The organism is Pseudomonas sp. HPB0071, assembly GCF_000478505.2.
GTDB classification, from domain to species: Bacteria; Pseudomonadota; Gammaproteobacteria; order Pseudomonadales; family Pseudomonadaceae; genus Chryseomonas; species Chryseomonas luteola.
On the sequence record NZ_KI517367.1, the window covers coordinates 1,345,477 to 1,402,797 of the forward strand.

Consider the following 57,321-nt stretch of genomic DNA (forward strand, 5'->3'; position numbering starts at 1 on the left):
TACGGGCCACCCTTGACGGCTCACCAGCTAAGGTCATCAGCATCATTATCTATGGCGTCACGCTGGTGCTGCTCTATAGCGCCTCGACGATTTACCACAGTGTGCAGGGCCGTGCGAAAACGGTCATGCGCAAGGTGGATCACCTCTCCATCTACCTGTTGATTGCTGGCAGCTACACGCCGTTCTGCCTGGTGACACTGAAAGGTCCCTGGGGCTGGACACTGTTCGCCATTGTCTGGGGGTTGGCGGTCATCGGTATGCTGCAGGAGATCAAACCCCGTTCCGAGGCCCGCGTTCTGTCTGTCGTGATTTATGCCGTGATGGGCTGGATCGTTCTGGTCGCGGTCAATCCATTGCTGGCGTCGCTGGGCGCGGCAGGCTTTACCTGGCTGGTCACAGGGGGTTGCCTTTATACACTAGGGATCATTTTCTTTGCGTTCGATCACCGTTTTCGCCACTGGCATGGCATCTGGCACTTATTCGTTATGGGGGGCAGCCTGCTGCACTTTATTACCATCGCCCTGTATGTGGTGTGATACCTTCAATTCAGTAGTATTGAGCGAACACAGGTATCAGGCCGGAGCAAGCCACTCATCTGCTACTGAAAAAGACCTGAATCAGACACTATGCTTGAAGGTCTTTGCTCATAGCACTGTTTCTACTTTTGAGCGCTGTCTTGGACACTATAAAAGCTTTAACAGGTTTGCCTGACAGCGCTCCTGCGCAAGGCTTGTTACTTACATTTCGCCTCACCTATAGGCGAGTCGCTGGATCGTACGGGGTTATATGAACACCACTACCCAACCATCGGTTCCTGATAATCAGAAGAACCTGACTCGCAGCGATATTGATTTTCCGGTGGTAGGTATCGGCGCCTCGGCAGGCGGGCTGCAAGCCCTTCTGAAGTTCTTTGAACACATGCGCAGCGATAGCAACATGGCGTTTGTGGTCATTATGCACCTGTCGCCCAAGCACACAAGCGCGGCTGACCGCATCCTGCAGAACGTAACCAAGATGCCGGTTATTCAGGTCACAAGCCCTGTCCCTGTCGAAAAGAATCACGTTTATGTGATACCGCCAGGCAAAGACCTCAGCATGAACGACAGCTACCTGCGTCTGGGAGAGCCGCAGCGTACCCGCGGGGATCAGGTAGCAATCGATTTGTTCTTTCGGACACTGGCCGATGTTCATCGGAGCAGGGCCATTGGTATCGTGCTATCGGGTGCCGGAGCCGATGGCTCGGTGGGGCTTGCCCGGATAAAGGAGCAAGGCGGTATTACCCTTGCCCAGTCCCCGCAGGATGCTGAATATGACTCGATGCCTAACAGCGCCATTTCTACCGGTGTGGTGGATATCGTCCTGCCTGTGGTTGAGATGCCACAAAAGTTGCTGGAAGTCGCTGCCAATCTGGTAAATATCCAGATACCGATCAACGATCCCCGTGAAGAGAACGAGCCACAGATCGATCCTCAGATCAGGAATCGAACGAATCAGCTGGCCCTTCGGGATATCCTGACGCTGCTGCTAACGCGCACCGGCCATAACTTCAAGCAATACAAGACCGCCACCATATTGCGCCGTATCGAACGGCGCATGCAGGTCAACTCCATCCCGGACATGGGCAGTTATGCAACCTTTCTGCATGACCATGTCGAGGAAACGCCCGCCTTGCTCAAAGACATGCTGATAGGCGTGACCAACTTCTTTCGGGACCGCGAAGCCTTCGAAACGCTTGAGCGAGACATTATTCCCGATCTGTTCGAGCAGTTCGCTGCGGCAGAGAGCGAAGACAGTGAAATGCGGGTATGGTCTGCAGCCTGTTCGACAGGCGAGGAAGCCTACTCCCTGGCCATGCTGCTCACCGAACAGGCAGAACTGAGAGGCTCACCTGCCAAAATTCAGGTGTTTGCAACCGATATCGATAATCAGGCACTGGGTGTAGGACGTGCCGGCCTTTATCCACAGGCCATTGTCACGGACGTCCCTCCATCCCGTCTGCGCCAGCACTTCATAAAAGAGCAGATGCATTACCGGATCAAGAAGGAGCTTCGCGAGCGGGTTTTGTTTGCGGCGCATAACCTGCTGAGTGATCCTCCCTTTTCCCGACTGGATCTGATCTGCTGCCGCAACCTCCTGATTTATCTGGACCGTGAAGTGCAGAGTGAAATCCTGCAAACATTTCACTTTGCGTTGAAGCCGGGTGGCTACCTCTTTTTGGGCAGCTCCGAATCAGCTGACATGTGCAGCAGTCTATTTGTGCCGGTCGACAAGAAGAACCGCATCTACCGCGCCAAGAACACGACCGGAATATTGCGATCCCGTCCAGTGCTGCAATTCAGTCCAGGCTATCCAACGGTGCGATTGCCTCAGCACCAAGTGGGTCGGGGCAAGAAGGTTTCCTTTGCCGAAGTCCATCGCCGGGTACTGGAGCAATATGCGCCGCCCAGCGTAATCGTCGATCATGAATCGAACATTGTGCACATGTCGGATCGTGCCGGGCGGTTCCTGCGTTATGTGGGCGGCGAGCCTTCTCATAACCTGCCAACGCTGGTGCTGCCTGAGTTGCGCCTTGAGCTGCGGACCGCGCTCTTCCAGGCGATACAGTCCAACAAAAGCGTTGAGGCACGGCGGGTGCGAATCACCCGTGACGATCGGACGTATTACATCAACATGGTCGTGCGCCCCTTCCGCGATGATGAGGCCAACAGCGATTTCATGCTGGTGATCTTCGATGAAGTCGAAGATGTGATGAGCCAGGAGTCCACTACACCTCATACCGAAGCCAAGGACAGCGTACTTACCCAGCTCGAAGCGGAGCTGCACCGCACCAAGGAGCAGCTACAGCTCACCATTGAGCACTCCGAAACCTCGACGGAAGAGCTCAAGGCATCAAACGAAGAGCTTCAGGCCATCAATGAAGAGTTACGCTCGGCCACGGAGGAGCTGGAGACCAGCAAGGAAGAGTTGCAGTCGATCAACGAAGAGTTGATTACCGTTAACGCTGAACTCAAGAGTAAAATTGAAGAGACCGGCAAGATCAATGACGATCTCCAAAACCTGATCACCTCGACGGATATCGCCACGGTATTCGTGGACCGTCGCATGCGTATCAAATGGTTCACGCCCCGAGCAACCGAGTTGTTCAACATCATAGCCAACGATGCCGGACGCTCCCTGCTCGATATCACGCATCGGCTGGATTACGACGAACTGGCTGAGGACGCGACCCGGGTCTTCGAATCCCTGCACCTGATCGAGCGCGAAATCTGCGCCTCGAATGGGCATTGGTATCTGGCCAGGATGCTGCCCTACCGCACGGCGGATGACCGAATAGAAGGCGCGGTACTCACCTTTATTGATATAACCGGGCGACGTGAAGCTGAAGAGCAGGTACGCGCCAGCGAAAACCATATGAAGCTGGTGGCACAAAGCGTCAGTGACTACGCCATCATCACCATGGATCAAAACGGACTCATCACCACCTGGAACCATGGCGCCGAAATCATGTTCGGGTATTCCGAGGCGGAGGTGGCCGGGCACTGCATCGAGACCATCTTCACGCCTGAAGAGCGGGCCAAGGGCATACACCTTGAGGAACTTAGAATTGCCCGGGAGAAAGGCCACTCCCTTGATAAACGCTGGCATCAGCGCAAGGATGGCAGCCGCTTGTATTGCAGTGGTGTCACCTACCCTATGCAAGATACCGAGCTACGCGGCTATGCCAAGATCGCCCAGGACACCACAGAAGAGTATCAGCGTGCCTGCGAGAAGGACGATCAACTGGTCCGATCGGAAACCAGCAGCCAGCTCAAGGATGAGTTTTTTGCCGTCATGTCCCATGAACTGAAGCATCCGTTGAATTTGATTCAGTTGAACGTTGAGTTGATTGCTCGCGCGCCCTCGGTTCGTGCCTCCGCCGCCACGCTGCGCCCCGCCGAAACGATCCAGCGCTCGGTACGCAGTCAGGCCCAGATCATCGACGATCTGCTCGATTTCTCACGTGTGCGAACCGGTAAGCTCAAGCTCGATCGCACGATAGTGGATGTTGTCAGCCTGCTGCAGGAAATTGCCAATGTCCTGCGGCCTACGGCAGTTGCCGAGTCTATCCGCCTGGAGGGTCCCAATGTGTCCGAGCAGCCCTTGCTGATCGAGGCGGACCGCACCCGGATGGAACAGATCGTATGGAATCTGCTTAACAACGCAGTGAAGTTCACGCCTGCTGGCGGCACCGTTACGCTCCGCCTGAGCGAAGACGGCGACAGCGTCCGGCTGGATGTCATCGATACCGGACAAGGCATTGCGCCTGAGTTTCTACCCAAGGTATTCGACATGTTTGGCCAGGCTGAAATGCACAATACGGCGCGCGCCCGGCATGGCCTGGGCATTGGCCTGGCCCTGGTAAAGCAGTTGGTCGAGGCTCATAACGGCCGGATTGAAGCCGAATCGGCCGGCTTAGGCCAAGGCTCACGCTTCACGGTCTGGATACCGAAATGCAGCTACGACGAGACGACTTGCGAGTGTATCGACGCCTGCTCGGAGGCGGGACAACTGCAGGGGCTCAAGCTGCTGCTGGTGGATGATTCCGAAGATATTGTCGAAACCATGCAGATGCTGCTGGAAAGCGAAGGGGCCGAGGTTACGCCGGCCTGTAGCGGTGAGCAGGGGCTGGCACTTGCCAAAGAGCAGGTCTTTAATCTGATCCTGTCCGATATTGGCATGCCGGGCATGGATGGACACGAGCTGATGATCGCGTTGCGTCTGGACAGTCTCAACCAGCAGACGCCAGCGATTGCCTTGACGGGGTATGGCAGCAAGACGGACATCGACAAGGCAATGCAGGCGGGCTTCGACGCTCATTTAAGCAAGCCCATCCAGTTCGATACGCTTATCCAGCACACGCTTGAAACGGTCAATCGGCGTCGGTCTTAAAAAGAGCCCGCCTCGCGGCGGGCTAAAGGTGCCTTATAGGGGAATAACTACAGGCAGCGTGACGTGGGTGACCGCGTGGCAATCAGAGTTTGGCGATCGAGACCTCCGTGGACTTCACGAAGGCAATCACCTCGCTTCCGACCACCAGTTCCAGCTCCTTGACCGAGCGCGTGGTGATCACGGAGGTAACGATCCCGGCAGCGGTTTGTACGTCGATTTCGGAAAGCACCGACCCTTCGATGATTTCCTTAATGGTGCCTTTGAACTGGTTACGAACGTTGATGGCTTTAATGGTCATGGTTGTGCTCCTCAAGTGATCAGAGTGCCCAGCGCAGTTGCGTGGGACGGTAGTCGATGTCGTGATGGTCAGGGAGTGAAGGTTGGGCCAGTACGCGGGCCAGCACTTCGGCCTCCAGAGCGGCAAGCCCGGCCGAGCCGCGGTTGCGCGGACGCGGCAGATTGATGTTGAGGTCCAGGCCGACCCGGCCCTCCTCGATCAGCAGTACGCGATCCGCCATGGCTACGGCTTCGCCCACGTCGTGCGTGACCAGCAGAACGGTGAATCCATGCTGCTGCCAGAGACGTTCGATCAACTGCTGCATCTCGATGCGGGTCAGGGCGTCCAGCGCACCCAAGGGCTCATCCAGCAGCAGCAGGCGCGGCTCATGAATCAGAGCCCGCGCTAGGGCCACACGCTGTTTCTGTCCACCCGACAACGCAGCCGGCCATTCATGGGCCCGCTCAGCCAGCCCCACGGCGTCCAGCGCCTCTAGTGCCTTCTGCCGCCAATTGCCTTTGAGGCCCAGGCCGACGTTATCGATGATGCGTTTCCAGGGCAGCAGACGGGCATCCTGAAACATGAGGCGAGTCGCCTCCTGATGCCGGGCAAGCGGCTCCTTGCCCGCCAGCAGTTGCCCGCCAGTCGGCTTATCCAGCCCGGCCACCAGCCGCAGCAAGGTGCTCTTGCCGCAACCGCTGCGCCCCACCACGGCCACGAACTGACCGGAGGGAATCGTCAGGTCGATGCCCTGAAGAACGTCGCGCTCACCGAACCGCTTGCCGACCCCTTCCAGGGTCAGGGCTGTTCCCCGCTTGTAAGGAATACTGTGCAAGGCCGTCATGCTGCACCTCCTGTTTTCTGATAGGCCGGATGCCAGCGCAGCCATGCACGCTCAAGGCCGCGGGCCGCAAGATCTGCCAGCTTGCCAAGGACGGCATACAGCACAATTGCCAGTACCACGATGTCGGTTTGCAGGAATTCACGGGCGTTCATGGCGAGGTAACCGATGCCGGAACTGGCCGAGATGGTCTCCGCCACAATCAGGGTCAGCCACATCAACCCAAGCGCAAAGCGCACGCCCACCAGGATCGACGGCAGCGCCCCAGGCAGCACGACCTGCGTGAACAGTCGATAGCCAGAGAGCCCGTAACTGCGCGCCATTTCCACCAGGGCCGGATCGACGTTGCGAATGCCGTGATAGGTATTGAGGTAGATCGGGAAAAACGTACCCAGGGCGACCAGGAAGATCTTGGCCGACTCGTCGATCCCGAACCACAGGATGACCAGCGGGATCAGCGCCAGGTGCGGTACGTTGCGGACCATCTGCACGGAGCTGTCGAGCAAACGCTCGCCCCAGGTCGAAAGCCCTGTGATAAAGCCCAGGAGCAGGCCGATACCACCCCCGATAGCAAAGCCGATACTGGCGCGCCAGCTGCTGATGGCGAGGTGTTGCCAGAGCTCACCACTGCGCACCAGGCTCCAGCCTGCTTCCAGCACTGCACTGGGTGCCGGCAGGATACGGCTGGACAAGAGGCCGGTTTCCACGGCCACCTGCCATCCGGTCAGAAGCAGCACGGGCAGCACCCAGGGCGCTACGCGTTGCAGGGAGGTGTTGATCGTATGATTCATACCGCCTCCTCAGCTCTGCGCGGCATACTTCGTGGTTGAGGATGGCACGATGTCGTTGGCCACGATCTCGCCGAAGGGGCTGATGTTATTGGCACCCGCCGGCTGCTCGGGCCGGCTGAGCGGCAGGTGCGGGAACAGGAGTTCGGCCACGCGATAGGACTCCTCCAGGTGCGGATAGCCGGACAGGATGAAGGTATCGATCCCCAGTTCGGCATACTCCTTCATCCGCTGGGCCACCGTAGGGCCGTCACCGACCAGGGCAGTCCCTGCCCCACCACGCACAAGCCCTACACCGGCCCAGAGGTTGGGCGCGATTTCCAGCTTGTCGCGTCGTCCGCCGTGCAGCGCAGCCATGCGCTGCTGACCAACCGAATCGAACCGCGCAAACGAAGCCTGGGCTTTGGCGATGGTGGCATCATCCAGATTGGCGATGAGCCGGTCGGCCGCCTTCCAGGCCTCTTCGTTCGTCTCGCGGACAATGACGTGCAGGCGAATCCCAAAGCGAACGGTACGGCCATGGCGAGCCGCCTTTTCACGTACGGACTCGATCTTCTCACGCACCGCCTCAAGCGGTTCACCCCAGGTCAGGTACAGCTCGACCTGCTCGGCAGCCAGCTCCTGAGCAGGCTCGGACGAGCCTCCAAAGTACAGTGGCGGACGCGGCTGTTGCAGCGGCGGATAAAGCAGCTTGGCGCCCTTGACCTTGATGTGCTTGCCGTTAAAGTCGACCGTCTCGCCTTCCAGCACACGACGCCAGATATGGGTGAACTCCTCCGAGGCCTCGTAGCGCTCCTCATGGCTCAGGAATAACCCGTCTCCGGCTAGCTCTTCCGGGTCGCCACCGGTCACGAGGTTGAACAGCGCCCGCCCGCCGGACAGGCGATCGAGCGTAGCGGCCTGACGGGCGGCCACGGTGGGTGAAATGATGCCGGGGCGCAGCGCTACCAGGAATTTGAGTCGCTGGGTCACGGGGATCAGCGAGGCCGCCACCAGCCAGGAGTCCTCGCAGCTGCGGCCGGTAGGAATCAGTACGCCGCCAAACCCGAGGCGGTCCGCCGCCTGGGCGATCTGTTGCAGGTAGCCGTGGTCAACGGCGCGGGCGCCCTCTGCTGTGCCGAGGTAATGGCCGTCGCCGTGGGTTGGTAGAAACCAGAAAACGTTGAGATTGCTCATGAACAGGGCTCCGTCAGATGGAAATCTGGGTCAATTCGAATGTGGGCTTCAGGGTGCTTTTAGCGGCATCAGCCGTGGGCACCAGGGGCAAGGGCTGCACATGGGCGTCGACAAAGGCACACCATGACGCGTGCCATCGCCTGATCCATCCCATTCAGGTAGCGCTCGACCAGACGGCTGGCGATCGTAGGCAGGGGCTTGGTATTCATGGCGTCACCTCGGTGTTGGTTTGGCGTTGCGCAGTAACCGGTACGGCGGGCGTCGCAACGTCGGCCACGCGTATCGGCTTGGGAATCAGGCGGTTCTGGTAGAACAGGTCAGCGGTTTGCTGCTGGTTTTCGATGTCCCTGGCAGTAATCGGGCTGATGGGCGAATCCGGACGGTGGCTGAAATAGGAGGCCACCACGTCCTGCGGCAGTCCCAGCTGGCGCGTCATGATTTCGATACTGCCTTCGGGATTGGCCCGCGTGAGCGCCTCGGCCTGGTTCAGCGCATTGAAGATCTGCGGGATAAGGTCTGGATTGCGCTCGGCAAACGGACGGGCCGCCAAGTAGAAGGAGCCTGAGTTGGAAAGCCCGTTACGACCATCGGTCAGCACACGCACCTGACCGGTTAATAGCGCCGCCGAATAGAAGGGATCCCAGATGGCCCAGGCGTCCACGTTGCCCTGATCGAAGGCTGCGCGAGCATCGGCAGGCGGCAGGCGGCAGGTAGACCGGCTGGATATCGGTGTAGTTGAGGCCTGCCTGATTAAGCGCTCGAAGCAGCAGCGCATGGGAGCTGGAGCCTTTCTGGAAGGCCACCTTTTTCCCCTTGAGATCCGCCAGGGTGTGGATCGGGCTGTCCTTGCTCACCAGAATGACCTCGGCCAACGGCTTGGCGGGCTCGGTGCCAACATAAAGCAGATCGGCTCCGGCAGCCTGGGCAAAGATCGGCGGGATATCACCTGTCGCCCCCAAATCGATGCGGCCTGCGTTCAGGGCTTCGAGCAGTTGCGGCCCGGCCGGAAACTCTACATAACGAACCTGCGTATTCGGGAAGCGCGTCTCCAGGAAGCGCTTCTCCCGCGCCACCACCAGATTCACGGCACTCTTCTGATAACCGATGCGCAACTCGGCGGGATCGGCCGAGGCGCCCTGGAACGCGAACGCTGCCAGCGTGCCGAGCAGGATCAGGCTGCGGGTCAGAAAAGCAGGCTTCATGGTTTTACCTCCGCGCGCTGGGCAAGGTTGGCAGGCGGTGTCCAGATCACGTCACGAACCGCCAGCGTTTTAGGAATCAGACGAATCTGCGTAAAGGCATCAGCGATCTTCTGCTGCGCGGTTACCACCTCAGGGGAGATGAACTGGGCCCCGTAGCCCTGCCGCGCCACGACCGTACGGGCAATGTCTTCCGGCAAGCCGAGCAGCGGCGCGACCTGCTTGGCGACCTCCTCAGGATTGGCCTTTGCCCACTCCCCTACCGAGCGAACCTCGTCGACCAGCGTGGCAATGACTTGCGGGTGCTGTTGGGCGTAAGGGCGTGTTGAGAGATAGAACTGGTGGTTGTCGACCAGCCCGGTACCGTCGGTAAGCGTGCGCGCCTGAAGCTGCTTTTCCGCAGCCGCCTGATACGGGTCCCAAATAACCCAGGCATCGGCGCTGCCGCGCTCAAAAGCGGCGCGGGCATCTGCCGGAGGCAGGTAGATCGGTTGGATGTCGCTGTATTTCAGGCCTGCCTTTTCCAGCGCGCGAACCAGCAGGTAATGAACATTGGAGCCCTTGTTCAGGACGATCCTCTTGCCCTTGAGATCGGCCAGCGTCTGGATGGAAGAATCCTTAGGCACCAGGATCGCTTCGCTGGTCGGCGCTGGCGGCTCATGGGCGACATATACGAGGTCAGCACCCGCCGCCTGAGCGAAAACGGGTGGGGTTTCACCAGTAACCCCAAAGTCGATACTGCCAACATTCAGCCCTTCCAGTAATTGGGGGCCGCCGGGAAATTCAGTCCATTGCACGGTAACGCCCTGCTCGGCCAGGCGCTTTTCCAGCGTGCTACGGGCCTTGAGCAGCACCAGCGTGCCGTATTTCTGATAGCCGACCCGTAAGGTTTCGGCGGCTTGAACGGTGGCATCGAGCGACAGGGCCAGCAGCAGCGCGGCAACCCATCCTCGATGCAAGGGTTTGACGCGCATCGCGTGCTCCTTGGCTTCGAGTGGTGTCCTGCCTGCTGCCCCGTTGTCGGGTCAGTAAGGTCGGTAATCTATTCTCCCGTGTGGGAGTGGTTACATCAGATGCTCCAGCGTGCCTGTGTCAGCTGCGCTGTCAAAACATGTGGCTCGACCGGCTTCGGTCGGCGGGCCAGTGCGGCCAGAAAAAGCTCCAGTGACTCGTCCAAACGCTCCGCCAGTGCAGATGAGAGCGGTGTTTCGCTTTCATAGCTGACCTGGCTGTCATCGGCGAACACGCCGGGCAGGATCTCCTGCGCCTTGAGCGCAGCCAGCACCGGCTTGAGTGCGTAGTCCACCGCCAACATATGTGCAATCGAGCCGCCGGTTGCCAACGGCAGCACCACCTTATGGTTGAGTGCCCGCTCCGGTAACAGGTCAAGTACCGTCTTGAGCACCCCGGAAAATGAGGCCTTGTAGATCGGTGTGGACACCACAAGGCCGTCCGCATTGTGCACGTGCTCGACAAAGGCCTTGACCTGAGGGCTCTCGAACCGCGCCTGGATCAAATCTTCGGGCGGGAAATCCTGGATGCGCCAGGAGGCTACCTCGACCCCATGTGCGTTCAGCCATTGCCGGGCCTCGCCGAGCAGTACGCTCGATCGGGATCTGGCCCCCGGGCTGCCCGCCAGCGAAACCACTAGCATGCCGTTCCCCTTCAACTGTCCTGTCAGGGTCGGTATGCCCTTCAGGTATGTAGCGAACCATAGCAAGCCTTAGCTTATACCTAAAAATCATTTTTATTAATTTGCTTATAACTTTTTGTATAAATGAAAAACCCCAGCGCGCAGGCTGGGGTTTTCTGATGTTGTAAGACTTGCAAGCAGAGTGCGGAAGATCGGTACTGCACCCTCGATTTACAGGGTGAAGCGCCCTTACTGCGGCGCTTTCTGGATTTCAGCCTGAACCTGATCGAACAGCGGTTTGCCCACGGTATCGATAACCGACTGGATGGCCGGCTGCGCCTTTTCACGCATGCGCTGGGTTTCTTCTGCGCTTACCTGGTTGATCTGCATTCCGTGGGCCTTCAGCTCTTCCAGGGCTTTTTCGCCTTCGGCGCGTGTGTCCAGCCGCTCGGCATCACGTGCCTTCCTGGCTGCCGCCATTAGGATATCCTGCTCGGTCTTGGACAGACCATCCCACCAGCGCTTGGAGGTCATCATGATCCAGGGGCTATAGACGTGGTTGGTCACGGTCAGGTACTTCTGCACCTCATAAAACTTGGACGACAGAATCGTGTTGAACGGGTTTTCCTGCCCATCCACGGCCTTGGTCTCCAGACCGGTAAAGAGTTCGGAGAACGGCAGCGGCACGGCATTGGCACCCAGTTGCTTGAAGGTATCCATGAAGACCGGGCTCTGCATCACCCGCACCTTGATGCCGGAGAAATCTTCCAGCTTGTTGATCGGGCGAACGTTGTTGGTCATGTTGCGAAAGCCGTTCTCCCAGTAGACAAGGCCGACGAGGCCCTTTTCCTGGAGCTTGTCCATAACCTGCTGGCCTACTGGTCCGTCGAGTACATAATCCGCCTGTTTTGCATTGGAAAACAAAAAGGGCGTATCCCAGATCGCCATCTCCTTGGTGATGCCGACCAGTGTCGCGGTAGAACCCACCATCATTTCCTGCGCCCCGCCAATCAACGCATTCTGCATCTGGGCATCCGGGCCCAGGCTACCGGCGCCAAAGGTGCGCACCTTGAGCTTGCCACCTGAGGCCTTGGCCACCTCCTCTGCAAATACCTTGGCGCCGCGTCCCTGGTTACTGTCTTCGTTTAGGCCATAACCGAAGCGGATCATGCGGGGGCGAATGTCATCGGCGGCCTGGGTTGTGAGGGTGGCTAGCGGGCCGCAGAGCACAGCCGTGGCCAGGGTTGCGAAGAGAAAGCGTTTCATGGGCGTTCCTTTTATTGTTGTTGATAAAGCCTGATGCCTGGGCGCTACAAGGGCCCAGGCCGTTCAATGCAACCACTTCAGAGGTACGGTAATGATCTCGGGAAAGATCACCAGCAGGACAACAATGGCGATATAGGTAAAGAAGAAGGGCAGCACGCCCTGCACCAGCTTTTCCATGCGGATACGTCCGATCCCTCCAACCACGTTCAATACGGTACCCACCGGCGGCGTGATCAGGCCAATCGAGCCGATCAGCACAAACATCACCCCAAAGTAGACCGGGTCGACGCCCGCCTTGGCTGCAATGGGTGCCAGGACAGGTCCCAGGATCAGGATGGTGGGCGTAAGGTCCAGCACCATGCCGATGGCCACCATCAAGAGCATGATGGCGGCTACCAGCAGCTTGGGATTGTCGGCAATCGGACCCAGCATGGCGGCGATTTCATCGGGGAGCTGGGCCAGTGTGACCATGTAGGCCGAAACGGTCGCGGCCGCACACAGGAACATCACCGAGGCCGTGGTGCGGCTGGCCCGGGTCAGCACCTCAACCAGTGCGTTCCAGCTCAGTTCCCGGTACAGCAGCGTGGACACCAGTAGCGCATATACCGCCGCGACCACGGCTGCCTCGGTGGGCGTGAAGATACCGCCCCGCAGACCGCCCACAATAATCACCGGTAGCATCAGGGCGGCAATGCCATCCACGATGGCATGACGGCGTTCCGCCCAGGAAGCCTTGGGTTGCGGCGGCTCGTGAATGCTTCGGGCGATCAATGTCCAGGCGATGATCAGCCCGGCCCCCATGATGAGCCCAGGAACCAGACCCGCCAGGAATAACTGGCTGATCGAGGTATTGGTTACAACGCCGTAAATCACAAAGGGCATCGACGGCGGAATGATCGGCGCAATAATGCCCCCTGCCGACACCAGTCCACAGGAAGAGCTGAGCGGATAGCCGCGCTGACGCATCATGGGCAGTAGCAGGGTCGCCAACGCCGCGGTATCGGCCAGGGCCGAACCCGACATGCTGGCCAGCAGCACCGAGGCGGCAATGGCAACGTAACCCAACCCGCCCTTCTTGTGGCCGACAAAGGCTTGGGCCATGGTGATGATGCGTCGGGAAATGCCGCCTGCGTTCATCAGCTCGCCAGCCAGAATAAAGAATGGCACAGCCAGGAGCGGAAAGCTGTCGGCACCGGCCTGTAGATTCTGGGCCAGCAGTTGCACATCCCAGAAGTCCAGGTACCACATCAGCACCGCGCCGGTCAGCAGGAGTGCAAACGCAATCGGCATCCCGAACGCCATGAAGCCCAACAGGGAGGAAAGAAAGACAGCAACGGTCATGATCAGCCCTTAAGGGAGGCAGCGCCTCGTAGTCTTGTTATTGGAATCGACTGATTACACCGGGCTCAGTCTGCCGTGACATTTGCCAGGGCTGGCGGTACCTCCCGCTCGGTACGCCAGGCATTGAGCAGTTGCACCAGTGCCAGCACCGCGAGTGCGATCATGCTTACCAACACCGGTAACATGGCAATGGCTAACGGATAGCCGACCACGGGGCTCGCGTTCTGCCAGCCAAACTGCATCTGATACCATGCCCCCCACGCAGACAGACCGCTGCCGGTAGCAATCAACAAGGCGCTGACCGAATCGACAAGCCGCCGGGCAATGCGCGGAAACTTGTCACGGATCAGGGTAAAACTCATCAGCTCGCCGCGACGCATGCTGGACGCAACGCCAACAAAGATCAGCCAGACGAAGGCCAGCCGGGACAACTCTTCGGCCCCGGCCCATCCGGAGCCGAACGCATAACGCAGCACCACATTGACAAAGACAGCACCCACCATGAAGGCCATCAGAATGGCCATCAAGCTGTCGGTGAGCTTATCGAAGCGCTGGGCCGTGCGGTTGTTATAGATCGGCTCGCTGGTCAGGGGCGGCTCGTTCCGCGGAGAAGGTGCATCGGGCATCTTTGAGGCCAGGCTGATCAAGGCAGCCATTTCGCTACTTGGAATTGGCGCATGCATCCAGGCGCTTACCTCCTGAACAACCGCATCGCTGGCCTTGGAGGCCTCGACATACAGCACCCCTGGTTCTCCTCTGGGAGATTCGAGGATGTCGAACTGGCTCTTGACGAGTGACGTAGGCATGTAATGGCCAGAACGCTCTCCGACGCGCTGGAGCGCCGTTTCGTAATCGACCGACAGATACGCGAAACGCAGGCCGGGTACAGCATCACGCAGACGGTCCCGGTAGCTGCGACGCAGTGCCGAGCAGGACAGCACGAATCCCGTGCCATCCTGCACCGCCTTTTGCATCTCAAGCCGCAGGCGATCGAGCCACTCGAGACGGTCGGCATCGGTCAATGGCGTACCGGCCTGCATGCGGGCCACGTTTTCAGCGGAATGGAAATGGTCGGCTTCGATATGACGAAAACCAAGACAGCGGGCAACGCCCAGGCTCGTCTCGGTCTTCCCTGAACCGCTGACGCCCATGATGACAAGGGCCTGAGCGGGTGTAGCGGAGGTACTGACGGGTGAAGTCATGGCGCTCTCCAGAGCGCCTTTCGGTGCGCTCATTCTTATTTTTGTTTGATGTTAGCGCTAACATTACAATTGGGCAATGAGACTGAAAGGCCACCAGTCGAACGTGTCCCGCATAGACGTAACAAGATATTTCATGAACCGAGTAGGATGCCCTGCTAGAGCAATGGGCAGATCAGTAGTTTTCCCACAGCCCCGGCGTTGCCAGCTCAACCAAATGCCCGTCAGGATCACGAAAGTACAGGCTTACTCCGCCCTTCGGCCATCGCACTTCACCTTCGATCACAATCCCGTGAGTCGCCAGATGATCACGCCACGGCTGTAGATATTCAGGAGCAATGGAAAAGGCGTAATGAAGTCTGCCTGAACCGTCATGGGGTGGAATGGTGCCGCCGGGAAGCTGAGCAGGCGTATCGGTCGTGCCCTGCTGGAAAAGCAGTAAAACGCTACCCGGTGCGGCGTCATAGGCCGCGACACGCTCATCATGAAACATGACGCTCAGGCCCAGCAGTTCCTCATAGAAACGGCGAGCCTTTTCCAGGTCAGCTACATAAAGACCGGTTTCCAGTACTGGACCAAGGGGCGGAGCGATTGGGGATGTCATCAGCCGGCCTTTTGCTTCATGGGATCATGCCCCCAGTTCATCAGGGACTTGCGCCAGCGCGTATCACCTACCTCACCATCCGGGCGCTGCTTGATGTGCCGATGCACATAGCCGATGACCTTACGCATGGCCAGGTAGTCATCTTCGCTCAGCTCACCCTGCCGCTTGCGTTTAATCTCGAGGATACGCTCGCCCATCTCATGGCCAACCGCCTCGCCGTCAGCCTTTGCCTTGACCTTTTGGCCTTTGGCCGTCATGCCTACAGACTGGCTCTCCTCGCCCTGCAACCACTTGCGCAGCCGGGCAGGCGGCATGTTGACCACCTGTTTGAATTCACTGCGCAGTTCTTTCTTGTCCGCATCGGTAAGCGCTTTTGCTGTCATTATTCACCTGCCTGCTTGAGTGCATGAATCAGCTCGTCCTTTTTCATCCGCGAGCGCCCACGGACCTGATGGTGTGCTGCACGCGCCATCAGCTCGGTCTTGGTCATATCGGATAGAGCGGTCTTACGGGCAGACGCCGTCTTGCGGGCAACATCCTCCGGCTGTTTGGAGTGCTGCTTGCCTCGACGGGTATCCCGCCGCTTATTGGCAGTGCTGCGGGCATATTCGCTGTCGCTGATCTGCTCTCGTGCCTTTTTAGGCAGATAGCGCTCACCCGTCTCGGTGGACTTCTCGCCGGACTTTGTCCCCCAGTCCTGCTCGGTCCATTGCTGGAGATGGTTATCGGGGCCCTTGCCGCCCTCATAACCCCCACCCCGCCTCTGGTATTCCTGGCTCGCCAATTGCGCTTTTCGCGCCGACCACTGGCCGGCACGACCACCCTTCGAGCCACGCGTCACATCCTCTTTAACACTGTTCCACAATTCCGGATCGGTCTTCCTGGCGGTAGCAGACATCTGTCTTTCTCCTCAGTAGAGTTTCGGACCCCTCGGAAATGGGGACCACCTATCGAGACGCTTGTTCTAGCCAGGCGACGGGGTGTATCAAGAAGGACGCTTCAAGAAGGACATGGTCATGCCGCTACCCTCGCTTCAAATCCGTGATGCCACCGAGCCGGATATTCCTGCTATCCAAGCCATTTATGCTCATCATGTTCTGCATGGAACGGCCACCTTCGAAGAAATTCCACCCGATGAAGCCGGCATGAAACGACGCCTGCGGACCCTTCAGGAAGCTTCCTTGCCGTTTCTGGTCGCCGAGCTGGATGGCATGGTACGAGGCTACTGCTATGCCAACTTCTATCACACGCGATCGGCCTATCGTTACACCCTGGAAGACACGGTTTATCTGGAGGAAGGCTGGCGTGGCCGCGGCCTGGGTAAAGCCCTGTTGAGTGCACTGCTTGAGCGCTGCGAAGCGGGAGGTTGGCGGCAGATGGTGGCGCTTATCGGCGACAGCACCAACGCAGGCTCCATCGGGCTCCATCGCAGCCTGGGCTTTCGTCAGATAGGTATTCTGGAAAAGGTCGGCCTCAAGTTCGGCCAGTGGCATGATGTGGTGATGATGCAGAAAAATCTGGGTAAAGGCAGCAGCGATACACCGTAAGTCGGCTGTACAGAACTTCGGTTACTTCGGCTCCTCACAACAGGTACACCCACTTAGAGGAGACCTAGCATGGCCGATAAATCGCCAGTAGCACCAGAGCGCCAGGAAGCGGAACTGTCCCCGGATGACTTTGAAGAAATGCCTGAGGACGAAGAAGAGTAACACATGCGCCCATAAAAAAGCCCACCGCATGCTCAGGTGGGCTTTTCATGAGCCTCGCATCAGAAGATCAACTTGATGATGCCGATAACCACGATCAGGCCGATGATGAAAATAACGCCGGCAGTGCCCCCAATAAACTTCAACATACCCATGCTCCTTGATTAAGTGCGTTCACTTATTAAGACGCCAGTTGTTCGCAGACGTTCGCTGAAATATTCATTAAAGGCTTCTGCCGAACGGCCAGGCAGGTTTTCCAGTCTCTCTTAGGTAACGCGCCTCCAACGGTCCATCCGCATTTCGCAAGAGCCCTGTTCATGTCTACCACATTGATTCGCCGCCGCTGGCGCCCCTTGGCCTTTCTTGCCTTGTTGCTGGGTGTGGGTCTGCCGTTTGGCTGTTCTGAACTCGCCCACAAGGAGCGCGAGCTGGTGTTCAACATCGAACCCGGCACTGCCAGTTGGTTCTCGGGCGTGCCTACCGGTGTCCAGCAGTTCAACATCCCGGTCACGACTGGGCTCAGCAAGACGCAATATGTCCATGCCTGGTGGTGGCCTGCCGCAAAGAAAGATGCCCCTGCCGCCCTGTACCTGCATGGGACACGCTGGAACCTGACCGCCCAGGTGCGTCGCATCACTGCCCTGCGCAGCCTGGGCTATTCCGTTCTGGCCATCGACTACCGGGGCTTTGGTGAAAGCCCTGGCGATCTGCCCTCGGAAAACACGGTGTATGAGGATGCCCGGGTGGCCTGGAAGCGCCTCGTTGAGCTGCAGCCCAACCCTGAAAAACGCTACATCTACGGACACTCGCTGGGCGGTGCAATAGCCGTCAACCTGGCTCAGCAGATTTCAAAACAGAAAGACCCGGAGGGCGATCCCGCCGCCGCAGCCGGCCTGATCATCGAGTCGACCTTTACCAGCCTGGCGGATGCAGCAGCTGCCGTGGTCGACACCTCGTTGCCGATCCGCTGGATTATGTCGGAGAAATTCAATTCCATCGACAAGATCGACCAGGTCGATATGCCGGTACTGATCGTCCATGGAACAGGTGACCAGTACGTACCCTCCCGCTTTAGCGAGGAGTTATTCAGAAAAGCTCAGGATCCGAAGCGGTTATTGCTCATTGAGGGAGGCAACCACACCAACAGCATGTCCATCGGAAGCCAGGAATATGCCCGGGCAGTACGGGATCTCTTTGGGCTGAAAGGCGCGTACTAGAGATCAGCGCGCCCTGCACTATCAACGAGAACATATGCCACCTCGATTGGGCATCATTTCCGGTGATGTTTGGTATGCCTACGATCCATTTTTTAATCGATCAACTCGAACCGATACTGAATCTGTCGAAACGATCCCATCGAGGAAACAGATCATGAAACGCACTATCGCATTCGGTATCGGCCTCACCGCCCTGGCATTCAACACTCTGGTTGCTGCTCAATCCCTGCCCCAAGCCGCTCAGCTGTACGCAGAAGATGGCAGCCAGTACACCGTGGACAAGATGATCAACCGTCAGACCAAGAGCATTGAAGAACGTCTGCTGACCGAGAACGGCTCCGACCAGACCCTGGGCCGCCTGATCGAGCGCCAGCAAAACCGCCTGAATACTCCTGCCCAACTGGCCGAAGACGGTACTGAGCAGACCATCGACAAAATGATTCATCGTCAGCAACATCAGATCCAGTTAGCTGAAGATGGTACCGAGCAGACCATTGATAAGATGATCCATCGCCAGCAGCACCAGCTTCAGGTAGCCGAAGACGGTACCGAGCAGACCATTGACCGGATGATCCAGCGTCAACAGGAGCACATTCAGCCGCAGCTGGCTGCCGATGATTCACAGCAGACCATCGACCGCTCGCATCACCGCATGCACCGGATTGTCTGATGCCGGCCCCATAAAAAAGCCCGACCAGTTGATCGGGCTTTTTTATTTATAGCGACTGCTTTACGCGACTATTTCATGCGACCGGCTTTTCATCCGGGAGGCCATCGGAGCGGCCAATGTTAGGCGGCGTATCCACCATCAGCTCCTCGGGCACTTCCTCCACGCGGGGGTCGAGCGTTGCGGCCATCGGGCTAACTGTATCCGGCATCGCCACGTGATGCAGTGGTGCTTCATCCACGAGATGCTCATTTGTTACGAAGCGAGGCTGAACCCAGATGATCAAAATGACGGCATAGATCGACACCAGAATGTAGAACATGCCGGGACCAAACTGATTCATCAGCGCACCGGCCAGCAGCGGACCAATACAAGCGCCTACGCCATAGGTGGTCAGCAGCATGGCGGAAAGCTCCACGCGGCGCGAGGGCTCCACATGGTCATTGGCATAGGCCACTGACAACGGATACAACGTGAACAGCAGCATGCCAGTCAAAAAGCCGGTGCCGAGCAGTCCGGCATAGGGCAAGGTGATGTATCCCCACATCGGAATTGCCGCCAGGCAGAGCAGCACGGCGTTGGCGCGGATCAACTTGCAGCGGTCGACCCGATCGGACAACCAGCCTAGCGGCCACTGTGCACAAAAACCTGCCACGATGCATATACCCACAAACATACTCGACTGCGCCGTATCGAGCCCATTGCGGTTGGCATATACCGGCGCCAGACCATAGAAGGCACCGACCATCAGGCCAGCGGCAAAGATCGTGACCAGTGACTGCGGTACGCGCTGCCAGAAGAACTTGATTTCAAGGGGCGCGGCGACCAGCTTGGCCGGGTGTACGCGACGCGTCATGGCGATGGGAATCAGGCAGGACGCAAAGCAGATTGCCACCAGCAGCAGCGGCTTGTAATCCAGTGCCGGGTGTACGGCCAGCAAGGCCTGTCCGACCACCAGTCCCAGATCCACCGCCACCATGTAGCCGGCAAACACCTTGCCCCGCTGGTGGTTTTCGGCCTGCTCGTTGAGCCAGCTTTCAATCACCATGTACTGGTTCATCATCAGAACACCCATGATGAAGCGCAGCACCAGCCAGACGCCCAGATGATCGGTCAGGGCGTGAATGAGTACCGTCACCGTCGCGCCGCCGGCGCAGGCGACGTATGAGCGGATATGCCCTACGTTGGCGATCAGCCGGTGGCCGAGTTTGCCACCGCAGACCAGCCCGAAATAATACGCCGCCATCAGGCAGCCGACCCACAGATCGCCCGCCCCCTGTTCCGTCAGGCGAAGGCCGATGTAAGTGGTGAAGAGGCCGGAACCGGCCAGCATCAGGAGCGTAGCAATATAGAGCGCGGGAAATGTGACAAGCGGGCTGAACATGAGTCGTCTGATTTGAGCTGAGCCAATCCTGGCGGGAAGAGAGCGATCGAAGGCACGGCTATCGGCCGTGGGTGCTTCATCTTTAAGCGCATCGATTATCACCTGGATGATGCGCCATATGCAGACAGACTACCGGCGCCCGGATTTTGTCACACGACAAGTGTTTCAACCGGACGTGCGGGTATTTGATAGAGTACCCCCTTGCCTGATTGGAAAACCGCCATGTCCTCCCGCGCCGAGCAAAAACTGCAAACCCGCCATGCCCTGCTGGATGCTGCACGTATGCTCATGAGCAGTGGCCGCGGCTTCGGCAGTTTGAGTCTTAGAGAAGTGACCCGCAGCGCCGGTATCGTTCCGGCGGGGTTCTACCGGCACTTTCCCGATATGGATGCCTTTGGACTTGCGCTGGTTGCCGAAGTGGGCGAGACCTTTCGCGAAACCCTGCGCCGGGTACGTCATAACGAAATCGAGCTGCGTGGTGTGATTGATGCCTCGGTCGGCATCTTTATCGAAGCCGTCGCCGAACACCGTAGCCAGTTCATCTTTCTCGCCCGGGAGCAATACGGCGGTTCGTTGTCGATTCGTCAGGCCATCAGTGAACTGCGCCAGCACATTACTGATGACCTTGCATTAGACCTGTCCCAACTCAACCGGCTGCCCCACCTTTCGTGTCAGGACATCGATGTTCTGGCGGATCTGGTGGTCAAGACCGTATTCGCCACTCTGCCCGAGCTGATTGATGCGCCTGACGAGGGACTGGAGCCGCACAAGACACCCCAGGCCAAGATCATTCATCAGCTACGCTTCATCATGATCGGTGCCAAGCACTGGCGCGGCCTTAACATGCTGTTCGCACCAAATCAGGGCGAACCCCTGCCCTCCGACCCGCTGTTGCACCGAAATCAGGCAAACTGAGCGCACAATCCCCTGTGCAACGCCGGTGAAACGAGCCGTTGCGTTCTGGCAGGCCGCTTGCTGTAGTCTTCATAAAGCACAGCGGATACTGCCTTATGTTGGTCATTCACACCCGTCTGCCCCCCCCCGATACCTGGCACGAAGAAATTCACCTTGGCTTCGAGGCGCGCAGCAAGAGCCGGCTGCGAACCGTGACGGTCAGTGGCGAAGATGTCGGGCTGTTTCTCGAACGCGGCCAGCCGCCCCTGTTTGACGGTGAAGGGCTGCGTGCCCAGGACGGCCGTATCGTACGCGTCTGCGCCCGCCCCGAGGCTCTTTTGCACATCACCTGCGCCAATGCCCATGAGCTGACCCGCGCTGCCTACCACCTGGGCAACCGTCATGTGACGCTGCAAGTAGGCGACGGCTGGCTACGCATTCTGGATGATCATGTACTCAAGGCCATGCTGGATCAACTGGGCACTACGTGTGAATCGATCCAGGCGCCTTTCCAACCTGAGCATGGCGCTTATGGTGGTGGGCATCACCACTCGCACCACGGTGAGGCTGATTTCAATTACGGCCCTCGGCTGCACCATTTCGGGGTGCGGATATGAGCCCGGCCTGGGCATTGATGCGTCTGGCCAGCCCGCAATTACCCATCGGCGGTTATAGCTACTCCCAAGGGTTAGAGGCGGCCATCGAGACCGGCCTCGTAACCGACTCAAGCTCGGCTCGCGTCTGGCTCGAAGATCAGCTGGAGCTTAACCTTGCCCGTTTCGAAGCACCGCTGCTGCTGGCTCACTGCCAAGCGGCTGCCTCAGGCGACTGGCTTCGGCTAACTGAATTAGCAGGCCGCCACTCAGCCAGCCGAGAAACCCGAGAGCTGCGCCTGGAGAGCCGCCAGACCGGTTTTTCCCTGACGCAACTGCTCAAGGACTTGCCCGAACTGGACCCCGAAGCACGCGAGCACCTTTTAGCCAGCGAGCCAACGTTTGCCCTGGGTTGGGCGGTTGCCGCGCGTGCCTGGGCCATTACCCCGGCAGAGGCCGTCTCGGCCTGGCTCTGGGGGTGGCTGGAAAACCAGCTGGCCGTTCTGATGAAAACCCTGCCCCTCGGCCAGCAAGCAGCACAGCGACTGACCTCTGAACTCCTGCCAGCCCTGGACGCAGCCCTCGCAACTGCCCGTGCGCTACCGGAAACCCTCTGGGGCAGCGCACCGTTTGGTCTGGCGCTCGCCAGCATGGCCCACGAACAACAATACAGCCGTCTTTTCAGATCCTAGGAGAACAAGCGCGATGAACACTCAACCCCTGCGCGTCGGTATTGGCGGCCCGGTCGGTTCCGGCAAGACGGCCCTCACCCTCGCCCTCTGCCGTGCCCTGCGTGATCGTTACAACCTGGCGGTTGTCACCAACGATATCTATACCCGTGAAGATGCCGATTTTCTCGTGCGCAACGAGGCGTTGGCCCCTGAGCGCATCATCGGCGTGGAAACCGGTGGCTGCCCGCACACGGCCATCCGTGAGGATGCTTCCATCAACCTGGAAGCGGTAGACCAGCTCAACCGCCGCTTTCCTGGTCTTGATCTGATCCTGGTCGAATCCGGCGGCGATAACCTTTCCGCCACGTTCAGCCCGGAGCTGTCTGACCTGACTATCTACGTGATTGACGTGTCTGCGGGCGACAAGCTCCCCCGCAAGGGCGGCCCGGGCATCTGCAAGTCTGACCTGCTGGTTATCAACAAGGTGGATCTTGCCCCAATGGTCGGTGCCTCACTTGAGGTGATGGACCGTGACGCCCGCAAGATGCGGGGCGAGAAGCCGTTCGTGTTCAGCAACCAGAAAGTGGGCCAGGGCCTGGAGGACATCATCGCCTTTATCGAAAAGCAGGGCATGCTGACGGCTGCGTAGCGCCCCATACTGCAAGGCACATGCGCAGCATAGCCAAACCAATAGTAAAGGGGTTCCCATGAGTCACGCTGCTGCCTTGCGCTGGATCATCGATCTGCTGAACGAGCAACACATCCCCTTTCTTTTATGCGGCGGTCTGGCGGCCCATGTTTATGGCGCCAGACGCCCGCTGAACGATATTGATCTCCTGGTTCCAGCAGACCGCTTGCAGGAGATAGCCGCTGCCGGCGCTGCTGTCACGACCAAGCCCCTCGAGCGCCGCTGCGAGGAGGGCTGGGATGTGGAGTACGTACAGTTCAAAGTTGAAGGCGTGAAGATCGAGATAGGCGGCACGCCCGGTGCCCGGATTTTCGATAAGGGCCACTCAACCTGGAGAGACCTTGAGGCAAACCTGGCCAAAGCCCGCCCCGCCACGCTGCTGGGCGTAGCCCTTCAGGTAATGGACCGTGATGAGCTGGCCGCCTACAAAGTTATGCTCGGACGCGAAGTGGATACAGAAGACCTTATCGCCCTTTCGACGCCACACCCATGACCTTGGTGACGAGTACCGCTACGCTGGCGCCAAGCAAGCCACCGGCGACCACATCGGAAAAGAAGTGGTAGTTACACAGCAAAAGCCCCACCGGTACCACCGCGGCTATCGCTACCGCAAGTCCCCTCAGGCGTGGCCAGCACAGGGCAATCGCCACGGCAGCAGCGCACGCAACTGTGGTATGTCCAGAGGGAAAGGATGCGTACCAGTCTCCGCCGTGAAACCAGTTGAAGCCATAAGCCTGGTTATGGATCAGTGAGGGATTGCCGTGGGTCCAGGTCTCCGGCCAATAACGACCGAAGACAGGCTTGAGCGAATCCTTCACGCCCTTGGCGACCAGTACGCTGAAGGCCAGCACGAAGCAGCGGTGACGATGCACGGGCAACAATCGCTGACCGATGCCCAAGACAATGATCAGCAGTACCGCCAGCACCGTCAGCCAGTCCGCCACATGGGTCATCAGGTTGGGCCACGCCAGACGGCGCAGGTCGCCTGCATGGGCCCAATAGGCAATGGGATGGTCGATCACGCCATATCCCAGCAGGATCAGCACAAGGCCACCTGCCCAAGCGATCAGCAGCGGTTTACGTGTCACGGTACAGACTCCTTTCCAGGGTGAGCGGCATTCAGCCCGATACCCGTCCCGTTGGCAATCACGGCGTACCGGGGTGTGGCTCCGGGTAAGTACGCGTCACGCTGATCATGTCGGCATAGGGGCTGTTCCACAACTGCTCATGGAGCTGGCGAATGCGCTCGGCCATGGCGTGATCCTGCATCACCACCTCCAGGTTGCGGGAGTTATCCAGATAACCGCCGAGCCAATTGCTGGTGCCTACCCAGGCCAGGCGTCCATCGATTTCCATCGTCTTGCTGTGAATCACCCGCGCAAAAGGAATGAAACCGCTCGGATCGGCTGGCAGCGTGACGATCTTGACCTGTACATTCGGCAGCACGGCCAGGCTTTTCAGGTAGTCGATCTCCGGTGCGCCCGTGTTCCAGTGGGACACCATCAGCTTGATGGATACCCCTCGGGCGGCCGCCGCGCGCAAGGCATTGTCGATCACCGGGTAATACGGGCGGGTCTTGTCCGGTCCGTAGGATAACGGCGCATAGTCAAGCAACTGCACACGCACCTCATGCCGGGCCTGGGCGAGCAAACGCGGTAACTCTAGCTGAGAGTCCCGCACTCCAGGCGGGTTATAACGGGCAGGACTGGCGACCAGATAACTGCCGGTCGGAGCTGGTTGGTCCAAGGATTGATGCCGGGGCTGAGGCACGGGTTTACCTTCAGCCAGCGCTTCCTGCGCCTGCCAGTCCTGATTGAAGATAGCCTGTATTTGACCCGCTACCGTGCGGTCGCTGATCCGCACACCTGTTTCATGGATATGCGTAAGGGAACGCCAATCAAAATTCTGGCTACCCACAAATGCCTCGCGGCCATCTACGACCAGATATTTGGCGTGAATGATCCCCCCGGTCAGCTGGCCATACGGCAATACATGCAAGGTCAGATTAGGAATGCTGCGTAAGCGGTCCAGCGTGGCAGGGTCCGACATCCGCAGCCCCTTCTCTTCCAGCAGGAAGCGAATCGTCACGCCGCGCTGCCCGGCCGCCTGCAAATGCTCGATCACAGTATCCAATTGTGAACCCGGCTGACCGGACGCATAGAATTGGCCAATGTCGATACGGTGCTGGGCCCGGTCGAACATTTCGCTCCAGACCTCGACCGGGTTACGCAGGTCATTCGTTGCCAGATCGGTCGCCACCGGCACGGTATGCACCAGCTCGAACCCTGGAATCTTGAAATCGGCCCAACTGAGCGTACTGGCGCTGAGTAAGAAAAACCCAAAACACAGGCGTCGAGCGCCACGGATCGGCAAACGGGACAATACAGGCATGGAGGTCTCAAACAAGAAGGAAAAGACTGGGCGAGGACCGACTGGCCCTCGCCGCAACCGATCAGGCGGTACGGTACTGCGCCATTGGCTCTACAGATTGAACGTGGGCTTCATCCACAGGCTGAGCGCCCATGCTGGCGCGAATCAGCAGGATCTTGAGCTGATCGTTGATGCGCTCCAGGCGATCCTGGAAGAAGTTATGAAAGACCACGCAGCCCAGCGCGATGGCAATACCCAAACCGGTCGCAAACAGCGCCGTTCCGATGCCTGCCGAAATTTGGCCTGGATCAGAGACACCTGCTGAGGCCAGCGCCTTGAAGGTATCAATAATGCCCAGAATGGTACCCAACAGACCCAGCAGCGGCGCCGCGGTCGTAATGGTTTCGATGATCCATAGACTACGGGCCAGCGGTGCGCGGGTTGCGAGGTACTGCGCCTCGATCGTCTCGTCCAGTTCCTTGCGCGTTCCTCGCTGCGCCTTCTGCGCCAGTACCGGCCGCACCATGGTAAGCGGCAAGCTTTCGCGGCGGGTAAAGGACTCCGGCAGATCACGGTCGCTACGCACCTTAGCCGTCAGTAATGACTCCAGTTGACGCGCCTGCCTGCGGGTATAGGCAAAGTACAGGCTCCGCTCGATGATGACGAACAGGGCAATGGCAATAGCGCCGTACATGACATAAAACGTGATGTCATGGAGCAGGTCGGTATTCATATTCAGCACACCTCGTTAAAGAAGGTTCGAAGGTCAGAAGCTGGCTTCCAGGGACACCGTTACGGTCCGCTCGACGCCGACGATGTAAGCCGGGTCGCCGTCGCGGTAGCCGCTGTAGCTCGCTGCGTTGGTCTTGTAGGTGTACACACCGTCCAGGTACTTCTTGTCGAACAGGTTGTCGACGTTCAGACGCAGGGTGGCGCCCTTGACGATGTGCTTGTCTACCGGCAGGTATACACCAGCTCCGAGGTTGAAGATTGTGCGCCCCGGAATGCTCTCGTCATTGGTCAGGTCACCGTAGAGCTTGCTCGTGTACTTGGCGCCGAAAGTGCCGTAATAACGGCCGTCGTCATAACCGATATTGGCTGCCAGCATGTTCTTGGGCACGTTGGCAAACTGCTTGCCGCTGGTAGGCAGCTCCACCGCAACGCCATTATTGTAGGCAGTGACGTCGTCCTTCTGCTTGGCACGGGTGTACGTGTAGGAGGTGTAGTAATTGAAGTTGTGCGGCAGCAGGCCGCTCCACTCCAGCTCAAGCCCCATGTTGTCTACGTCACCCGCGTTGATATCGGCGTAGTCACCGTTCTCGTCACGCGAGGAAACCTGGCGGTCCTTGAACTTCAGGTAGAACAGGGTAGCCGACAGGGCCATGTCTTCCTGGGTGTAGCGCCAGCCCAGTTCGTTGCTCCAGCTGGTTTCAGGATTGAGATTGATCGAGCCCTCACCCTGATCGTACAGCACGTAGTTGTACGGTATGCGCATGTTACGGGTCAGGTTATAGAAGAACTGATTTTGCTCGTCGAAGCGGTAGCCGATACCAAAGGTCGGCAGCACCTTGCTGTAGTTCTGGTGACGCTTCTCCGGCAGCTCGGTCAGGCTGCCATGGTTGGTCCCCTTGCGATCGACATCCATGTAGGCCACGCCGGCGTTGAGCGTCCAGTCCGGGTTCATGTACCAGGTATCCTGTACCCATACCTTATGGGCTGGCGTAACGGTGTAACGGTCGCGTCCCTGGATGATGTTGCCGTTGGCGTCGCGGGTCTCGTCCGAGTCAGACCAGACGCTTTCAGGCTTGCCACTGGACTTGAGTGCAATGAACGGCTGGGTCTGCCGCTGACGGGCGCGTTCGTACCAATAACCGAACTGCAGGCTGTGATCGCCCAGGTCCCAGTTCAGCTTGGTCGTGATGCCGGGGCGCCAGGTCTGGGTACGAGACGGCCGATAATAAACACCGGTATAGGAAAGCCCATCATTGGCGTAGCTGCTGGCCGTAGGCAGATTGCCCAGGTCGTAGACACCATTGCTGCTGGTTCCGCGGTTGAGCGAATACGCGGTGCTGCCTACGCCGCTGCCGTCCCCCCAGTAGTAATAGGGGATGACCGACAGGGACATGTCATCGCGCAGGCGGAATTGGGTGTTGAGCACGCCGGTAAAAGTCTTGAAGGGATTCTGTGCCAGCTCGTAGTACTTGGAAATCTTGCCGTTGGAGCCCAGCGCAGGCGGATTGGGGTTAGGATCGTATTTGCGACCGTACTGGGTGAATTCACTCTTGGTGAGCTGGCTATAGCTGTTGTTGTCCTGCTCATGGTACTTGAGGATCAGGTTGGCCGTATTGCCATCCCCGGCGTCGAAAAAGCTATTCCATTCCACCTTGTCGGCCCGAACGGCACCGTGACCGCGCCACATCTGACCTTCGGTATGCGAGGCAGACAGCCAGTTGGACAGGCCATTCCACTCGCCTGTATTCAGACGGGCAAAGGTCTTGTAAGTACCGTTGCTGCCTGCAGTCTGTTTAACAAATGCGCCGGTCTCTTTGGTTGGCCGGATAGTTGTCAGGGTAATGTTGCCGCCACTGGAGCCGATGTGCGGACCGTCGGCATCCGAGGCGCCCTGTACTACGGAGATCTGGTCGAGGTTTTCCGGATCGCCCAGCAGGTTGGAATACAGCGCATAGTTGCCCGAGTCGTTGATAGGCATCCCGTCGACGGACATGCCGACCTGATCGGAGTTAAGCCCCCGCAGGGTGAAGCGAAAGCCCGACAGGCCCGTGGCGTCTTCGCTGGAGATGTTCAGTCCCGGTGTGTACTTGAGACGGTCGACGGCATTGGCGGTTGCCGTCTGCTTGTTCATGGCTTCGCGAGTAAGGGTGGAGCGCGACTTGGGGCTTTCTTCAGGGGTCATGTACCCGCTGCCCAACGTGGCCTTTCCTTCGACGCCGATAGTGCCGACATCACGCTCATCGGTTTCCTGCGCCATGGCTACACCATGGCAAAGACCAGAGGCAACCAGCGCCAGGTAAATCCTTGTGTACTTCATTGGAATTCCTCGAATCGGATAATCACTGCATGCTGTAACTGAAGGTGGCGGTAAAGCGGAGCTGGTCCTTGCCGGCAAAGGCCTCGGACGGGAACGGCTTGACGCTCTTGATACGGTTCAGGCTGTTGGCGGCTGCACGATTGAGCAGCATGCTGCCAGCCTTGTCCTGTATGCCGGAGTCCAGTACGCGCCCGGCGCGGTCGACCAGCAGCCAGATCACGACATCACCGTGTGGCCGCTCAAGCGATGCCTGGCGTCCGGTGGGGTACTGCTTGTAACGATCCAGCTCGGCACGCAACCCCTGTACGTAGCCGCCTTCCAGTGCCTGGGCATTGACGGTCGGCTTGGGCGGTGTAGCCGGTGCCGGCTTGGCTGCGACCGGAGCAGGTGCCGAAGCAGGCGTCGGCTTGGCTACCAGTTGCTCGACCTTGGCCACGGCAGGCTTGGCCACTGGCTTTGGCTGTGGTTTCGGCTGAGGCTTGGGTTGCGACTTCGGCACTGGCTTGGGCTCAGGTTTGGGTTTCGGCTTGGGCTGCGGCTTGGGAGGTGGTGGCAAGGCAGCCTCCTCTTCCTCCACGACAGGCTCCGGTGGTGGTGTAGTAACGGGCACTGCCACCGGCTCAGGCGGCGTGGCAACTGGCTCGGGCGTCTGGACCGGATCGGGTTCGACCAGAGCCAACTCAACGGCTGATTCGTCGTATACCGGCTGAACTTTCAGCGGCGTACGCTGGGCATACAGGGCAATCAGTACCAGCGCAGCAAGCGCAGGTAGCCAGCCCAACACATGGCGGGAGCGATAGAACGTATACATGGATCAGGACTTGCGCGTAGCGATGGAGACGGAGGTAAAACCGCCTAAACGAAGGGTGTCCATCACCTCGACCAACCGGGCCACTTCCACGCCCTTGTCGCTGTTAACGATGATGGTGGTCTTGCTGTCTGGTTTCTCCTGCGCCTTGAGCGCCACGACCAGGGCATCGACCTGAATGTCCTGACCATCCAGTTGCAGCTCACCGTTAGCGCCCAGCGTCAGGATGGCCTTGTTCTGCGGTTTGAGCTGTTGCGCGCTGCTGGCGCTAGGGAGCTGGGTTTTCATTCCCAGTGCCGGGATCACGTTCAGACTGACCAGTACAAAGAAGACCAACAGGAACATCATCACATCGATCATCGGGATGAGCTCGATATGAGCCTTGCGCTTCTTGGGTTCTTCCCAGGTTCTCATGATGACTGCCCTCCAAAATGATGGGGGCACGCTAACAACCGAAAATGACAGCGGGGTTAAGTATTCTTGACCATTTAAAGCTCTAGATCGGGCTTTTTACTGAACAATCGATACAGCTGTTAACTATCGGATCAGTACAGTGGCCTCTTGCCTTGCTGCACTGGACTGGCCTGTGAGACGGTTCCACTCTCTCTTCAAGGAGCAGAATCATGCGAACGCTAGGACTTCTTGCCGGCATGAGCTGGGAAAGCTCGGTCGAGTACTATCGCCTTCTCAATCAAATCGCCCGACAGCGCCTTGGTGGTCTGCACTCGGCACCGCTGCTTATGTGGTCGGTCGATTTTGCAAAGGTTGCCGAGCTGCAACATCACGGCGATTGGGACGGTTGCGCCAGACTGCTGGTAGATGCAGCACGCCGCCTGGAAACAGCAGGCGCCGAAGGTCTGCTCATCTGCACCAACACCATGCACAAGCTGGCCGAACCTATCCAGGCGGCAATTAATATCCCATTGATTCACATCGCTGACGCGACCGCAAAAGCGTTAACGAAAGCCGGTATGCAACGCCCTGCCCTGCTCGCCACACGCTTTACCATGGAACAGGACTTCTATGTCGGCCACTTGCGCGCCCACGGTCTAGACCCACGTATCCCGGACGCCCCAGGTCGCGAACGGGTTCACCAGATCATTTATGAAGAGCTGTGCCAGGGCGTGGTTCGGAACGAATCCAGACAGACCTATGTGGCAGAAATCGGCAAGCTGGCCGACCAGGGTGCCGACAGCGTGATCCTGGGCTGTACGGAAATCGGATTACTGCTCAGCCAGAAGGATCTCGCCCTTCCTGTCTTCGATACGACCGAAATTCACGCCGAAGCCGCAATGGATTTTGCTCTAGGTAACGAGACGCTGCCGTAACGCACGGCAGCGTCTGCTCCCTCATTGCTGAAGCACAGAAGCCACGTTGTTCAAGCCATTCTGAACGATGGTCGCCGAGTCATTTCCGCTGTTGAAGTCACCATTGACCAGACCGCCCTGCACCACCGTTGCCACGTTGCCGCTCAGGCTCTGGCTGATACTGGCCTCGTTACCGCCGTTGCTCCAGCTTTGCGTCAGGCTGGCGCTGTTGAAGTCACCGCTTTGGGTGATTTCAGCCATGGCCGTCCCAGTGGGGTTGGCCTGGGTGATGTCGGCCTCGTTGTCATTGCCAGTCTGGGTAATCTCGGCCTGCCGGCTGCCCCAGAACTGGTCAATCGAAGCAGTGTTGCGATCACCCGCCTGGGCAATCCGCGCCACACTGTCATATACCATAGGCCCACCACCACCTTGGGCGGCCGCGGCCTGGTTGGCATTACCGGTTTGACTGACATCGATCACGCTACGGTCTGCCTGTTGGCTTAGTGTTGCGCTATTGGTGGACCCTAGTTGATCGAGATTAATGGTGTTGGTAATCCCATCCTGATTAATCGAAACGGTATTCTCATCACCAATGGAACTGCCACGCACCGTGGCGCCGAGCCCACTCTGCGCGCTGGTCAGCTGGTTGGCGTTACCTTCCTGGCGGAAAATGAACGACGCATTCGAGCCTTGATCAACCGTTGCGGAGTTGCCGTTACCCACTTGGTCCAATGTCATCTCGGAAAGATAACGTGAGGTACTCTGAGTGACAGACGCCAGATTTTCGTTACCGTTTTGGGTAACCGTAGCAACAGCTCCCGAATCGCTACTGCCCTGCTCCAGGATAATCGTATTGTTATCGCCTAATTGGGTAGTCTGTCCAACACCATAGCCGGTCTGAGTCACCTGAGTGGCGTTGCCGTTACCCACGCTGGAAGTATTAACGGTATTGGCGTACCACTGTTGCTGGATGGTATGTGTATTGTTGTTGCCTTCCTGATAGACCGTGGCCTCGGAGCCCTGCCCGTCCTGCTGATACAGCGACACGCTGTTGTCATCGCCTGCCTGGGTTACAGTAGCCGATTGTGAGCCGCTGTCCTGATAAAGATAGGCCGTGTTCCGGTTACCGGTCTGGCCCAGATCGATAGTGTTGGAAGAAAACGCAGTGTCCTGAACAGTCTCCGCGACGTTGTCATCGCCGTTTTGGACAATGGCAGATCGGCCGAAACTTCCCGTCTGTGTTTGCGTCGCCTGATTTCTTGCGCCCTGCTGCTCCAGCGTAGCCTCGTTGTTGTCTCCTGCCTGACTCTGGGTAGCGGTATTGCTTTCAGCATAGGCATGGCTGCCAATAACCAACATCAAGGCAACAGCCAAGGGTTTTAACCTGAACATATGCACGTCCCTCAATAGCGTTATTGTTGTTGTCCGGGCCTGTATCTCACAGGATCGGACAGGCGGTAACGCACGCCTGGACTACGGCAGTAATTTTCAGGCCCAGACGCTAGAACAACAGGTGCTGCCTCATTCAGGACAACACCTGCACCGTCGGTTATTGCTGAATAACCGAAGCCACATTGTTCATACCGGTTTGAGAGATAGTGGCTACACGCTCACCGACCACTACTTCGCCATTGAGCAGGCCGCCTTGAGTGATACTCGCTACATTACCTGCCACCTGCTGGGTAATTGTGGCCTCGTCGAACCCTACCGTGTCATGTTGAGTAATCGAGGCCTTATGGTTATCCCCAGTCTGCTGAATGCCGGCTGTTGTCCAACCCTCAATATTGCTGTGATCTATAGTCGCCTGGTTGGCTGCTCCGGCTTGCTCGATAAAACCTCTCGCCAAAGGCCCAAAGCTTTGGTTCAACACAGCGCTGTTTGCCTCTCCTTCCTGAAGGACATAGGCACTGCTGTTAGGCTCGTAATCACTAACGTAATCATCTTGCGTAATGGCAGTCTCGTTTCCTGTTCCGGTCTGACGAACAGACGCGGTATGACCAAGCCCTCTTTGAGAGACAGCTATACGGTTGTTATCACCGTTCTGCTCCAGCCATGCATTCAAGTATGTCCCCACTTGACTGGCTTCTATGACGTTGCCATTTCCAACCATGGCGCCGCCCAAAGAGCCTCGCCAGATGCCTTGGTCTGCAACCAGATCATTGCCAGTGCCATCCTGAACGAACTCAAGCGTTGCCATATCGGAACGTTGAGCCAAGTTGGCTGTATTGCCATCACCTACCTGATTCAGGATCAAGTCGATTTGCCCATACCGCGACGAGGTTTGATAAAGCGTCGCCGCCTGGTTTGTACCCTCTTGGTAGACCTCGATATTGCCCCCGGCGTAGCCTACACTTTGGGTCAGCTCAACCGAATTACCCTCGCCTCGCTGCTCAGCATGCGCAGGTCCGCCTCCATACTGCGTAGTGGTTGCGCTATTTCCATTACCCACACTCGTTACGCTTAATTCATTGCCGTAGCGCAGCTGCTGGATGTTATGGATGTTCCCATTCCCCTCCTGATACAAGCTGGCAACCGAGCCATTGCCGTCCTGTTGGTAAAGCGTTATGTCATTGCCATCTCCTCGCTGCAAAACAGTAGCCTGATGTCCGTATCCCAGGTTCTGTTGATTGAGCAGCGCGGTGTTCTGATTGCCAATCTGTTCAAGCCGCAAACTGTTTTCAGGAGTAGAAGCCTGGGATTCTTGCTCGATTTGAGCTGAGTTACCGTTACCGGTCTGCACAACTTCCGAGCGACTGAAGTCACCCCTTTGAATCTGGGCAGCGTTATTACCCTCACCGGCCTGCTCCAGAAGAGCATCGTTGTAGTTACCGTCTTGTGTTTGGATAGCAGTGTTATTTGCGGCAAGGGCATAACTGCCTGAGAGTATCAGCAGTGCCATAGCCAAGGGCTTGAGCGTAAACATATAGAAGTACCTCTATGAGGTCACACGAACGGGCGAACTCTGGTCTTACCAGCCCAGTACTCAGGGCTGGCGCTAACCATGTCAGCGCCAGCTGCTTACATCACTGCTGGGTAATCCTGGCAATGTTTCCTGTACCGTTCTGCAGGACGGTAGCTGAGTTGCCGTTCACATCTACTGGCGTGGCCTGAGTAATGGCAACCTGATTGGAGAAGCCTATCTGGCTGACCGCAGCCAGGCTGTTATTGCCAGACTGGTCGATTGTGGCGAGGTTACCGTCACCCTCCTGTACGAGATCTACACGAGCGAAATACAGGTCCTGGGTAATAGCAGCCACGTTGTCATTGCCCGTAGAGCGTCCTGTAATGGTGCCGCTGATACTAAGCTGATCAATTGTCAGGTCGTTATTATTGCCCTGCTGGGCAAAATCAACCGTACTAAATCCACCGTTTTGATTGATCGTGGCGGTATTGGTATCACCTTCCTGCGCTAATGCCACACTGGTCGCAGGGTAGCGACCAGAGCTCTGGGTAACGGAAGCCAGGTTTTCATTGCCGTTCTGCTGGATTGTGGCTGTACCACCTGAGGAGCCGCCGGTTTGATCCAGGTTGATAACATTGTTATCGCCTGTCTGTATCGCGTCTGCCTGCATTCCGTGCCGTTGTATAGCATTCAGGGCGTTGCCATTACCCACCGTACGTGCTGTCAGCTCGTTGCCGCCATAGCCGTTCTGTTCGACATTGTGCGTATTGTTGCTGCCTTCCTGATACAGCGTAGCGACAGCGCCATTACCGCCTTGCTGATACAACACTACGGTGTTTGTATCGCCCAACTGGGTAACAGTGGCGCTATGCTCTAGATCGAAGCTCTGCTGGTAGACCTGGGCTACGTTGATATCTCCTGTCTGATAAAGATCGACCGTATTCCCAAGCCCCAGCTGCGTTGTTTCAGCCGCGTTGGTGGCCCCATTCTGAGTAATAGCCGAGCGATGTTCGTTGCCCTCTTGAGTTTGGGTAGCGGTATTGCCTTCGCCCGTCTGCTCCAGTGTCGTTTCGTTGTAATTACCGTCCTGCGTTTGGGTAGCGGTGTTGTTTGCAGCCAGGGCATAGCTGCCGGAGAGCATCAGCAATGCTACAACCAGGGGTTTGAGTTTGAACATGAGAGATCCCTCTAGACGTATAAGTTAACCACTAAGGCCCATACCGAGCGCAGGGAATGATCCCTACGCCTGGTTAGGTAAATGGGACCGCTACGCTTGGGCAGGCAGTAACAGCCCCAAATGCTCTACTGACTGCTACTGTTGGGTAATCCTGGCCACGTTGCCGGTACCGCTCTGCATGACGGTCGCTGCGCTCCCTTCACCGAATACACCAGCTATACCGGTTTGCATCAGCGCAACCTGATTGGCAGAGCCCATTTGATTGACGGTTGCGATACTTCCACTGCCGCCCTGGTTGATCGTGGCCAGGTTGGCATCACCCTCCTGCACCAGATCTACCTTCGTGTAGTAGTCACCCTGCATGATGCTGGCAACGTTGTTGTCACCGACTGAACGCCCGGAAATGGCTCCGTTAGTGCTGAACTGATCGACATTCAACTCGTTGTTGTTACCTTCCTGGGTAAACTCAACGACGTCAAAGCCGCCACGCTGACTGATGGTCGACGTATTGGCATCGCCGTCCTGCGTCAGCGTCACTCGCCCGGCAGGGTAGCGGCCCGAGGTCTGCGTTACCGACGCCAGGTTGCTGTTGCCGTCTTGGGTAATCGTGGTCCAGCTTCCGCCCATACTGCCCGTCTGATCCAGACTGATGAGGTTGTTGTCTCCGGTCTGGATAGTCTGTGCAAATACACCCTCATTGCGTTGAATGGCATCAAGCCTATTGCCGGTACCTACCGTACGCGCTACCAGCTCCTTGAAACCTTCACCGTTCTGTTCAACTTCATGGATATTGTTGTTGCCCTCTTGGTACAGAGTCGCCACGGAGCCATTACCGTTCTGCTGGTACAGCGTCACGTGGTTCGTATCGCCCAACTGGGTAACGGTAGCGCTATGCCCATAGATAAAGCTCTCCTGGTAGACCTGAGCTATGTTGCTATCACCCGTCTGGTAGAGAGCGACCGCATTTTCAAGTCCTAGCTGCGTCGTTTCAGCCGAGTTAATGGACCCATTCTGGGTAATGGCGGAGCGATGCGCTGAGCCAGTCTGGGTCTGCGTCGCAGTATTGCCCTGCCCGCTCTGTTCAAGGATAACTTCGTTGTTATCGCCATCCTGCGCCTGGGTGGCACTATGGCTGGCAGCAAAGGCGGTAGTACCAAGGGAGACGAGAAGAATTAATGCCAAAGGCTTGAGCGTAGACATGAGTACTTTCCTTGATTAGTCGTAAGGCCGATAAGCTGAGCAAAAGGCAAAGCTGTAAAACCATTAACTACTCATGAAGGCACACGTGAAGGCGTACCCTGGTGACTCCTGTAACAGTTGGTCGGCAGGTTTGATGTCCAGCATCCCCGGCAATGGATCATCCTACTCACCCGCGCGAGCACGTATGGCAGTGCCCCACGGTAACAACCTGATCTCCAGCCTGGAGATACGGAGGCGAAGATTCGTGCAAATCCGTCTTTACGAATATCCATCGAACGGTGTAATACGATGAACGGTATTCATCCTAGACACTTGCGCTGGTTTATAAGACAGAACTGTCAGGCACTCGAATCGCCTGGACTGATCTCCACCAACATAATTAAAAACAGGAGCCACCATGCAATTTGTAGTAACCGCCTACGACCATACCGATCCAGAGGCCTTTAATCGTCGACTGGAAAATCGCCAGGCTCATCTGGAAGGAATTCGAGCCATGGCCAAGGAAGGAACATTTATCAGCGGCGGGGCCATTCTGAACGATGAAGGTCGAATGGTAGGCTCGACCGTACATGTCGAATTCGAGAACCGCGAGGCATTGGACCTCTGGTTGAAGAGCGACCCCTATGTCACCGGTCGCGTCTGGAATGAGATAGATGTACGAGAAATCAAGCTCGTTAACATCACCACATGATGCAAAAAGGGCACCTTCCGGTGCCCTTTGCTCTTAGGCGTTTTTCTTTTTGCCGACCGCAATCAGCATAAGCGCACCCAGACAGCCGGACGTAATCGACCCCAGCAGTACACCGATCTTGACCGCATCCACCAGTTCTGGCGAATTGGGGAATGCCAGCAGGCCGATGAAGAGGCTCATCGTGAAGCCGATTCCACACAGCAGGCCGATCCCGTACAGCTGCTTCCAGGTGGCATGTTCCGGCAGTTCGGCCAGTCCCAGGCGAATACTCAACCAGGCAAACGAGAATACGCCCACCTGCTTGCCAACCAAGAGGCCCAGCGCGATCCCCAGCGGAACCGAGCCCATCACGGAGGCAAGGCTCACGCCATTGAACGAGACACCAGCGTTGGCGAATCCAAAGATCGGAATGACCAGAAACGCGGTGTAAGGGTGCAATGTATGCTCAAGACGCTCCAGCGGCGGATGCTTCGAGCCGGTACGCAGCGGGATGGTCAGGGCCAGCGCTACCCCGGCCAGTGTCGCGTGTACGCCCGATTTGAACACGAAGAACCACAACACGATACCGACCAGCAGATATGGCAGGATTCGCGTTACGCCCAGCTTGTTCATGGCAATCAGCACCAGCAGGGTGAGACCTGCCAGTCCCAACATCGGCAGGGACAGATCTGCCGTGTAGAACACCGCAATGATGCACACGGCGAACAGGTCGTCGAGAATCGCAAGCGCGGTCAGGAAGATCTTGAGCGATACCGGAATACGCGAGCCCAGCAGGGAGAGTACCCCGAGTGCAAAGGCGATATCGGTCGCCGTGGGAATCGCCCAGCCTTGAAGTAAATGCGCATCGTCATGGTTGAGTGCCGCATAAATCACCGCTGGCACGACCGCCCCGCCTAATGCCGCCAGCCCTGGCAGTGCACGCCGTCCCCAGGTGGACAACTGCCCGACCAGCATTTCACGTTTGATTTCGAGCCCGACCAGCAGGAAGAAGACGGCCATGAGCGCATCGTTGATCCAGTGCAGGACACTCATGCCCAGCACGTAGCGCTCCAGGGTGCTGAAGTACACACTGGCCAGCGGCGAATTCGCCACAATCAAAGCAATAGCTGCCACGGCCATCAGAAGCAATCCGCCTGAGGCCTCGCTCGTCAGAAAGGCCCTGTAAAAGGCCTGGAGGCCATTCGAGCCCCGGATCTTGTTGTCTTGCATCTTTTCAACCTCACTCCTGAAAATGTAATCGAAGCCTTAAGGGCTTTTCTCTGATGTGTTGTTATCGGATACGACCACGGCATCCCGCGGCCAGGCGCTCCAAAGCGCCTTGAACAGGGTCGCCAGCGGGATCGCAAAGAAGATTCCCCAAAAGCCCAGCGTGCCGCCAAAAAAGAGAATGGCCAGGATAATGGCTACCGGATGCAGATTGACGGCACCTGAAAACAGCAGCGGTGACAATACATTTCCATCCAGTATCTGAATGATGGTGTAAGCCAGAATCGCATACAGGAACTGATCGCCCAGACCAAAGCTAAAGCCTGCCACAGCCGCAACGGGCAAGGTCGCGACGGCAGCACCGATGAAGGGAATCAGCACGGACAGACCGACCACCAGCCCGAGCAACATGGCATAGGGCAACCCCAGGATATAAAACGTGGCGTAGCTAACCGCCGCCACGATCACAATCTCGATGACCTTGCCGCGCACATAGTTGGCGATCTGCTCGTCGACCTCCTTCCAGACTCGGGCCATCAGGGTCCGCTTACGGGGAAGTACGGACAGGAAGAAGCCCACCAGCAGGTCCTTGTCCTTGAGCATGAAAAACACCAGGATCGGCACCAGTACCAGAAACGTACCAAAGGCGATGATATTGCCCAGCGAGGTCAACGACAGCCGGACCGCTCGCTGCGCAAGGGCAGTCAGCTCACTGCCTGCCGTCCCGATCCAGCCCTGAATCTGCTCATGAGTAACGACACTGGGATAGCGCTGCTGAAGCTCATCCAAGAGGACCTGAGCCTGGGCAAACATCCGGGGCGACTCCTGCAACAGCGTCACCAGCTGATCCCATACCAGCGGGAGCACAAACAACAAGAGGCCCAGGAATATGCCTAAAAAAGACAGGAACATGAGCGATATTGCCCAAAGCCTGGGTACTCTCCAGTGCTCCAGACGGCTGACGCCACCCTGTAGGAGAAAGGCGACGACCAGCGCCGTCAGGAACGGCGCCAGGGGCTTGCCCAACAACATGACCAGAGCAAAGCCCAAGATGAGCAAGACGCTGAGAACCACCGCTTCATCTTGGGAGAAATAGCGGGCAAACCACTGGGTAATGACGCGCCTGATCGCCATGACTAATGCCCTCCACGCTGGGCAGGTTCAGGTCGGCAACCTGAAAAGACAGCGATCAACAGTGAAGTGAATCTGCTTGGGAAGTCGAAGCCCTCAGGAAACAACTGGACGAATGCGGCTCCTGACATGTTTCTCCTTCGTCATCCTGTTTAACGAACACGATCGGCAAGGAAACCATATTTTTCAGCTTAATGCTCAACAGCTGTTTTTCACAAAATGTCCGAGCTAGTGCGTTTAGGCGCTTGAATTCTGATAATTCAGCCATACCACTAGCGCTTGCGGCAGTGTTTGTTGACCTCAGATACCTCCAAGTACTCTGCCTGAAAGAAAGACTTAATGATCCTGAATGCGTGGATAGGTCAAACTTATGAGATTGATGCCCACATTCAATTAAGTCTAATGTGCATAAGCGAGTATCTTATCCCTCGCCAATTCTTAACCCCTGATGGAGATTCAGTGATGTCTTTGATCAATTCCGAGATCAAACCGTTTAAAGCTACAGCGTACAAGGATGGCAAGTTCATCGATCTGACTGAAGCTGACTTCAAAGGCAAGTGGTCCCTGGTTGTTTTCTACCCAGCTGACTTCACCTTCGTTTGCCCGACTGAGCTGGAAGACCTGGCTGACCTGTACCCTGAATTCCAAAAGCTGGGCGTAGAGATCTACGGCGTATCGTGCGATACCCACTTCGCTCACAAAGCGTGGCACGACACTTCCGACGCTATCAAGAAGGTTCAGTACGCCCTGGTTGGCGACCCGACTGCAACTCTGGCTCGCAACTTCGACGTTCTGATCGAAGAAGAAGGCATGGCGCTGCGTGGTTCCTTCCTGATCAACCCGGAAGGCCAGATCAAGCTGTGTGAAGTACACGACAACGGCATCGGCCGCGACGCGTCCGAAATGCTGCGTAAGGTCAAGGCTGCTCAGTACGTTGCCTCCCACCCGGGCGAAGTTTGCCCTGCCAAGTGGAAAGAAGGCGAAGCTACTCTGAGCCCGTCTCTGGACCTGGTTGGCAAGATCTAAACGCCAACACACGGTTATCTGCGCTTAGGAGCCGGCTTCCGGCTCCCTCTAGTGCCCGAACGCCCGGGCGGAATACGTCCGGGCGTTTTTATTCCCGAAATTTGTCGAGAGGTAATGCCTCATGTTGGACGCCAGTCTTAAAACTCAGCTTAAAGCCTATCTGGAAAAGGTTACCAAACCCTTCGAGATCGTCGCGTCCCTTGATGACGGCGCTAAATCTCAAGAAATGTTGGGTCTGCTCCAGGACATCGTCAGCCTGACTGACAAGATCACCCTGCGCACCGATGGCAATGATGCTCGCACACCTTCGTTTGCCCTGAACCGTCCGGGTGAAAACATCAGCCTGCGCTTTGCCGGTCTGCCCATGGGCCACGAGTTCACCTCGCTGGTTCTGGCGCTGCTGCAAGTGGGCGGTCACCCGTCCAAGGCCAGTGCAGATACTCTGGAAGCGATCCGCTCGCTCAAGGGCGAATTCAATTTCGAAACCTACTTCTCGCTGTCCTGCCAGAACTGCCCTGACGTTGTTCAGGCGCTGAACCTGATGGCCGTACTGAATCCGAACATCCGCCACGTTGCGGTCGACGGTGCGCTGTTCCAGGACGAAGTTACCGAGCGCCAGATCATGGCTGTGCCCAGCATCTACCTGAACGGCGAACCGTTCGGTCAGGGCCGCATGGGTCTGGAAGAAATTCTGGCCAAGCTCGATACCGGCGCCAGTGCCCGTGACGCTGAAAAGCTCAGCGCCAAGGACGCTTTTGACGTGCTGGTGATCGGTGGTGGTCCTGCCGGTGCTTCCGCTGCGGTGTATGCCGCCCGTAAAGGTATTCGTACCGGTGTTGCGGCAGAGCGTTTTGGCGGTCAGGTACTCGATACTCTGGCGATTGAAAACTTCATTTCCATCAAGGAAACCGAAGGCCCGAAACTGGCCGTAGCCCTTGAAGAGCACGTGAAGCAGTACGACGTCGACATCATGAACCTGCAGCGTGCCGAGCAACTGATCCCTGCCACCGAGGCGGGTCAGCTGCACGAAGTCAAGTTTGCCAATGGTGCTTCGCTCAAGTCCAAGACGCTGATCATCTCCACCGGCGCTCGTTGGCGTGAAATGAATGTCCCGGGTGAGAAGGAATACCGTAACCGTGGTGTAGCCTACTGCCCGCATTGCGACGGCCCGCTGTTCAAGGGCAAGCGCGTTGCAGTTATCGGTGGCGGCAACTCCGGTGTGGAAGCGGCAATCGACCTGGCCGGTATCGTGGCACACGTGACCCTGATCGAGTTTGACAGCCAGCTGCGTGCGGATGCGGTACTACAGCGCAAACTGCACAGCCTGCCGAATGTGACCGTGATCACCAGCGCCCTGACCAGTGAAGTGAAAGGTGACGGCCAGAAAGTGGTTGGCTTGACCTACAAGGACCGCAACTCCAGCGAGTTCAAGTCCATCGACCTGGAAGGTATCTTCGTCCAGATCGGTCTGGTCCCCAACACCGAATGGCTCAAGGGCACCGTCGAGCTGTCACCCCGTGGCGAGATCGTTGTAGATAGCCGTGGCGAAACCTCGCTGCCGGGTATCTTTGCGGCCGGCGACGTAACAACCGTACCGTACAAGCAGATCGTGATCGCGGTCGGCGAAGGTGCGAAGGCTTCCCTGGCTGCATTCGATTATCTGATCCGCCAGGTGTAAGTTTGACTGTGTACCGCTCTGCCGGTACACAGCCTTCTCAAAACGCAGGGTATCTAAGATGCCCTGCGTTTTTTATTGCTCGTTGATCAGTCTTTCTGGGTATTGCAGGCCGCAAGGCCTCCCTCGATGGAGACGACTTGGGTGTATCCCATGCGCTGCAGGCTTTCGGCGGCCAACGCTCCCCGGTTACCGCCACCGCAATAGCAGACGATCGGTGTGGCCTTGTTGGCTGCCAGTTCGCCGATGTGCATCTCAAGAATCCCCCGGCTCATGTGGGTAGCGCCGTCCAGGTGCCCCCGTTCGAACTCGTCCCGCTCCCGAACGTCCAGAAGCAGCGCGCCCTGATCGACCAATTGCTCGGCTTCAACGGGCGAAACCTGTCGAATACGAGACTTGGCTTCGGCTGCCAGTTTGAGAAAATCATCTGAATGGTTTGCCATAGTGCATCCTCTCTACAGCAGCCAAGCTGCTCCTTGTCACATGAATACGACGTGCATTAACAACCCTACTGTTGCACAGGCTAGCAGCACTTCCATAACTGTGCGCTTGAACCGGAAGAGCGCTATCGCTGCCAGGAGTGTGATCAGGGCGGAGAGTAGGTCGAACGATCCGCTCAAGCCCTGCGGCCAGAATACGTGGTAGCCGAAGAACAAGGCCAGATTCAGGATTACGCCGACGACCGCCGCGGTAATGGCGGTGAGCGGAGCTGTGAAGCCCACCACATTATGGGTGGACTCCACCAGAGGCCCGCCGGCCAGAATGAAAAGAAACGAAGGCAGAAAGGTAAACCAGGTCACCAGCACGGCAGCCAATGCCCCGGCGGCAAACATGTGCTCGTCTCCTAATGCCGCCTGCCCATATCCGCCTAAAAACGCGACAAACGCCACCACCATGATCAATGGTCCGGGCGTGGTTTCGCCCAGGGCAAGGCCATCGATCATCTGGGCTGGGCTCAGCCAGCCGTAATGCGTGACGGCGCTCTGATACACGTAGGGCAGTACCGCATAGGCACCGCCAAAGGTCAGCAGCGCAGCCTTGGTAAAAAACCAGCCCATCTGGGTGAAGGTATGAGTCCAGCCAAACAGATAGATCAAGCTCAGCATCGGCACGAGCCAGAGAAACATGCCCATGACTAGCAATTGCGCCAGCCGCGACCAGTGAAAACGGGCATGCTCAGGCGGCGGCGTGTCATCATCGATCAGCGCGGGTCCGAACGAAGCCGCCTGATTGGCATGCCCTCCCCCTACCCTGAACCGGTCCGGAGCGTACCTGCCTCCGAGAAAGCCAATAATCGCCGCAGACAGTACGATCAGGGGAAACGGCACGTTGAAGGCAAACAAGGCGATGAACGAAGCCGCTGCAATGGCCCAGAGCCAATGGTTCTTCAAGGTACGTGTTCCGATGCGATGGGCGGCCTGCACAACAATGGCGGTCACCGCTGGCTTGATGCCGTAAAAGATACCTGCCACAACTGGAGCGTTGCCCCAGGCCAAATAGATCCATGACAGGGCGATCAGGATAAGCAGCGAAGGCAATATAAAGAGCGCTCCGGCGATAACCCCACCCCAGGTCCGGTGCATCAACCAGCCAATATAGGTCGCCAACTGTTGGGCTTCAGGTCCGGGCAGTACCATGCAGTAGTTGAGCGCATGGAGAAAGCGTCGCTCGGAAATCCAGCGCCGACGCTCCACCAGCTCCTGATGCATGATTGCTATCTGCCCAGCCGGTCCGCCAAAGCTGATAAAGCCCAGCTTGAGCCAGAATAGAAACGCCTGAAACAGGCCTACCGGGGCAGGAAGCGACAAGCGAGGCTAGGAAGAAGGCATGTTGAATCCTGTCGTTGACCAAGACCCGGTTATATCACTTGCCGCTGTCGCCTACCTCCTCAGCGTACCGGACAGATCCCGTCTCTGTTGATCTCAACCGTGATGTGGACAAGCTCTTCATGGACGGAAAGCTGCTGTTTGAAGTCTTCAGGCGAGGCATCACTGGTTGTGGCGATGCTGACGATGCAGGCGTACTTGCCCTTACCTACCTTCCAGACATGCAGATCACAGATCTTGGCCTCGATAGGGCTCTCTGCGATCACATCCCTGACCTCCTGTACCACCGGATCGTCCATCTGCGCATCCAGCAGCACACGCCCGGTTTGCTTGATGAGCCCAACGGCCCAGATGGCGACCAGTATGCCGCCTACGATTCCCATGACCGGGTCGAGCCAGCTGGCTCCCCAGAGCATGCCGCCAATCAGCGCGACGATAGCCAGGACGGAGGTTGCCGCATCAGTAATGACATGGATGTAGGCCGAACGCAGATTCAGATCCTGATGCTCACCGTGGCCATGATGATGATCGTGACCATGACCATGATCATGCCCGTGAGAATCCTTGAGCAGCCACGCACACACCAGATTGACCAGCAATCCCAGAATGGCGATGGCGATGGCCTGCGTATAGTGAATCGGAGCAGGTGTCACGAGCCTGATCACGGATTCGTATAGCATCAACAGAGCGATGCCAATCAGCGCCAGCGCACTGGTATAACCAGCCAGCACCTCCATTTTCCATGTTCCAAACGCAAAGCGTGCGTCGGTCGCATACCGTCTGGCCGCCGCATAGGCGAACAGCGAAAGCCCCAGCGCCAGCACGTGGGAACTCATGTGCCAGCCATCCGCCAGCAGTGCCATGGAGTTGAAGGCCCAGCCGCCCGCAATCTCGATCACCATCATGATGGCGGTGAAAATCACGGCGCGGCGGGTATTCTTTTCCGCCAGCGGGTTTCCCTCGTTGAAGACGTGCGGGTGAGAACAGGAATGCTCAAGCGAAGATCGGGACATCGGAATGCTCTATCCAGAAAGGCCAGGAAAACAGCGTTAGCCTTTGGACCACAGCATCGCGATTTTCACCCATTTTCCAGGTCCGGGCCTCGCGAGCCCCAATGAAAAAGGCTCGCCGTAGCGAGCCTTTGTTTATTTGCTGGCGAAGTATTCTCGCGTCAGCCGGAGCACCACCGGACTGAGCAACAGCAGCGAGATCAGGTTAGGAATGGCCATCAAACCATTGAGCGTATCGGCCAGCAGCCAGGCGAAGTCCAACTGTGCAATTGCGCCAAACGGTACAGCCAATACGAAGATGATCCGGAACGGCAGAATGGTCTTGGTACCCGCAAGAAACTCCCAGCAGCGCTCGCAGTAATAGCTCCACCCCAGGATAGTGGTAAAGGCAAACACTACCAGAGCGATGGTCAGGATGATGCCGCCAAAACCGGGCAGCGCCGTCTCGAAGGCCGCCGCTGACAAGGCCGCCCCACTCTGCCCGCTCGTCCAGACGCCGGAGCAGATAATGGTAAGACCCGTCATGGTGCAGATGATCAGAGTATCGATAAACGTTCCGAGCATACCAATCATGCCTGAACGTACGGCGCTGTTGGTCGTACCGGCTGCCTGGGCGATACCGGCGGTACCCAACCCGGCTTCGTTGGAGAAGACGCCACGCGCCACCCCGAAGCGAATGGCAGCCATGACCGCCGCCCCTGCGAAGCCGCCCGTCGCCGCCGCCGGAGTGAAGGCATGGGTGAAGACCAGGCTGAGCGCATGGGGAATTTCGGACGCATGGGTCACCAGCACGGCAATGGCCGCGATGATATAGCCTATGCACATGGCAGGGACCAGGGACGAGGCGACCGCCCCGATCCGCTTAATACCGCCCAGGATCACGAGCCCCACAACCACCATCGTCACGACACCGGTCAGCCACAGGGGCACGGAAAAGGTTGTCTCCAGGGCCTGCGCCATACTGTTGACCTGCACCATGTTGCCGATACCGAACCCGGCCAACCCACCGAACAGGGCAAAGGCGCCGCCTAGCCAGGCCCAACGCTTGCCCAGGCCGTTGCGGATGGCATACATCGGGCCGCCGACATGCTCGCCACGCTCGTCCTTTTCACGAAAATGTACAGCCAATACTACTTCGGCATATTTGGTAGCCATACCAACCAATGCCGTACACCACATCCAGAACAGCGCGCCGGGGCCACCCAGGAAGATCGCGGTAGCAACACCCGCGATGTTGCCGGTTCCCACGGTGGCAGCTAGGCAGGTCATCAAGGCCTGGAAAGGACTGATCTCACCGCTTTCGTCGTCATCCTTGGTCCGGCCCTGCCACAACAGGCGAAAGCCGGTGCCCAGTCTTACGATCGGCATCAGTTTGAGGCGTAGCATCAGATAAAGACCCGTGCACAGGATCAGTACCAGCATGGGCACGCCCCAGACAAGGCCATTGAGGTCGTTGACCAGGGTATGGAGAAATTGCACGTAGAACTCCTTACATTCATTCAACGCCAGGAAACGGGCGCTGAGCCATGAGGTCTAGCCAATGAGCGTCGCGCGCTGGAAACCACGCCAGGAAAGCCGAGTACAACTCAGCGGGAAGAAACGTCTGTGCGGTGCTCAATGAGGCTAGTAATAATGCGGCACCCCGGATCAATGGGTAAAACGTCATCCGGAGCGTGGACGGATGCTAGCACGTGTCTTTCGGAACGGGTCGGAAATTAGCACGTCCGCCGTCCTCTCTTCATACCAGGAGCACGCCATGCCGCTTTCCGCCGAAGTCCGCTGGTTTTGGCCCGCACTGCCGGGTACTGATCTGATCGACTGGTTTCACCAGTCCGATCTGTGGGATCAGCCACCGGGAGGCGGAATACGCAAGATGCACCACTACCTCAGGGATGCCAGTCAATCCGACCTCGGTATCAAAACCCGTGGAGACTCAACAGTTGAGGTAAAGGGGCTGGTCATACCTGACTGGCATACCCTGGACGTCTCGCCGTTCAGGGGGCCTGTCGAGTTATGGCATAAATGGCATTCCGAGGCCTTGACGCTGACACCGCATCCTACGGTTGCCGTTCAGAAGCAGCGCTGGCTTCGCCTGTTTACGGTCGAGCAGGCCGCTCTGCGTGAAATCGCATTGGATGAAAACGAATCCCCTTACGAAGCCATGCCGTCCGCAGGCTGTACCGTAGAACTGACTCAACTCTGGGTTGATGGCCATGCGGCCGGCTGGACGCTGGGGCTTGAGGCCTTTGGTGATCGGCACGTTCTAGCAGCACATTTGAACGCGGTGGCAGCCTACCTGGGTACTCGCTGCCCACCGAGATGGCCTGAGGCTACACGCAACCATTATCCCGGCTGGCTGAAGCAGCAGGTGGAGCCTTGACGTTATCAACAGCCGGGCCCTCCCAACGCCCGGCTGTATAGTCTCGTTGAAGCGGTTTTACCGGCCCGGACCGATTGCGGTACAGCTGGTGTCGTTCAGGTGCTTTCTCAACGTGGGCCACTGCGGGCGGCTTTGTCCGTTGATAGGCTCGACGGACAGACTGTAATTCCCCCAACCCGGACCGGCGGCCCAGTAGGTAGCCGGTACGCAATGCTGCTTGAGGTAGGTCAGCATGTTGTCCATGACTACATTCCAGCGGGAATCGTTATCCGGTACGCCAAACTCTCCAATAAAGCCCTTCTTGTTGTTCTGCTTGAGCCACTCCACAAAGGGCTTCACCCGATTGACGCCAGCCTGAGCAGACAAACTGTCAGCGCTCAGCTGGGTGTAGGAACCACCGCCATCGGCGTCGAAATAGACGTGCGCCTCATAGATCAGCTTGTTGACAGGATCCTTCAAGTCCTTGAGAGAGTCGCTCCACACCGGCCACCGTTCGGCGCTGGCCCAGGCATTGCCTTCCACAAAGATCAGGTGAGCCTTGTCAGCCTGCCGGATCCCGTTGATGGCGTACTGCGCCGCTGTAGGCCAGTACGCCACGGCGCCGTTGGGCTCATTCATGATGTCGTAGCCATAAATGGCCGGGTGGCTACCCCACTTCTGAGCGATCCGGTTCCAGACATTCTCGAAGCGATAATACGGTACGCTGCTCGTACCGATGATATGGCCGCGATAGCGCGCATAATTATGCAGATCCAGAATGACCCGGATGTTGTATTTGTGGGCATAGTCCAGTGAGCGGGAAATTAGTGAGGCGTAGGTCTGATCGAGGGAATATCCCAGCCCCGGCTGGAGCCGCTCCCACAGAATGGGAAAGCGGACCAGCCTGATCCCTCTTGCACTCCAGTTCTTGAAGGTCTCTTCCTTGGCAAAGATATAGTTCTTCTCGTTGATTCCGGGCAACACCGTACCTGCAAACTCGGCACCTGCCATGTTAAGTCCGACGAGATTAACTTGCTCAGCCTGTACCGCTGTACTTCCCAAAGCCAGTAACGCAGTTAATGAAAGTGCCTTAGATACGCCTCGCGTTATACCAAAATGTTGGGTTACAGATAAAAAACTCATATTCACCAAATTGCCAGTAACTTTTTTACGCGCGAGCAATGCCCTGACTCAAAAGAGCCATATAAAAAAGTCCCAATTGACCGGCTATATTGTTTTAGCCGACGGTTATTTCATCCTTACGATGAACTTCCCGACCTCAACCCTGAGTGATGGAAGTATTTGCCAGCTAATCATCGAGCTGGCGACAACAATGAACGGCCTAAAAAGCCGCCATTGAGGGCATGCGTATCGGTGAACAGGCATTGCCCGCACAGTCGAAACGCAACTATTTGCCAATACCAGGAATGGCGAATAATGAACGGGGTATGAAAACGCCCGCCGAGAGGTGTCGCATGGCATCGAAAACGCAGGATTGTTCAGTGCCTGCCAAGCCTTTTACAGCACGTTGGCTGACCCGATAAATACCTTGCGCAGGCCAATATCGATACAGGGACCGGTCCTGGGAAAACCCAGCCAGCATGCGGCCTTTAGCCATCATCCGGGTCGTGTTAACCGGGGGACGCAACCATAAGCGTTTGCGCTGTGATCAGGGCGACCGCTCGTCGAGAGAAGGGAAATTTATCTACTGGATCAAGGATTTAGATCTGAACCCAAAAGGGCCCGACAGCAAAAAGCCCGGACCAGTAGGCCGGGCTTTTTCGAACCGCTTTTATTTAAGCGGACCGTATGCGGTGCAGCTGGTAGTGTTAATGTACTTTTTCAGCGTCGGCCACTGCGGGCGCTCCACGCCGTTGACAGGCTCAACAGCCAGGCTATAGCTGCCCCAGCCCGGACCTGCGGCCCAGTAGGTCGCCGGTATGCAGTTCTGCTTCAGGTAGGCCAGCATGTTGTCGACCAGAATATTCCAGCGCGGATTGTTATCCGGTACGCCGAATTCACCGATCATGCCTTGCTTGCCGTTCTTCTTCAGCCACTCCACGAAGGGCCTCACACGTTCGACGCCGTAATTCACGTCCAGCTTGTTTACATCAACGGTTTCGTAAGTGCCGCCAGCGTTTTCATCGAAGTAACTATGGGCTTCGAAAATAATCTTGTTGGACGGGTCTTTCAGACTCAACAGGGAGTCGTTCCACTGGGCCCAGCGTGTCGCTTCGGCCCAGCCGTTACCCTCTACCAGGATAGGCCTTACCTTATCGACTGCCCGGACGCCATTGATCCCGTACTGAGCAGCAGTAGGCCAATATGCCAATGCACCGTTGGGTTCGTTCATGATGTCGTAGGCATACAGTGACGATTGCCCACTCCAACGCTGAGCGATGCGGGTCATCACGTTCTGATAACTGCTGTACGGGACGCCGCTCGTACCAATGATCTGGCCGCGATAACGCGCATAGTTATGCAGATCCAGAATGACCTTCACGTTGTATTTCTGCGCATACGCAAAGGTCTGGTCGATCAAGCCTGCATAGGTTGCGTCCAGATTGCCATTGAGCGTTGGCTGCAAGCGCTCCCACAGGATTGGAAAGCGAATCAGCTTGATGCCCCTTGCGCTCCACTGCTGGAAATAGGACTCGGTTGGAAAGATGTAGTTAGTACCGTTCACGCCAGGCAAAACCTGTCCGGCAAAATCGGCACCGGACATATTGAGACCGACGAGATCAACCGGCTCAGCCTGGACAACCGAGCTGAACAACGCTCCTGCTGCCAGCACAGGCAGCACTTTTTTCAAGACACGAACAGACCTGATTGCATTCAGGACGGACAGAGATTTCATTAAGCTCACCATTACTGCTAGTGATGTTCAAGGCGCAGAAAGCCAGCCCCTGGATCGGGGAAGTCGACAAGATAAATCTGGCGTACGCCGTGAACCGGCCATGGGTGGCCGAGCCGAGTGTCATCCTTACGATGAAACTTTCCGGCACTCAGTCCTGAGCTGTGGAAAGTATTTGCCAGCGCGAACAGCCGCTGACGATAGCAACAGACAATCTAAAAAATTGCCCTGCCAGGCGGGTGTGATACAGCGGTACAACGCTGCTTCGTTACACCCTGGATGCCAATACCTGATGGCGAAATAACCGCTGGGGCCGCGTTGTGAGCAGCTTCAAGTGTTGAGAAAGCTGTCAGTTTTCCAGCGTTGACCCTTACTATTCAATGTCCATGCCAAACACTGCAATTTGGCCTGAGGCACCGCCTTATCAACGGCCGAAAAATACTTGGGCTGAAGAATCGAGCCCTATAAAAAACGGGGACTTAAACGTCCCCGTTCTGTGTTCCCGGATCGGTTACTGGCTAACTACCGTCAGCGCGTTTGGATAACCAACGGCGGAACCGTTGAGAAGCGTCGGGGTGTCCAGGAAAACACTCATGTTGCTACCCACCATCTGTACTGACTTGATCTTGTAGACCTGCCCATTGGCCAACCGTACCGAAGCACCGGTCTTGAAGGCTGACGTGTTGGCTGTCGTTGCCGGAAGCGAAATCGCAGCCGCCTTGCGCATGACACCGTTCAGCCAATCAGTATTGGTGAAATTGTTCATCGTACTGGTCGCAACAACGGCCGGAGCGGTTGGCGCAGGCGTCGGTGCGGGTGCAGTCGGGGCTGGCGTCGGCGCAGGGGTAGTCGCCCCCGTACCTGCCGCGTCCGCCACGGTCAGCTTGTTCGGGTAACCCACAACGGCGCCATCCAATGCCGAGCTGTTTACCCAGACGCTCATGTTGCTACCCACTACCTGAACGGACGAGATTTTGGTTACGAGGCCATTCGCCAGACGTACCGAAGTACCTACCTTGAATGCTGCCGTGTTGCCTGATGTCGCCGCTACGGAGAAGCCTGCTGCCTTTCTGTATACACCGTTGAGCCAGTCTGCATTGGTAAAGTTGTTGATAGCGCTCGAATAGCCTGTGCTGGTTGAAGGCACGGTGGGTGTCGGAGCCGGAGTAGGCGTCGTCGCAACCGGTGCCGTGAACGGGCCAATCGCTGTACAGGTAGTGTTATCGATGTACTTCTTCAGGGTCGGCCACTGAGGACGATCCTGCCCATTGATCGGCTCGACCGACAGGAAGTAGCTGCCCCAGCCTGGACCTGCAGCCCAGTACGTAGCAGGAATACAGTTCTGCTTCAAATAAGCCAGCATGTTGTCCATGAGCAGATTCCAGCGCGGATTGTTATCCGGTACACCGAACTCGCCGATCATGCCCCTCTTGCCATTTTTCTTCAGCCACTCCACAAACGGCTTCACACGCTCGACGCCGTAGTTGGCGTCCAGCTTGTTCACGTCGATGGCGGTGTAGTTACCACCGGCATCCTCGTCAAAATACGAATGCGCCTGGAAGATCAGGTTGTTGGACGGATCCTTCAGGTTCAGCAGGGAATCGTTCCACCATGGCCAACGGGTCGCTTCGGACCAGCCGTTACCTTCGATCATGATCGGCTTGACCTTGTCCACCGAACGAACGCCATTGATGCCGTACTGAGCCATGATGGGCCACTGGGTCATCGAATCATGCGGCTCGTTCATGATGTCATAGGCATACAGGGACGGCTGGCCGCTCCAGCGCTGGGCGATCAGGGTCATGATCTGCTGGTAGTGGTTGTAGCTCACGTTACCCGTACCAATGATGGTGCCGCGATACATGGTGTAGTTATGCAGGTCCAGGATGATCTTCATACCGTATTTGTTGGCATAGCCGAACGTACGGTCGATCAGCGCGGTATAGGTAGGGTCCAGTGCGCCACCCAGGGTCGGCTGCAGGCGCTCCCAGATGATGGGAAAGCGGATCAGCTTGATACCCTTGGCGTTCCACTGCTGGAAATAGGATTCAACCGGGAAGATGTAGTTGGTACCGTCAATACCTGGCAATACCTGGGCAGCAAAGCCTGCACCTGACAGGTTTAAACCTACCAGATCAACCTGTTCTGCATGAACAGCAGGGCTGGCCAAGGCTACGGCAGCAGCCAACGGAAGAACTTTCTTAAAAAAACGGGTGGAACTGATTTTATTTAAAACAAAAGAAGCAGAAGTTTTCATCTATTCACCAAACTGCTAGTGTTTTTTAGCACGAGCGTTTCCATAGCCCATTATTGAAGGGCTGGCGCAACAGTCGCGTTTCACGTTGAGTTGTATTTAGGCCGGACCAATAACTGGCACGGGATTAACTTCATCCTTCCGAATGAACTTCCCTGCACTCAACCCTGAGCTATGGAAAGTATTTGCCGGTCAAAACCAGCAGCAACAATAAACAGCGTATTAAACCGTTATTGTCGGGCATTGCACTCTTATGAACTTTTTGCAAAATGCGAAAAGTTCAGTCGGCAATGAAATGCCAATACCAGGAATGGCGATGAAACATTCTTCTTTAAACTAATTAACTGTGCCTTATTAATAATTATTAAACTTAATAAGGCTTCAAAAGTTGAATGCTCCCGGTGACCCTAACGCGGCGTCACGTCAGTACTTATTCAAGGGGCGTGCCAATTACCAAGAAACAGGCCAGCCAAAGCGATGACGTTCGTCGCCCGTTTAATTGAGCGCCTCAAGGAAGGGGTTTAGCGAGGAGATGGGAGAAAAGAAGATAACCGGTTACTAAGGCCATTGAGCCGCAACCCATGATGGCATTATGGTTATTCCTGACGCCATTACTGCGTCATCATTCTGGCATTCTGCTCCTATGTGTCAGAATGCTGACTCCTTGCCAGCATGAGACGAAAAGCTCTTCCAAGAAGACCTTGAGCGTATAAGCTCTCAAGCATGGGACACGCCAATAAGCGGCGCTATATCGTTTCAGCTGTATCGACAGCTACCGTAGACGGCAGAGACATACTCTGCCGTCATTATGCTGTCACTCGCTTCGATGAATATTGAACCCGTTCCAGGCTTGGCAGGTCGCCATAAGCTCGATCCGATTGATATTGACATGCTTGGGCTGGTTCAAAGCCCAATGGATCGACTCGGCGATATCATCCGGTGTCAGTGGGTCAGTTCCGGCATATACGGCGTCAGCCTTGCTCTTGTCGCCACCAAAGCGCACCACGGAGAACTCAGTCTCGGAAAGCCCCGGCTCGATGTTGGTCACACGGACGCCTGTACCCTGCAGATCGCAGCGCAGGTTCAAGGTAAACTGTTTGACGAACGCCTTGGTAGCGCCATAGACATGGCTACCCGGGTACGGCCAGTTACCGGCAACCGAGCCCAGATTGACGATGCCAGCGCCCGCACCGTAAGCGATCAGTCTGGGTAATAACAAGCGCGTGCAATACAGGACACCCTTGATATTGGTATCGACCATGGTGTCCCAGTCATCCAGATCGCACTGCTGAGCGGGTGTAGTACCTAAGGCCAGCCCCGCATTGTTGACCAGACCACGCAGGGTCGAAAACGCTTCAGGCAACCTGTTGACTGCCGCCTCGACAGCTGCACGATCCCGAACGTCCAGCACAATCGGATGCACCTTGGTGTGCGCGGAAAGCTCTTCTGCTAACGCGCTCAGGCGATCCTCGCGACGGCCAGTAATGATCAGGGACCACCCATCCTTGGCAAAGCGGCGCGCAGTAGCCGCGCCAAAGCCGGATGTTGCGCCGGTAATGAACAAAGTCGAAGTCATCGATGCAGCTCCTTGAGGTCGAAAGGAAATACCCGGAGAGTAACGCACTCTTTGTCGCTTGAGGCGGTACAGTTATAGCGAAACAGCTCTAAAATCAGCTATTGGCATCCTGGTTGTTTTTTGATCAACCTTTCAAGAGCCAGACAGTATAAGGGCTGTGTACAACTATTCAGATGTTATTCACAGGCTTGCTCGCGTTAACCGTGTATAACGTTGAACCCAGCGATTTCTGGATGAAAAACCTGGCGTAGCGACCCTCGGAGCGTGGATAAACGGACGCACTCCAGCGTTGATCATTTTTTGAGCATGCCTCTAGAGAGTCGGTGGTACATGGCGTCTGGCCATGTACCCCAAGGTTATACACAACCTTGCTCGCCGAAAACGTGTATAAAACCAGCATCCTGCATTTAAAATAACCGCTCATTTTTTAACCAATTCTCGCTAAGCCTTGCCACATGCGGCTTGCGTGGAGTCTTCCAAGTGTTATCAACAGGCTTGCTCATATTATTAGTGGGTATGTTGATAACTATCTGAGGTTGGTTACTACTACCCTCTGTACGATTGATCAAAAAGTAACCATTTATCTGTAAGCCTTATATTTTAAGGGCAGCAGACAGGTATCCTAGGGTTATCCACAAGGTGCTCCACGTGTGACGTGGGCAAGTCAGGACCTTGGCCCAATAGAGCAGACTTTAACTGCTAAAACATGGCGCTAAAGGGTGTTGTTTACAGGTCACATGTTATGCAGTACGTACTGCGCAGCCAGCAGGTCTTCTACCGCATAGCCCACGGATTTGAACAAGGTAATTTCCTGGTCATCGCTGCGTACGCCATCCCCTTGCAGAACGTACCTCAATTCTGTGTTGAGATCGCTTTCCTGGATCACGCCATCACCAAGCGCGAACAGTAAATCGCCCGCCTCCTCCAAAGCACCCTCGCGGGTATCCACTACGATACGTGCCCGCGCAACGGCTGCTGAATCGGTCTCACGCATAGAGGGAAGAAAGGCACCGACCAGGTCCAGGTGGCAGCCGGGGTTGAGCCACTCGCCCAACACCAGCGGCTCTCGAGAGGTAGTAACACACGTAACCACATCGGCATGCCCTACGCTCTGCGCCAGGTTATCGCTTGCTGAAACCGGATAGCCCTCCCCCTGCAGGCGCTCAGCAAGGGCTTTGGCCTTGCTGTAATCACGCCCCCAGATTTCGATCCGGCTGTAATCACGCACAGCCGTATGGGCACGCACCATGTGGGCAGCTAGCGTTCCCGTACCTACGATGGTCAGGCTCAACGCATCCCGCCGGGCCAGATAGTCAGCCGCCAACGCTGACGTGCAGGCGGTACGCCGAGCTGTCAGTTCCGAGGCTTCCATCAAGGCCAGGGGCTGGCCTGTCACATCATCAAACAAGGCAAACACTGCCGCAACCGAAGGCAGATCGCGTTGGCTGTTTTCCGGAAACACGGTCACCAGCTTGACGCCAATGCCCTGCCCTTTCTGCCAGACCGGCATGTTCAACAGCGATGCCTGTCCCTCGGGTAGCGCGTAAGCCTGCCGGTTGGGTGCAGTGCCAGGGTGAGCCAAGCCACTGCGAAGCGCATCGATCAGCCCGGCATAATCCAGAACAGCGGCCACCTCAGCATTGGTGAAAAAGCGGATGGATGACATGGGAACTCCCCTGTTGGAAACACATACTCGACGGCACGCGGCAACGGCCTGCGTCAGTACCATGGAGCCTGACGCAGGCTGAACGGCGGCTTAATGGCCGCCCAGGTAGGCTTCGCGTACCTGAGGATCAGCCAGCAGTTCCTGGCCGCTGCCCGTCATGCGGATCTCTCCCGTCACCATGACATAGGCCCGGTTCGATAACCGGAGCGCATGGTTGGCATTCTGCTCGACCAGAAAGATCGTCATGCCGGCCTGCGCAAGCTCACGCAGGATCTGGAAGATCTGCTTCACCACGATAGGCGCAAGCCCCAGGCTCGGCTCATCGAGCAGCAGCAGCTTGGGTCGGCTCATGAGCGCCCGGGCGATAGCCAGCATCTGCTGTTCGCCTCCAGACATGGTCATGGCTCGCTGGTTACGCCGCTCCTTGAGGCGCGGAAACAGCTCGAACATACGTTGCATGTCCTCGTCCACGTGCTTGGTGCCTATGGGAATGGTGCCCATCAGCAGGTTCTCTTCCACACTCATGTCAGGAAAGACGTGCCGCCCTTCCGGTGATTGCGCGATACCGTTGGAAGCAACGAAATGGGCGCTTTTCTGGGTAATTTCCTCGCCTCGGTAGATGATCTGTCCGTTACGCGCCCGCGGCTGTCCAAAGATGGACATGAGTAAGGTGGATTTTCCCGCCCCGTTGGCACCGATCAGGCTGACCGTCTCGCCCTCATTGATGTGCAGCGAAACGCCCTTGAGCGCCTGGATCGGCCCATAAAATACGTCGACGTTTCTGAATTCCAGCAAGGGCGTAGTCATGCCACCTCCTCCTCATCCGCGCCCAGGTAGGCGGCAATGACCTTCGGATTATTCTTGATCTCGTCCGGCAGGCCCTGGGCGATCACGTTACCGTGATCGAGCACGACGATATGGTCGGAGATGCTCATGACCATGCCCATGTCGTGCTCGATCAGCAGTACGGTGATGTTGTGCTCGTCACGCAGGTGCCTGATGATGGCCGACAGCTTCTCGGTCTCGGCAGGGTTAAGACCCGCAGCAGGCTCATCCAGACAGATCAGTTCCGGTCGGGTGCACATGGCGCGGGCGATCTCCAGACGGCGCTGCTGACCGTAGGACATTTCCCCAGCAAGGCGGTTGGCGCACTCGGTCAGCCCCACCACCTCCAGCCAGTAAAAGGCTACATCGAGTGCCTTTTCCTCTGCCCGACGAAAACCTGGCGTATTGAAGACGCCCGCCAGCAGGTTGCGGTTGATCCACATGTGCTGGGCTACCAGCAGATTCTCGACCACGGACATTTCCTTGAACAGGCGAATGTTCTGGAACGTCCGCGCAAGGCCGGCACGGTTCACCAGGTGCGTCCCGCCAAACATCTTGTACCAGAGGCGACTGCCGAACTGGGCAGGGTTGACGAAATCGGTGGGCTGAAACGGCTCCCCCATGATCCTGCCCACGTCCGTTTCGCGCCCGTCAGCATTGCTCAAGACGATGCGACCATCGGTGGCCTTGTAGAATCCGGTCAGGCAGTTGAAGACTGTAGTTTTGCCCGCCCCGTTGGGGCCGATCAGGGCAGTAATGGAATGGCGGCGAATGCTGAAGGCCACATCGGAAAGCGCCTTGATCCCGCCGAAACGCATGCCCAATCCGTCAACGGTAAGAATGTTGTCGCTCATGGCGCTACTCCCTTGCGAATCGCGAATCCACTGCGGCTGATGCGGATCAACCCGCGTGGGCGCCACATCATCATCACGACCATCAACACACCAAACACGAGCATGCGGATGTCGCCGAACTCACGCAGCACCTCGAACAGCAGCGTCATGACAAAGGCCGAAATGACCACCCCGACGGTCGAGCCAAGCCCGCCGAGCACCACAATGGCCAGCACCAGAACGGACTCGAAAAAGTTGAATGACGCCGGATTGATAAACCCTTGGTAGGTGGCAAAGAAAACCCCGGCAATCCCGGCGGTGGACGCACCGATCATGAAGGCGGAAAGCTTGACCAGAACATGGTTAAGGCCCATGGCGCGGCAGGCGATTTCGTCCTCGCGCAGCGCTTCCCAGGCGCGGCCAATGGGCATGCGGGTAAGACGATGCTTGATGTAAAGCACCAGTAGCACGATGAGAAACAGCACGCTGTAGATGAAAATCAT

The 57,321-nt window shown here is 57.2% G+C and carries 51 protein-coding genes and 2 pseudogenes (2 of these 53 cut by a window edge); 15 read left to right on the forward strand and 38 right to left on the reverse strand.

Annotated elements, in window-relative coordinates:
* Both HMPREF1487_RS06575 and HMPREF1487_RS06580 read left to right on the forward strand, forming a co-directional pair.
* Positions 1-536, forward strand: partial view of a PAQR family membrane homeostasis protein TrhA gene (locus tag HMPREF1487_RS06575; RefSeq protein ID WP_010795837.1) — the 3' portion only. 82 nt of this gene lie to the left of the window's left edge; the window shows 536 of its 618 coding nt (coding positions 83-618); its start codon lies beyond the left edge, outside the window; it ends in the stop codon at positions 534-536.
* Between the two features lie 250 nt (positions 537-786).
* Positions 787-4,929 carry a CheR family methyltransferase gene (locus HMPREF1487_RS06580; protein ID WP_010795838.1) on the forward strand — a complete coding sequence of 1,381 codons (4,143 nt, stop codon included), beginning with the start codon at positions 787-789 and terminating at the stop codon, positions 4,927-4,929.
* A gap of 82 nt (positions 4,930-5,011) precedes the next feature.
* Here HMPREF1487_RS06580 and HMPREF1487_RS06585 read toward each other — a convergent pair whose 3' ends face one another.
* The 14 genes and pseudogenes from HMPREF1487_RS06585 to HMPREF1487_RS06645 form a co-directional block, all read right to left on the reverse strand.
* Entirely contained in the window at positions 5,012-5,227 is a 216-nt protein-coding gene (locus tag HMPREF1487_RS06585; protein ID WP_010795839.1) for a TOBE domain-containing protein, read from the reverse strand.
* 19 nt (positions 5,228-5,246) lie between these two features.
* On the reverse strand, positions 5,247-6,050 hold the full coding sequence (gene ssuB, locus HMPREF1487_RS06590; RefSeq protein WP_010795840.1) for an aliphatic sulfonates ABC transporter ATP-binding protein: 804 nt from the start codon (positions 6,048-6,050) through the stop codon (positions 5,247-5,249).
* Positions 6,047-6,838 carry an aliphatic sulfonate ABC transporter permease SsuC gene (gene ssuC, locus HMPREF1487_RS06595; protein ID WP_010795841.1) on the reverse strand — a complete coding sequence of 264 codons (792 nt, stop codon included), beginning with the start codon at positions 6,836-6,838 and terminating at the stop codon, positions 6,047-6,049. The genes ssuB and ssuC overlap by 4 nt, the downstream gene beginning before the upstream one ends.
* 9 nt (positions 6,839-6,847) lie before the next feature.
* Entirely contained in the window at positions 6,848-8,011 is a 1,164-nt protein-coding gene (gene ssuD, locus HMPREF1487_RS06600) for an FMNH2-dependent alkanesulfonate monooxygenase (protein ID WP_010795842.1), read from the reverse strand.
* A gap of 68 nt (positions 8,012-8,079) precedes the next feature.
* Positions 8,080-8,220, reverse strand: coding sequence for a hypothetical protein (locus HMPREF1487_RS27255; protein ID WP_010795843.1), 141 nt, complete (start codon positions 8,218-8,220; stop codon positions 8,080-8,082).
* Positions 8,217-9,213: pseudogene (locus HMPREF1487_RS06605) on the reverse strand (aliphatic sulfonate ABC transporter substrate-binding protein). The gene HMPREF1487_RS27255 and the pseudogene HMPREF1487_RS06605 overlap by 4 nt, the downstream one beginning before the upstream one ends.
* Complete coding sequence (locus tag HMPREF1487_RS06610) at positions 9,210-10,184, reverse strand: sulfonate ABC transporter substrate-binding protein (protein WP_010795846.1); 975 nt, start codon at positions 10,182-10,184, stop codon at positions 9,210-9,212. The pseudogene HMPREF1487_RS06605 and the gene HMPREF1487_RS06610 overlap by 4 nt, the downstream one beginning before the upstream one ends.
* A 95-nt stretch (positions 10,185-10,279) precedes the next feature.
* A complete protein-coding gene (ssuE, locus tag HMPREF1487_RS06615) occupies positions 10,280-10,864 on the reverse strand; it encodes an NADPH-dependent FMN reductase (RefSeq protein ID WP_010795847.1) in 585 nt (194 codons plus the stop codon).
* Positions 10,865-11,092: 228 nt separating this feature from the next.
* Entirely contained in the window at positions 11,093-12,109 is a 1,017-nt protein-coding gene (locus HMPREF1487_RS06620) for a TRAP transporter substrate-binding protein (RefSeq protein WP_010795848.1), read from the reverse strand.
* Between the two features lie 63 nt (positions 12,110-12,172).
* Positions 12,173-13,450: a TRAP transporter large permease gene (locus HMPREF1487_RS06625; RefSeq protein WP_010795849.1), complete on the reverse strand. Its 1,278-nt coding sequence runs from the start codon at positions 13,448-13,450 to the stop codon at positions 12,173-12,175.
* Between the two features lie 65 nt (positions 13,451-13,515).
* Entirely contained in the window at positions 13,516-14,652 is a 1,137-nt protein-coding gene (locus HMPREF1487_RS06630; protein WP_010795850.1) for a gluconokinase, GntK/IdnK-type, read from the reverse strand.
* Between the two features lie 172 nt (positions 14,653-14,824).
* Complete coding sequence (locus HMPREF1487_RS06635; protein ID WP_010795851.1) at positions 14,825-15,253, reverse strand: VOC family protein; 429 nt, start codon at positions 15,251-15,253, stop codon at positions 14,825-14,827.
* Positions 15,253-15,636, reverse strand: a complete 384-nt coding sequence (locus HMPREF1487_RS06640) for a DUF3140 domain-containing protein (protein WP_010795852.1) — start codon at positions 15,634-15,636, stop codon at positions 15,253-15,255. The genes HMPREF1487_RS06635 and HMPREF1487_RS06640 overlap by 1 nt, the downstream gene beginning before the upstream one ends.
* The gene (locus HMPREF1487_RS06645; protein ID WP_010795853.1) at positions 15,636-16,151 is read right to left on the reverse strand and encodes a Rho termination factor N-terminal domain-containing protein; all 516 of its coding nucleotides are present in this window, start codon (positions 16,149-16,151) and stop codon (positions 15,636-15,638) included. Before HMPREF1487_RS06645 ends, HMPREF1487_RS06640 begins: the two co-directional genes overlap by 1 nt.
* 118 nt (positions 16,152-16,269) lie before the next feature.
* Here HMPREF1487_RS06645 and HMPREF1487_RS06650 point away from each other — a divergent pair, with 118 nt between their 5' ends.
* The 3 genes from HMPREF1487_RS06650 to HMPREF1487_RS06660 all read left to right on the forward strand — a co-directional run bounded on the left by HMPREF1487_RS06650 (position 16,270) and on the right by HMPREF1487_RS06660 (position 18,846).
* Complete coding sequence (locus HMPREF1487_RS06650) at positions 16,270-16,800, forward strand: GNAT family N-acetyltransferase (protein WP_010795854.1); 531 nt, start codon at positions 16,270-16,272, stop codon at positions 16,798-16,800.
* Positions 16,801-17,276: 476 nt separating this feature from the next.
* Entirely contained in the window at positions 17,277-18,176 is a 900-nt protein-coding gene (locus tag HMPREF1487_RS06655) for an alpha/beta hydrolase (protein ID WP_010795857.1), read from the forward strand.
* A 154-nt stretch (positions 18,177-18,330) separates the two neighbouring features.
* A complete protein-coding gene (locus HMPREF1487_RS06660) occupies positions 18,331-18,846 on the forward strand; it encodes a hypothetical protein (RefSeq protein WP_010795858.1) in 516 nt (171 codons plus the stop codon).
* Positions 18,847-18,919: 73 nt separating this feature from the next.
* Here HMPREF1487_RS06660 and HMPREF1487_RS06665 read toward each other — a convergent pair whose 3' ends face one another.
* Positions 18,920-20,227, reverse strand: a complete 1,308-nt coding sequence (locus HMPREF1487_RS06665) for an MFS transporter (RefSeq protein ID WP_010795859.1) — start codon at positions 20,225-20,227, stop codon at positions 18,920-18,922.
* Positions 20,228-20,449: 222 nt separating this feature from the next.
* On the opposite strand from HMPREF1487_RS06665, the gene HMPREF1487_RS06670 reads away from it, so the two are divergent.
* The 5 genes from HMPREF1487_RS06670 to HMPREF1487_RS06690 all read left to right on the forward strand — a co-directional run bounded on the left by HMPREF1487_RS06670 (position 20,450) and on the right by HMPREF1487_RS06690 (position 23,566).
* Entirely contained in the window at positions 20,450-21,142 is a 693-nt protein-coding gene (locus tag HMPREF1487_RS06670; RefSeq protein ID WP_010795860.1) for a TetR family transcriptional regulator, read from the forward strand.
* Between the two features lie 95 nt (positions 21,143-21,237).
* Entirely contained in the window at positions 21,238-21,738 is a 501-nt protein-coding gene (gene ureE / locus HMPREF1487_RS06675) for an urease accessory protein UreE (protein WP_010795861.1), read from the forward strand.
* Entirely contained in the window at positions 21,735-22,406 is a 672-nt protein-coding gene (locus tag HMPREF1487_RS06680; RefSeq protein WP_010795862.1) for an urease accessory protein UreF, read from the forward strand. Before ureE ends, HMPREF1487_RS06680 begins: the two co-directional genes overlap by 4 nt.
* Before the next feature lie 13 nt (positions 22,407-22,419).
* Positions 22,420-23,034 carry an urease accessory protein UreG gene (ureG, locus tag HMPREF1487_RS06685; protein ID WP_010795863.1) on the forward strand — a complete coding sequence of 205 codons (615 nt, stop codon included), beginning with the start codon at positions 22,420-22,422 and terminating at the stop codon, positions 23,032-23,034.
* Between the two features lie 58 nt (positions 23,035-23,092).
* Positions 23,093-23,566: a nucleotidyltransferase family protein gene (locus HMPREF1487_RS06690; protein ID WP_010795864.1), complete on the forward strand. Its 474-nt coding sequence runs from the start codon at positions 23,093-23,095 to the stop codon at positions 23,564-23,566.
* Here HMPREF1487_RS06690 and HMPREF1487_RS26265 read toward each other — a convergent pair.
* The 6 genes from HMPREF1487_RS26265 to HMPREF1487_RS06720 form a co-directional block, all read right to left on the reverse strand.
* On the reverse strand, positions 23,538-24,161 hold the full coding sequence (locus HMPREF1487_RS26265) for a phosphatase PAP2 family protein (protein ID WP_010795865.1): 624 nt from the start codon (positions 24,159-24,161) through the stop codon (positions 23,538-23,540). The two genes, HMPREF1487_RS06690 and HMPREF1487_RS26265, sit on opposite strands and share 29 nt — an antisense overlap.
* 58 nt (positions 24,162-24,219) lie before the next feature.
* Positions 24,220-25,464: a phospholipase D-like domain-containing protein gene (locus HMPREF1487_RS06700; RefSeq protein ID WP_010795866.1), complete on the reverse strand. Its 1,245-nt coding sequence runs from the start codon at positions 25,462-25,464 to the stop codon at positions 24,220-24,222.
* Between the two features lie 61 nt (positions 25,465-25,525).
* A complete protein-coding gene (locus HMPREF1487_RS06705) occupies positions 25,526-26,176 on the reverse strand; it encodes a MotA/TolQ/ExbB proton channel family protein (RefSeq protein ID WP_010795867.1) in 651 nt (216 codons plus the stop codon).
* A 33-nt stretch (positions 26,177-26,209) separates the two neighbouring features.
* Entirely contained in the window at positions 26,210-28,492 is a 2,283-nt protein-coding gene (locus HMPREF1487_RS06710) for a TonB-dependent receptor (RefSeq protein ID WP_010795868.1), read from the reverse strand.
* A 22-nt stretch (positions 28,493-28,514) separates the two neighbouring features.
* Positions 28,515-29,303 carry an energy transducer TonB family protein gene (locus tag HMPREF1487_RS06715; protein ID WP_010795869.1) on the reverse strand — a complete coding sequence of 263 codons (789 nt, stop codon included), beginning with the start codon at positions 29,301-29,303 and terminating at the stop codon, positions 28,515-28,517.
* A 3-nt stretch (positions 29,304-29,306) separates the two neighbouring features.
* Positions 29,307-29,714, reverse strand: a complete 408-nt coding sequence (locus tag HMPREF1487_RS06720; protein ID WP_010795870.1) for an ExbD/TolR family protein — start codon at positions 29,712-29,714, stop codon at positions 29,307-29,309.
* Between the two features lie 209 nt (positions 29,715-29,923).
* Here HMPREF1487_RS06720 and HMPREF1487_RS06725 point away from each other — a divergent pair, with 209 nt between their 5' ends.
* Complete coding sequence (locus HMPREF1487_RS06725; protein WP_010795871.1) at positions 29,924-30,628, forward strand: aspartate/glutamate racemase family protein; 705 nt, start codon at positions 29,924-29,926, stop codon at positions 30,626-30,628.
* Positions 30,629-30,649: 21 nt separating this feature from the next.
* Here the strand turns inward: HMPREF1487_RS06725 and HMPREF1487_RS06730 are convergent, their stop codons facing one another.
* The 4 genes from HMPREF1487_RS06730 to HMPREF1487_RS06745 form a co-directional block, all read right to left on the reverse strand.
* On the reverse strand, positions 30,650-31,999 hold the full coding sequence (locus HMPREF1487_RS06730; RefSeq protein WP_010795872.1) for a hypothetical protein: 1,350 nt from the start codon (positions 31,997-31,999) through the stop codon (positions 30,650-30,652).
* 157 nt (positions 32,000-32,156) lie between these two features.
* Positions 32,157-33,530 (reverse strand): hypothetical protein, encoded by a 1,374-nt coding sequence (locus HMPREF1487_RS06735; RefSeq protein WP_010795873.1) that lies wholly within the window; start codon positions 33,528-33,530, stop codon positions 32,157-32,159.
* Between the two features lie 100 nt (positions 33,531-33,630).
* Positions 33,631-34,686 (reverse strand): hypothetical protein, encoded by a 1,056-nt coding sequence (locus tag HMPREF1487_RS06740; protein ID WP_010795874.1) that lies wholly within the window; start codon positions 34,684-34,686, stop codon positions 33,631-33,633.
* Between the two features lie 135 nt (positions 34,687-34,821).
* Positions 34,822-35,886 (reverse strand): hypothetical protein, encoded by a 1,065-nt coding sequence (locus tag HMPREF1487_RS06745; protein WP_010795875.1) that lies wholly within the window; start codon positions 35,884-35,886, stop codon positions 34,822-34,824.
* 397 nt (positions 35,887-36,283) lie between these two features.
* On the opposite strand from HMPREF1487_RS06745, the gene HMPREF1487_RS06750 reads away from it, so the two are divergent.
* The gene (locus tag HMPREF1487_RS06750) at positions 36,284-36,577 is read left to right on the forward strand and encodes a YciI family protein (RefSeq protein WP_010795876.1); all 294 of its coding nucleotides are present in this window, start codon (positions 36,284-36,286) and stop codon (positions 36,575-36,577) included.
* Between the two features lie 33 nt (positions 36,578-36,610).
* Here the strand turns inward: HMPREF1487_RS06750 and nhaA are convergent, their stop codons facing one another.
* Positions 36,611-37,786, reverse strand: a complete 1,176-nt coding sequence (gene nhaA / locus HMPREF1487_RS06755; protein ID WP_010795877.1) for a Na+/H+ antiporter NhaA — start codon at positions 37,784-37,786, stop codon at positions 36,611-36,613.
* 36 nt (positions 37,787-37,822) lie between these two features.
* Positions 37,823-38,911, reverse strand: a complete 1,089-nt coding sequence (locus tag HMPREF1487_RS06760) for an AI-2E family transporter (RefSeq protein WP_208859647.1) — start codon at positions 38,909-38,911, stop codon at positions 37,823-37,825.
* A 465-nt stretch (positions 38,912-39,376) separates the two neighbouring features.
* On the opposite strand from HMPREF1487_RS06760, the gene ahpC reads away from it, so the two are divergent.
* Together ahpC and ahpF are read left to right on the forward strand one after the other, a co-directional pair.
* Positions 39,377-39,940 (forward strand): alkyl hydroperoxide reductase subunit C, encoded by a 564-nt coding sequence (gene ahpC, locus HMPREF1487_RS06765; RefSeq protein ID WP_010795879.1) that lies wholly within the window; start codon positions 39,377-39,379, stop codon positions 39,938-39,940.
* A 121-nt stretch (positions 39,941-40,061) separates the two neighbouring features.
* Positions 40,062-41,618, forward strand: a complete 1,557-nt coding sequence (ahpF, locus tag HMPREF1487_RS06770; RefSeq protein ID WP_010795880.1) for an alkyl hydroperoxide reductase subunit F — start codon at positions 40,062-40,064, stop codon at positions 41,616-41,618.
* 86 nt (positions 41,619-41,704) lie between these two features.
* Here ahpF and HMPREF1487_RS06775 read toward each other — a convergent pair whose 3' ends face one another.
* The 4 genes from HMPREF1487_RS06775 to HMPREF1487_RS06790 form a co-directional block, all read right to left on the reverse strand.
* Entirely contained in the window at positions 41,705-42,058 is a 354-nt protein-coding gene (locus HMPREF1487_RS06775) for a rhodanese-like domain-containing protein (RefSeq protein WP_010795881.1), read from the reverse strand.
* 36 nt (positions 42,059-42,094) lie between these two features.
* A complete protein-coding gene (chrA, locus tag HMPREF1487_RS06780) occupies positions 42,095-43,423 on the reverse strand; it encodes a chromate efflux transporter (RefSeq protein ID WP_010795882.1) in 1,329 nt (442 codons plus the stop codon).
* An 80-nt stretch (positions 43,424-43,503) separates the two neighbouring features.
* On the reverse strand, positions 43,504-44,454 hold the full coding sequence (dmeF, locus tag HMPREF1487_RS06785) for a CDF family Co(II)/Ni(II) efflux transporter DmeF (protein ID WP_010795883.1): 951 nt from the start codon (positions 44,452-44,454) through the stop codon (positions 43,504-43,506).
* A gap of 132 nt (positions 44,455-44,586) precedes the next feature.
* On the reverse strand, positions 44,587-45,873 hold the full coding sequence (locus HMPREF1487_RS06790; RefSeq protein WP_085985642.1) for an alanine/glycine:cation symporter family protein: 1,287 nt from the start codon (positions 45,871-45,873) through the stop codon (positions 44,587-44,589).
* Positions 45,874-46,207: 334 nt separating this feature from the next.
* On the opposite strand from HMPREF1487_RS06790, the gene HMPREF1487_RS26270 reads away from it, so the two are divergent.
* Complete coding sequence (locus tag HMPREF1487_RS26270) at positions 46,208-46,831, forward strand: hypothetical protein (protein ID WP_010795885.1); 624 nt, start codon at positions 46,208-46,210, stop codon at positions 46,829-46,831.
* 57 nt (positions 46,832-46,888) lie between these two features.
* Here the strand turns inward: HMPREF1487_RS26270 and HMPREF1487_RS28335 are convergent.
* The 7 genes and pseudogenes from HMPREF1487_RS28335 to livM all read right to left on the reverse strand — a co-directional run.
* Positions 46,889-49,667 (reverse strand): annotated as a pseudogene (locus HMPREF1487_RS28335) (glycoside hydrolase family 5 protein).
* 508 nt (positions 49,668-50,175) lie between these two features.
* The gene (locus HMPREF1487_RS06815; protein WP_010795888.1) at positions 50,176-51,921 is read right to left on the reverse strand and encodes a glycoside hydrolase family 5 protein; all 1,746 of its coding nucleotides are present in this window, start codon (positions 51,919-51,921) and stop codon (positions 50,176-50,178) included.
* Positions 51,922-52,732: 811 nt separating this feature from the next.
* On the reverse strand, positions 52,733-53,494 hold the full coding sequence (locus tag HMPREF1487_RS06820; protein WP_010795889.1) for an SDR family oxidoreductase: 762 nt from the start codon (positions 53,492-53,494) through the stop codon (positions 52,733-52,735).
* A gap of 733 nt (positions 53,495-54,227) precedes the next feature.
* Positions 54,228-55,160 carry a bifunctional Delta(1)-pyrroline-2-carboxylate/Delta(1)-piperideine-2-carboxylate reductase gene (locus HMPREF1487_RS06825; RefSeq protein WP_010795890.1) on the reverse strand — a complete coding sequence of 311 codons (933 nt, stop codon included), beginning with the start codon at positions 55,158-55,160 and terminating at the stop codon, positions 54,228-54,230.
* A gap of 90 nt (positions 55,161-55,250) precedes the next feature.
* Complete coding sequence (locus tag HMPREF1487_RS06830; RefSeq protein WP_010795891.1) at positions 55,251-55,967, reverse strand: ABC transporter ATP-binding protein; 717 nt, start codon at positions 55,965-55,967, stop codon at positions 55,251-55,253.
* Positions 55,964-56,839 carry an ATP-binding cassette domain-containing protein gene (locus HMPREF1487_RS06835; RefSeq protein ID WP_010795892.1) on the reverse strand — a complete coding sequence of 292 codons (876 nt, stop codon included), beginning with the start codon at positions 56,837-56,839 and terminating at the stop codon, positions 55,964-55,966. The genes HMPREF1487_RS06830 and HMPREF1487_RS06835 overlap by 4 nt, the downstream gene beginning before the upstream one ends.
* Positions 56,836-57,321 carry the end of a high-affinity branched-chain amino acid ABC transporter permease LivM gene (gene livM, locus HMPREF1487_RS06840; protein WP_010795893.1) on the reverse strand. It continues 792 nt past the right edge of the window, so 486 of the gene's 1,278 nt are visible here — the last part of the coding sequence; the start codon falls outside the window, past its right edge; its stop codon occupies positions 56,836-56,838. The genes HMPREF1487_RS06835 and livM overlap by 4 nt, the downstream gene beginning before the upstream one ends.

Excerpts from the sequence above, each read along its gene's own strand:
- HMPREF1487_RS06580 (WP_010795838.1), top strand. The coding sequence starts at position 787 with ATGAACACCACTACCCAACCATCGGTTCCTGATAATCAGAAGAACCTG.
- HMPREF1487_RS06585 (WP_010795839.1), bottom strand. The coding sequence starts at position 5,227 with ATGACCATTAAAGCCATCAACGTTCGTAACCAGTTCAAAGGCACCATT.
- ssuB (WP_010795840.1), bottom strand. The coding sequence starts at position 6,050 with ATGACGGCCTTGCACAGTATTCCTTACAAGCGGGGAACAGCCCTGACC.
- ssuC (WP_010795841.1), bottom strand. The coding sequence starts at position 6,838 with ATGAATCATACGATCAACACCTCCCTGCAACGCGTAGCGCCCTGGGTG.
- ssuD (WP_010795842.1), bottom strand. The coding sequence starts at position 8,011 with ATGAGCAATCTCAACGTTTTCTGGTTTCTACCAACCCACGGCGACGGC.
- HMPREF1487_RS27255 (WP_010795843.1), bottom strand. The coding sequence starts at position 8,220 with ATGAATACCAAGCCCCTGCCTACGATCGCCAGCCGTCTGGTCGAGCGC.
- HMPREF1487_RS06610 (WP_010795846.1), bottom strand. The coding sequence starts at position 10,184 with ATGCGCGTCAAACCCTTGCATCGAGGATGGGTTGCCGCGCTGCTGCTG.
- ssuE (WP_010795847.1), bottom strand. The coding sequence starts at position 10,864 with ATGCTAGTGGTTTCGCTGGCGGGCAGCCCGGGGGCCAGATCCCGATCG.
- HMPREF1487_RS06620 (WP_010795848.1), bottom strand. The coding sequence starts at position 12,109 with ATGAAACGCTTTCTCTTCGCAACCCTGGCCACGGCTGTGCTCTGCGGC.
- HMPREF1487_RS06625 (WP_010795849.1), bottom strand. The coding sequence starts at position 13,450 with ATGACCGTTGCTGTCTTTCTTTCCTCCCTGTTGGGCTTCATGGCGTTC.
- HMPREF1487_RS06630 (WP_010795850.1), bottom strand. The coding sequence starts at position 14,652 with ATGACTTCACCCGTCAGTACCTCCGCTACACCCGCTCAGGCCCTTGTC.
- HMPREF1487_RS06635 (WP_010795851.1), bottom strand. The coding sequence starts at position 15,253 with ATGACATCCCCAATCGCTCCGCCCCTTGGTCCAGTACTGGAAACCGGT.
- HMPREF1487_RS06640 (WP_010795852.1), bottom strand. The coding sequence starts at position 15,636 with ATGACAGCAAAAGCGCTTACCGATGCGGACAAGAAAGAACTGCGCAGT.
- HMPREF1487_RS06645 (WP_010795853.1), bottom strand. The coding sequence starts at position 16,151 with ATGTCTGCTACCGCCAGGAAGACCGATCCGGAATTGTGGAACAGTGTT.
- HMPREF1487_RS06650 (WP_010795854.1), top strand. The coding sequence starts at position 16,270 with ATGCCGCTACCCTCGCTTCAAATCCGTGATGCCACCGAGCCGGATATT.
- HMPREF1487_RS06655 (WP_010795857.1), top strand. The coding sequence starts at position 17,277 with ATGTCTACCACATTGATTCGCCGCCGCTGGCGCCCCTTGGCCTTTCTT.
- HMPREF1487_RS06660 (WP_010795858.1), top strand. The coding sequence starts at position 18,331 with ATGAAACGCACTATCGCATTCGGTATCGGCCTCACCGCCCTGGCATTC.
- HMPREF1487_RS06665 (WP_010795859.1), bottom strand. The coding sequence starts at position 20,227 with ATGTTCAGCCCGCTTGTCACATTTCCCGCGCTCTATATTGCTACGCTC.
- HMPREF1487_RS06670 (WP_010795860.1), top strand. The coding sequence starts at position 20,450 with ATGTCCTCCCGCGCCGAGCAAAAACTGCAAACCCGCCATGCCCTGCTG.
- ureE (WP_010795861.1), top strand. The coding sequence starts at position 21,238 with ATGTTGGTCATTCACACCCGTCTGCCCCCCCCCGATACCTGGCACGAA.
- HMPREF1487_RS06680 (WP_010795862.1), top strand. The coding sequence starts at position 21,735 with ATGAGCCCGGCCTGGGCATTGATGCGTCTGGCCAGCCCGCAATTACCC.
- ureG (WP_010795863.1), top strand. The coding sequence starts at position 22,420 with ATGAACACTCAACCCCTGCGCGTCGGTATTGGCGGCCCGGTCGGTTCC.
- HMPREF1487_RS06690 (WP_010795864.1), top strand. The coding sequence starts at position 23,093 with ATGAGTCACGCTGCTGCCTTGCGCTGGATCATCGATCTGCTGAACGAG.
- HMPREF1487_RS06700 (WP_010795866.1), bottom strand. The coding sequence starts at position 25,464 with ATGCCTGTATTGTCCCGTTTGCCGATCCGTGGCGCTCGACGCCTGTGT.
- HMPREF1487_RS06705 (WP_010795867.1), bottom strand. The coding sequence starts at position 26,176 with ATGAATACCGACCTGCTCCATGACATCACGTTTTATGTCATGTACGGC.
- HMPREF1487_RS06710 (WP_010795868.1), bottom strand. The coding sequence starts at position 28,492 with ATGAAGTACACAAGGATTTACCTGGCGCTGGTTGCCTCTGGTCTTTGC.
- HMPREF1487_RS06715 (WP_010795869.1), bottom strand. The coding sequence starts at position 29,303 with ATGTATACGTTCTATCGCTCCCGCCATGTGTTGGGCTGGCTACCTGCG.
- HMPREF1487_RS06720 (WP_010795870.1), bottom strand. The coding sequence starts at position 29,714 with ATGAGAACCTGGGAAGAACCCAAGAAGCGCAAGGCTCATATCGAGCTC.
- HMPREF1487_RS06725 (WP_010795871.1), top strand. The coding sequence starts at position 29,924 with ATGCGAACGCTAGGACTTCTTGCCGGCATGAGCTGGGAAAGCTCGGTC.
- HMPREF1487_RS06730 (WP_010795872.1), bottom strand. The coding sequence starts at position 31,999 with ATGTTCAGGTTAAAACCCTTGGCTGTTGCCTTGATGTTGGTTATTGGC.
- HMPREF1487_RS06735 (WP_010795873.1), bottom strand. The coding sequence starts at position 33,530 with ATGTTTACGCTCAAGCCCTTGGCTATGGCACTGCTGATACTCTCAGGC.
- HMPREF1487_RS06740 (WP_010795874.1), bottom strand. The coding sequence starts at position 34,686 with ATGTTCAAACTCAAACCCCTGGTTGTAGCATTGCTGATGCTCTCCGGC.
- HMPREF1487_RS06745 (WP_010795875.1), bottom strand. The coding sequence starts at position 35,886 with ATGTCTACGCTCAAGCCTTTGGCATTAATTCTTCTCGTCTCCCTTGGT.
- HMPREF1487_RS06750 (WP_010795876.1), top strand. The coding sequence starts at position 36,284 with ATGCAATTTGTAGTAACCGCCTACGACCATACCGATCCAGAGGCCTTT.
- nhaA (WP_010795877.1), bottom strand. The coding sequence starts at position 37,786 with ATGCAAGACAACAAGATCCGGGGCTCGAATGGCCTCCAGGCCTTTTAC.
- ahpC (WP_010795879.1), top strand. The coding sequence starts at position 39,377 with ATGTCTTTGATCAATTCCGAGATCAAACCGTTTAAAGCTACAGCGTAC.
- ahpF (WP_010795880.1), top strand. The coding sequence starts at position 40,062 with ATGTTGGACGCCAGTCTTAAAACTCAGCTTAAAGCCTATCTGGAAAAG.
- HMPREF1487_RS06775 (WP_010795881.1), bottom strand. The coding sequence starts at position 42,058 with ATGGCAAACCATTCAGATGATTTTCTCAAACTGGCAGCCGAAGCCAAG.
- dmeF (WP_010795883.1), bottom strand. The coding sequence starts at position 44,454 with ATGTCCCGATCTTCGCTTGAGCATTCCTGTTCTCACCCGCACGTCTTC.
- HMPREF1487_RS06790 (WP_085985642.1), bottom strand. The coding sequence starts at position 45,873 with ATGCTGGTACTGATCCTGTGCACGGGTCTTTATCTGATGCTACGCCTC.
- HMPREF1487_RS26270 (WP_010795885.1), top strand. The coding sequence starts at position 46,208 with ATGCCGCTTTCCGCCGAAGTCCGCTGGTTTTGGCCCGCACTGCCGGGT.
- HMPREF1487_RS06815 (WP_010795888.1), bottom strand. The coding sequence starts at position 51,921 with ATGAAAACTTCTGCTTCTTTTGTTTTAAATAAAATCAGTTCCACCCGT.
- HMPREF1487_RS06820 (WP_010795889.1), bottom strand. The coding sequence starts at position 53,494 with ATGACTTCGACTTTGTTCATTACCGGCGCAACATCCGGCTTTGGCGCG.
- HMPREF1487_RS06825 (WP_010795890.1), bottom strand. The coding sequence starts at position 55,160 with ATGTCATCCATCCGCTTTTTCACCAATGCTGAGGTGGCCGCTGTTCTG.
- HMPREF1487_RS06830 (WP_010795891.1), bottom strand. The coding sequence starts at position 55,967 with ATGACTACGCCCTTGCTGGAATTCAGAAACGTCGACGTATTTTATGGG.
- HMPREF1487_RS06835 (WP_010795892.1), bottom strand. The coding sequence starts at position 56,839 with ATGAGCGACAACATTCTTACCGTTGACGGATTGGGCATGCGTTTCGGC.